Annotated in this window: 57 protein-coding genes and 3 tRNA genes (2 of these 60 cut by a window edge); 34 read left to right on the top strand and 26 right to left on the bottom strand. The window is 69.1% G+C overall.

Annotated features, from left to right (window positions below):
* Positions 1–1,215 carry the 5' portion of an aspartate--tRNA(Asn) ligase gene (aspS, locus tag ACZ5KW_RS10420; protein ID WP_343777840.1) on the bottom strand. It extends 90 nt beyond the left edge of the window, so 1,215 of the gene's 1,305 nt are visible here — the first part of the coding sequence; its start codon is at positions 1,213–1,215; its stop codon lies off the left edge, out of view.
* Positions 1,216–1,772: 557 nt separating this feature from the next.
* On the opposite strand from aspS, the gene ACZ5KW_RS10415 reads away from it, so the two are divergent.
* Positions 1,773–2,105 (top strand): hypothetical protein, encoded by a 333-nt coding sequence (locus ACZ5KW_RS10415; protein WP_343777839.1) that lies wholly within the window; start codon positions 1,773–1,775, stop codon positions 2,103–2,105.
* A 42-nt stretch (positions 2,106–2,147) separates the two neighbouring features.
* Here the strand turns inward: ACZ5KW_RS10415 and larC are convergent, their stop codons facing one another.
* On the bottom strand, positions 2,148–3,578 hold the full coding sequence (larC, locus tag ACZ5KW_RS10410) for a nickel pincer cofactor biosynthesis protein LarC (RefSeq protein WP_343777837.1): 1,431 nt from the start codon (positions 3,576–3,578) through the stop codon (positions 2,148–2,150).
* Between the two features lie 250 nt (positions 3,579–3,828).
* Here larC and ACZ5KW_RS10405 point away from each other — a divergent pair, with 250 nt between their 5' ends.
* From ACZ5KW_RS10405 to ACZ5KW_RS10390, 4 genes are all read left to right on the top strand, one after another.
* Entirely contained in the window at positions 3,829–6,051 is a 2,223-nt protein-coding gene (locus ACZ5KW_RS10405; protein WP_343777835.1) for a CDC48 family AAA ATPase, read from the top strand.
* A gap of 90 nt (positions 6,052–6,141) precedes the next feature.
* The gene (locus ACZ5KW_RS10400; protein WP_343777834.1) at positions 6,142–6,447 is read left to right on the top strand and encodes a hypothetical protein; all 306 of its coding nucleotides are present in this window, start codon (positions 6,142–6,144) and stop codon (positions 6,445–6,447) included.
* Positions 6,448–6,507: 60 nt separating this feature from the next.
* Positions 6,508–7,041: a DUF5815 family protein gene (locus ACZ5KW_RS10395; RefSeq protein ID WP_343777832.1), complete on the top strand. Its 534-nt coding sequence runs from the start codon at positions 6,508–6,510 to the stop codon at positions 7,039–7,041.
* A 140-nt stretch (positions 7,042–7,181) separates the two neighbouring features.
* Positions 7,182–7,406: a hypothetical protein gene (locus ACZ5KW_RS10390; protein WP_343777831.1), complete on the top strand. Its 225-nt coding sequence runs from the start codon at positions 7,182–7,184 to the stop codon at positions 7,404–7,406.
* 104 nt (positions 7,407–7,510) lie between these two features.
* Here ACZ5KW_RS10390 and ACZ5KW_RS10385 read toward each other — a convergent pair whose 3' ends face one another.
* A complete protein-coding gene (locus ACZ5KW_RS10385; protein ID WP_343777829.1) occupies positions 7,511–8,530 on the bottom strand; it encodes a hypothetical protein in 1,020 nt (339 codons plus the stop codon).
* A gap of 195 nt (positions 8,531–8,725) precedes the next feature.
* On the opposite strand from ACZ5KW_RS10385, the gene carB reads away from it, so the two are divergent.
* On the top strand, positions 8,726–11,950 hold the full coding sequence (gene carB / locus ACZ5KW_RS10380; RefSeq protein WP_343777827.1) for a carbamoyl-phosphate synthase large subunit: 3,225 nt from the start codon (positions 8,726–8,728) through the stop codon (positions 11,948–11,950).
* A gap of 76 nt (positions 11,951–12,026) precedes the next feature.
* Positions 12,027–12,701 carry a DJ-1/PfpI family protein gene (locus tag ACZ5KW_RS10375; RefSeq protein ID WP_343777826.1) on the top strand — a complete coding sequence of 225 codons (675 nt, stop codon included), beginning with the start codon at positions 12,027–12,029 and terminating at the stop codon, positions 12,699–12,701.
* A gap of 36 nt (positions 12,702–12,737) precedes the next feature.
* On the opposite strand, the gene ACZ5KW_RS10370 is transcribed toward ACZ5KW_RS10375, so the two are convergent.
* The 3 genes from ACZ5KW_RS10370 to ACZ5KW_RS10360 all read right to left on the bottom strand — a co-directional run bounded on the left by ACZ5KW_RS10370 (position 12,738) and on the right by ACZ5KW_RS10360 (position 15,261).
* Entirely contained in the window at positions 12,738–13,211 is a 474-nt protein-coding gene (locus tag ACZ5KW_RS10370; RefSeq protein WP_343777824.1) for a universal stress protein, read from the bottom strand.
* A gap of 95 nt (positions 13,212–13,306) precedes the next feature.
* Complete coding sequence (trmB, locus tag ACZ5KW_RS10365) at positions 13,307–14,359, bottom strand: HTH-type sugar sensing transcriptional regulator TrmB (protein WP_343777822.1); 1,053 nt, start codon at positions 14,357–14,359, stop codon at positions 13,307–13,309.
* A gap of 155 nt (positions 14,360–14,514) precedes the next feature.
* Entirely contained in the window at positions 14,515–15,261 is a 747-nt protein-coding gene (locus ACZ5KW_RS10360) for a proteasome assembly chaperone family protein (RefSeq protein WP_343777820.1), read from the bottom strand.
* A 124-nt stretch (positions 15,262–15,385) separates the two neighbouring features.
* On the opposite strand from ACZ5KW_RS10360, the gene ACZ5KW_RS10355 reads away from it, so the two are divergent.
* Both ACZ5KW_RS10355 and ACZ5KW_RS10350 read left to right on the top strand, forming a co-directional pair.
* On the top strand, positions 15,386–16,543 hold the full coding sequence (locus tag ACZ5KW_RS10355; RefSeq protein WP_343777818.1) for a mechanosensitive ion channel family protein: 1,158 nt from the start codon (positions 15,386–15,388) through the stop codon (positions 16,541–16,543).
* A 44-nt stretch (positions 16,544–16,587) separates the two neighbouring features.
* Positions 16,588–18,246 (top strand): MATE family efflux transporter, encoded by a 1,659-nt coding sequence (locus ACZ5KW_RS10350; RefSeq protein WP_343777816.1) that lies wholly within the window; start codon positions 16,588–16,590, stop codon positions 18,244–18,246.
* 15 nt (positions 18,247–18,261) lie between these two features.
* Here ACZ5KW_RS10350 and ACZ5KW_RS10345 read toward each other — a convergent pair whose 3' ends face one another.
* From ACZ5KW_RS10345 to ACZ5KW_RS10325, 5 genes are all read right to left on the bottom strand, one after another.
* A complete protein-coding gene (locus ACZ5KW_RS10345) occupies positions 18,262–18,489 on the bottom strand; it encodes a DUF7385 family protein (protein ID WP_343777814.1) in 228 nt (75 codons plus the stop codon).
* A 104-nt stretch (positions 18,490–18,593) separates the two neighbouring features.
* Entirely contained in the window at positions 18,594–19,796 is a 1,203-nt protein-coding gene (locus ACZ5KW_RS10340; protein ID WP_343777812.1) for a DUF418 domain-containing protein, read from the bottom strand.
* 54 nt (positions 19,797–19,850) lie between these two features.
* Positions 19,851–20,915: a Gfo/Idh/MocA family protein gene (locus tag ACZ5KW_RS10335; protein ID WP_343777810.1), complete on the bottom strand. Its 1,065-nt coding sequence runs from the start codon at positions 20,913–20,915 to the stop codon at positions 19,851–19,853.
* Between the two features lie 84 nt (positions 20,916–20,999).
* Positions 21,000–21,470, bottom strand: a complete 471-nt coding sequence (locus ACZ5KW_RS10330) for a hypothetical protein (RefSeq protein WP_343777808.1) — start codon at positions 21,468–21,470, stop codon at positions 21,000–21,002.
* 143 nt (positions 21,471–21,613) lie between these two features.
* Complete coding sequence (locus ACZ5KW_RS10325; protein WP_343777806.1) at positions 21,614–23,377, bottom strand: thiamine pyrophosphate-binding protein; 1,764 nt, start codon at positions 23,375–23,377, stop codon at positions 21,614–21,616.
* Between the two features lie 158 nt (positions 23,378–23,535).
* On the opposite strand from ACZ5KW_RS10325, the gene ACZ5KW_RS10320 reads away from it, so the two are divergent.
* Together ACZ5KW_RS10320 and ACZ5KW_RS10315 are read left to right on the top strand one after the other, a co-directional pair.
* The gene (locus ACZ5KW_RS10320) at positions 23,536–23,820 is read left to right on the top strand and encodes a DUF5789 family protein (protein WP_343777804.1); all 285 of its coding nucleotides are present in this window, start codon (positions 23,536–23,538) and stop codon (positions 23,818–23,820) included.
* Complete coding sequence (locus ACZ5KW_RS10315; protein WP_343777802.1) at positions 23,820–24,374, top strand: adenylate kinase; 555 nt, start codon at positions 23,820–23,822, stop codon at positions 24,372–24,374. Before ACZ5KW_RS10320 ends, ACZ5KW_RS10315 begins: the two co-directional genes overlap by 1 nt.
* Before the next feature lie 79 nt (positions 24,375–24,453).
* Here the strand turns inward: ACZ5KW_RS10315 and ACZ5KW_RS10310 are convergent, their stop codons facing one another.
* Together ACZ5KW_RS10310 and ACZ5KW_RS10305 are read right to left on the bottom strand one after the other, a co-directional pair.
* The gene (locus ACZ5KW_RS10310; protein ID WP_343777800.1) at positions 24,454–26,397 is read right to left on the bottom strand and encodes a DEAD/DEAH box helicase family protein; all 1,944 of its coding nucleotides are present in this window, start codon (positions 26,395–26,397) and stop codon (positions 24,454–24,456) included.
* Positions 26,398–26,710: 313 nt separating this feature from the next.
* A complete protein-coding gene (locus tag ACZ5KW_RS10305; RefSeq protein ID WP_343777798.1) occupies positions 26,711–27,460 on the bottom strand; it encodes a hypothetical protein in 750 nt (249 codons plus the stop codon).
* Positions 27,461–27,580: 120 nt separating this feature from the next.
* Here ACZ5KW_RS10305 and ACZ5KW_RS10300 point away from each other — a divergent pair, with 120 nt between their 5' ends.
* Entirely contained in the window at positions 27,581–28,276 is a 696-nt protein-coding gene (locus tag ACZ5KW_RS10300; protein ID WP_343777797.1) for a hypothetical protein, read from the top strand.
* Positions 28,277–28,369: 93 nt separating this feature from the next.
* On the opposite strand, the gene ACZ5KW_RS10295 is transcribed toward ACZ5KW_RS10300, so the two are convergent.
* From ACZ5KW_RS10295 to ACZ5KW_RS10285, 3 genes are all read right to left on the bottom strand, one after another.
* The gene (locus ACZ5KW_RS10295; protein ID WP_343777795.1) at positions 28,370–29,338 is read right to left on the bottom strand and encodes an aldo/keto reductase; all 969 of its coding nucleotides are present in this window, start codon (positions 29,336–29,338) and stop codon (positions 28,370–28,372) included.
* A gap of 168 nt (positions 29,339–29,506) precedes the next feature.
* Entirely contained in the window at positions 29,507–30,121 is a 615-nt protein-coding gene (locus ACZ5KW_RS10290; protein ID WP_343777793.1) for a thermonuclease family protein, read from the bottom strand.
* An 86-nt stretch (positions 30,122–30,207) separates the two neighbouring features.
* On the bottom strand, positions 30,208–30,360 hold the full coding sequence (locus ACZ5KW_RS10285; RefSeq protein WP_343777791.1) for a hypothetical protein: 153 nt from the start codon (positions 30,358–30,360) through the stop codon (positions 30,208–30,210).
* A gap of 260 nt (positions 30,361–30,620) precedes the next feature.
* On the opposite strand from ACZ5KW_RS10285, the gene ACZ5KW_RS10280 reads away from it, so the two are divergent.
* Positions 30,621–31,187, top strand: coding sequence for a MarR family transcriptional regulator (locus tag ACZ5KW_RS10280; protein WP_343777789.1), 567 nt, complete (start codon positions 30,621–30,623; stop codon positions 31,185–31,187).
* Positions 31,188–31,484: 297 nt separating this feature from the next.
* On the opposite strand, the gene ACZ5KW_RS10275 is transcribed toward ACZ5KW_RS10280, so the two are convergent.
* Positions 31,485–31,558, bottom strand: a tRNA-Tyr gene (locus ACZ5KW_RS10275).
* 164 nt (positions 31,559–31,722) lie between these two features.
* Here ACZ5KW_RS10275 and ACZ5KW_RS10270 point away from each other — a divergent pair.
* A complete protein-coding gene (locus ACZ5KW_RS10270) occupies positions 31,723–32,616 on the top strand; it encodes a hypothetical protein (protein ID WP_343777787.1) in 894 nt (297 codons plus the stop codon).
* Positions 32,617–32,717: 101 nt separating this feature from the next.
* Here ACZ5KW_RS10270 and ACZ5KW_RS10265 read toward each other — a convergent pair whose 3' ends face one another.
* A complete protein-coding gene (locus tag ACZ5KW_RS10265) occupies positions 32,718–32,933 on the bottom strand; it encodes a hypothetical protein (RefSeq protein WP_343777785.1) in 216 nt (71 codons plus the stop codon).
* A 171-nt stretch (positions 32,934–33,104) separates the two neighbouring features.
* On the opposite strand from ACZ5KW_RS10265, the gene ACZ5KW_RS10260 reads away from it, so the two are divergent.
* Positions 33,105–33,695, top strand: a complete 591-nt coding sequence (locus tag ACZ5KW_RS10260; protein WP_343777783.1) for an NAD(P)/FAD-dependent oxidoreductase — start codon at positions 33,105–33,107, stop codon at positions 33,693–33,695.
* 54 nt (positions 33,696–33,749) lie between these two features.
* Here ACZ5KW_RS10260 and ACZ5KW_RS10255 read toward each other — a convergent pair whose 3' ends face one another.
* Both ACZ5KW_RS10255 and ACZ5KW_RS10250 read right to left on the bottom strand, forming a co-directional pair.
* Positions 33,750–35,417, bottom strand: a complete 1,668-nt coding sequence (locus ACZ5KW_RS10255) for a succinic semialdehyde dehydrogenase (protein WP_343777781.1) — start codon at positions 35,415–35,417, stop codon at positions 33,750–33,752.
* A gap of 73 nt (positions 35,418–35,490) precedes the next feature.
* Positions 35,491–36,516 carry an AI-2E family transporter gene (locus ACZ5KW_RS10250; RefSeq protein ID WP_343777779.1) on the bottom strand — a complete coding sequence of 342 codons (1,026 nt, stop codon included), beginning with the start codon at positions 36,514–36,516 and terminating at the stop codon, positions 35,491–35,493.
* A 218-nt stretch (positions 36,517–36,734) separates the two neighbouring features.
* Between ACZ5KW_RS10250 and ACZ5KW_RS10245 the strand changes: the two genes are divergently transcribed.
* Both ACZ5KW_RS10245 and ACZ5KW_RS10240 read left to right on the top strand, forming a co-directional pair.
* A complete protein-coding gene (locus ACZ5KW_RS10245; RefSeq protein WP_343777778.1) occupies positions 36,735–37,886 on the top strand; it encodes an aminotransferase class I/II-fold pyridoxal phosphate-dependent enzyme in 1,152 nt (383 codons plus the stop codon).
* Positions 37,886–38,170 (top strand): hypothetical protein, encoded by a 285-nt coding sequence (locus ACZ5KW_RS10240; protein ID WP_343777776.1) that lies wholly within the window; start codon positions 37,886–37,888, stop codon positions 38,168–38,170. Before ACZ5KW_RS10245 ends, ACZ5KW_RS10240 begins: the two co-directional genes overlap by 1 nt.
* 29 nt (positions 38,171–38,199) lie before the next feature.
* Here ACZ5KW_RS10240 and ACZ5KW_RS10235 read toward each other — a convergent pair whose 3' ends face one another.
* Positions 38,200–38,901, bottom strand: coding sequence for a hypothetical protein (locus tag ACZ5KW_RS10235; protein WP_343777774.1), 702 nt, complete (start codon positions 38,899–38,901; stop codon positions 38,200–38,202).
* A 183-nt stretch (positions 38,902–39,084) separates the two neighbouring features.
* Here ACZ5KW_RS10235 and ACZ5KW_RS10230 point away from each other — a divergent pair, with 183 nt between their 5' ends.
* Together ACZ5KW_RS10230 and speB are read left to right on the top strand one after the other, a co-directional pair.
* The gene (locus tag ACZ5KW_RS10230) at positions 39,085–39,462 is read left to right on the top strand and encodes a translation initiation factor IF-5A (protein ID WP_343777772.1); all 378 of its coding nucleotides are present in this window, start codon (positions 39,085–39,087) and stop codon (positions 39,460–39,462) included.
* A gap of 6 nt (positions 39,463–39,468) precedes the next feature.
* Positions 39,469–40,308 (top strand): agmatinase, encoded by an 840-nt coding sequence (gene speB, locus ACZ5KW_RS10225; protein WP_343777771.1) that lies wholly within the window; start codon positions 39,469–39,471, stop codon positions 40,306–40,308.
* A 14-nt stretch (positions 40,309–40,322) separates the two neighbouring features.
* On the opposite strand, the gene ACZ5KW_RS10220 is transcribed toward speB, so the two are convergent.
* Positions 40,323–40,571 (bottom strand): SelT/SelW/SelH family protein, encoded by a 249-nt coding sequence (locus tag ACZ5KW_RS10220; RefSeq protein ID WP_343777769.1) that lies wholly within the window; start codon positions 40,569–40,571, stop codon positions 40,323–40,325.
* A gap of 81 nt (positions 40,572–40,652) precedes the next feature.
* Positions 40,653–42,287: an amidohydrolase gene (locus ACZ5KW_RS10215; RefSeq protein ID WP_343777767.1), complete on the bottom strand. Its 1,635-nt coding sequence runs from the start codon at positions 42,285–42,287 to the stop codon at positions 40,653–40,655.
* An 81-nt stretch (positions 42,288–42,368) separates the two neighbouring features.
* Between ACZ5KW_RS10215 and ACZ5KW_RS10210 the strand changes: the two genes are divergently transcribed.
* Positions 42,369–42,818 carry a universal stress protein gene (locus ACZ5KW_RS10210; protein ID WP_343777766.1) on the top strand — a complete coding sequence of 150 codons (450 nt, stop codon included), beginning with the start codon at positions 42,369–42,371 and terminating at the stop codon, positions 42,816–42,818.
* A 12-nt stretch (positions 42,819–42,830) separates the two neighbouring features.
* On the opposite strand, the gene ACZ5KW_RS10205 is transcribed toward ACZ5KW_RS10210, so the two are convergent.
* A complete protein-coding gene (locus ACZ5KW_RS10205; RefSeq protein ID WP_343777765.1) occupies positions 42,831–43,781 on the bottom strand; it encodes an alpha/beta hydrolase in 951 nt (316 codons plus the stop codon).
* A 49-nt stretch (positions 43,782–43,830) separates the two neighbouring features.
* Between ACZ5KW_RS10205 and ACZ5KW_RS10200 the strand changes: the two genes are divergently transcribed.
* Together ACZ5KW_RS10200 and ACZ5KW_RS10195 are read left to right on the top strand one after the other, a co-directional pair.
* Complete coding sequence (locus ACZ5KW_RS10200; RefSeq protein WP_343777763.1) at positions 43,831–45,213, top strand: DEAD/DEAH box helicase family protein; 1,383 nt, start codon at positions 43,831–43,833, stop codon at positions 45,211–45,213.
* A gap of 83 nt (positions 45,214–45,296) precedes the next feature.
* Positions 45,297–46,349: a S66 family peptidase gene (locus tag ACZ5KW_RS10195; RefSeq protein ID WP_343777761.1), complete on the top strand. Its 1,053-nt coding sequence runs from the start codon at positions 45,297–45,299 to the stop codon at positions 46,347–46,349.
* 106 nt (positions 46,350–46,455) lie between these two features.
* Here ACZ5KW_RS10195 and udk read toward each other — a convergent pair whose 3' ends face one another.
* Positions 46,456–47,154: a uridine kinase gene (udk, locus tag ACZ5KW_RS10190; protein ID WP_343777759.1), complete on the bottom strand. Its 699-nt coding sequence runs from the start codon at positions 47,152–47,154 to the stop codon at positions 46,456–46,458.
* A gap of 262 nt (positions 47,155–47,416) precedes the next feature.
* On the opposite strand from udk, the gene ACZ5KW_RS10185 reads away from it, so the two are divergent.
* The 7 genes from ACZ5KW_RS10185 to ACZ5KW_RS10155 all read left to right on the top strand — a co-directional run bounded on the left by ACZ5KW_RS10185 (position 47,417) and on the right by ACZ5KW_RS10155 (position 52,422).
* Complete coding sequence (locus tag ACZ5KW_RS10185) at positions 47,417–48,142, top strand: CBS domain-containing protein (protein WP_343777758.1); 726 nt, start codon at positions 47,417–47,419, stop codon at positions 48,140–48,142.
* Between the two features lie 87 nt (positions 48,143–48,229).
* The gene (locus tag ACZ5KW_RS10180) at positions 48,230–48,814 is read left to right on the top strand and encodes a GNAT family N-acetyltransferase (protein ID WP_343777757.1); all 585 of its coding nucleotides are present in this window, start codon (positions 48,230–48,232) and stop codon (positions 48,812–48,814) included.
* A 61-nt stretch (positions 48,815–48,875) separates the two neighbouring features.
* Positions 48,876–48,949 (top strand) — tRNA-Thr (locus ACZ5KW_RS10175).
* Positions 48,950–49,085: 136 nt separating this feature from the next.
* The gene (locus ACZ5KW_RS10170) at positions 49,086–49,223 is read left to right on the top strand and encodes a hypothetical protein (protein ID WP_343777755.1); all 138 of its coding nucleotides are present in this window, start codon (positions 49,086–49,088) and stop codon (positions 49,221–49,223) included.
* Positions 49,216–49,692 carry a hypothetical protein gene (locus ACZ5KW_RS10165; protein WP_343777753.1) on the top strand — a complete coding sequence of 159 codons (477 nt, stop codon included), beginning with the start codon at positions 49,216–49,218 and terminating at the stop codon, positions 49,690–49,692. The genes ACZ5KW_RS10170 and ACZ5KW_RS10165 overlap by 8 nt, the downstream gene beginning before the upstream one ends.
* A gap of 181 nt (positions 49,693–49,873) precedes the next feature.
* Complete coding sequence (locus tag ACZ5KW_RS10160; RefSeq protein WP_343777751.1) at positions 49,874–51,970, top strand: minichromosome maintenance protein MCM; 2,097 nt, start codon at positions 49,874–49,876, stop codon at positions 51,968–51,970.
* Complete coding sequence (locus ACZ5KW_RS10155; RefSeq protein WP_343777749.1) at positions 51,970–52,422, top strand: DUF8129 domain-containing protein; 453 nt, start codon at positions 51,970–51,972, stop codon at positions 52,420–52,422. Before ACZ5KW_RS10160 ends, ACZ5KW_RS10155 begins: the two co-directional genes overlap by 1 nt.
* 98 nt (positions 52,423–52,520) lie before the next feature.
* Here the strand turns inward: ACZ5KW_RS10155 and ACZ5KW_RS10150 are convergent, their stop codons facing one another.
* Entirely contained in the window at positions 52,521–52,673 is a 153-nt protein-coding gene (locus tag ACZ5KW_RS10150) for a hypothetical protein (protein WP_464388567.1), read from the bottom strand.
* A gap of 13 nt (positions 52,674–52,686) precedes the next feature.
* Here ACZ5KW_RS10150 and ACZ5KW_RS10145 point away from each other — a divergent pair, with 13 nt between their 5' ends.
* From ACZ5KW_RS10145 to ACZ5KW_RS10125, 5 genes are all read left to right on the top strand, one after another.
* Positions 52,687–52,944, top strand: a complete 258-nt coding sequence (locus tag ACZ5KW_RS10145; RefSeq protein WP_343777746.1) for a MarR family transcriptional regulator — start codon at positions 52,687–52,689, stop codon at positions 52,942–52,944.
* A gap of 154 nt (positions 52,945–53,098) precedes the next feature.
* Entirely contained in the window at positions 53,099–53,590 is a 492-nt protein-coding gene (locus ACZ5KW_RS10140; RefSeq protein WP_343777744.1) for a peptide ABC transporter substrate-binding protein, read from the top strand.
* Positions 53,587–53,766, top strand: coding sequence for a hypothetical protein (locus ACZ5KW_RS10135; RefSeq protein ID WP_343777743.1), 180 nt, complete (start codon positions 53,587–53,589; stop codon positions 53,764–53,766). The genes ACZ5KW_RS10140 and ACZ5KW_RS10135 overlap by 4 nt, the downstream gene beginning before the upstream one ends.
* A tRNA-Phe gene (locus ACZ5KW_RS10130) sits at positions 53,757–53,830 on the top strand. Before ACZ5KW_RS10135 ends, ACZ5KW_RS10130 begins: the two co-directional genes overlap by 10 nt.
* A gap of 411 nt (positions 53,831–54,241) precedes the next feature.
* Positions 54,242–54,356: the beginning of a hypothetical protein gene (locus ACZ5KW_RS10125; RefSeq protein WP_343777742.1), read on the top strand. It continues 197 nt past the right edge of the window; the window shows 115 of its 312 coding nt (coding positions 1–115); its start codon is at positions 54,242–54,244; its stop codon lies beyond the right edge, outside the window.

Genomic DNA, 54,356 nt, shown 5'->3' with positions numbered 1-54,356 from the left:
ACCGAGCCCGTAGCCGCCGTGCGGGGGCGTGCCGTAACTCAGCGCCTCGATGTAGAACTCGAAGTTAGCGGTCTCGACGCCCTCGGACTCCATCTCCTCGACCATGCGCTCGACGTCGTGTTCGCGCTGGCCGCCCGAGGAGAGCTCTTGGCCCTTGTAGATGAGGTCGAACTTCCGGGAGGCGATATCGTCGTCCGGCACGTCCTGCATGTAGTAGAACTTCTCGTCGGGGTAGCCGACGACGAAGAACGCGGGATGGCCCTGCTCCTCGAAGTGCTCGCCGAGCAGCTTCTCGCCTTTCGTGTCGAGGTCGGTCGGGTCGTCCGGGAAGTGACCGTACTCGGTCTCGAGGATGTCGAGGGCCTCGTCGAAGGTGATCCGCGGGAAGTCGTCCTCGGGGACTTCGAGGTCGACATCGAGCAAGTCGAGCTCGCGTTCGGCGTTCTCCGCGACCTCACGGAGCGCGTACCGCAGCGACTCCTCTTGGACGTCCATCACGTCGTCGTGGTCGTCGATGTACGCCAGCTCCACGTCGAACATCGCGATCTCGGAGACGTGTCGAGAGGTCGCGAAGTCCTCCGCGCGGAACGCCGTGCCGGTCTCGTAGACGGCCTCGTAGCCGGAGGCCATCAGCATCTGCTTGTACAGCTGCGGGCTCTGCGAGAGGAACGCGTCCTGGTTGTAGTAGAGGATGGGGAACAGTTCGGCACCGCCCTCGGCGCCGCCCTTCGAGATGAGCGGGGTCTTGATGTCGACGAACCCCTCGTCGTCGAACCACTCCTCCATCGCCGTGATGAGCTCCGACCGCAGCGTGAAGACGGCGAGCGTCTCCGGCTTCCGGAGGTCGAGCGCGCGGTTGTCGAGTCGGGTGGAGAGGTCGACCTCGATGTCCTTCGAGATCTCGAGCGGGAGCGGCGAGTCCGCCTCGTCGATGACCTCGTACTCGGTCGGCGCGATCTCGACGCCGCCGGGGGCCTGATCGCTTTCGAGCGGCTCGCCGACGACGCGGACGACGTCTTCCGCGCCGACATCTTGAACGGCCTCGAACAGCTCCGGCTCGCGCTCCTCCTTGAAAACGATCTGGATGAGGCCCTCGCGGTCGCGTACGATGAGGAAGACGAGGCCACCCAGGTCGCGGATCTCGTGGACGTGGCCGGCGATGGCGACCTCGTCCGCGTCCGGTTCGACGTCCGACGTGTGAATGCGCTCGATCATGGAGACGTGTGTTAGGACAAACTGGTCGGGCGGCCGGCATAGGCTTGTCGTCTCAGCGTCGGCGGAACCCGATGGTGTGGCCGTCTCGAACGCGTTCTCGGCCGACACCTGCTCGTTCGACTCGAGCGTGTCATGGTGTCTCGTGACGAGCATAATTTTAATACGAAATCCGCACACTGTCTCGTCAACGGCGCCCTCCGCGCCGCCGGAGACCCACGATGACCCGTTCCACCCGCTCGATGCTCGCGCGGTCCGCGAGCGTCGCGCCTCTCGGGTGGAACGGGATCGGCTACGGGACTCCGAACCCACGGTCCGTCCGCCCGACCGCGTGACGCGCGCGTCGGCTGGGGAGTTTCCCTGCGGGACGGACCAGACCCCCGTTCTCTCCAGCCGTCGCTGTCGGTCACGCGCCTCGAGCGACGACCGTGTCCCTCGCGAGCGCCGGCGGCGACCTCGTCGCCCCGCGCTCGGGGACGCGGACTCGCCGGCTCGCCGGCCGCAGCGGCCGGCCGAGCCGTGACGACGTCCGCGCCGCGTTCGATTCGCGGCGGGGGAGTATGGCAGCAGCCAACCACGTGCCGTCCGTCGAGGCGACGGTCTCCGTCCGCGTCTCGCAGGCGGCGACCGGCGACCTCGTCGCCGGCGCGAGAGCACAGATCGAGCGAATCGACGGCATCAGCGTCGAAGAACTAGAGATCGCCGGGCTCCAGCCCGGCCTCAACGACACAACGGTCGAGGCCGTCGCGACCCTCGCGGTCGACGAACAGGCCCGCGTCGCGGACGCGGCCGTCGACCCCGAGGCGGTGGCTCCGGAGCTGGTGGCCGACCGGCTCGCCGACGGTTTCGGCGTCGACCCCGAGCGCGTCGAGCGGGTCGACCCGCCCGACTGACCGGGCGACGGTGAGGGGCGAGCGAGTGCCCGTTGCGGCCAGTCACTCGTTCGTAAGCCCCTCCCACACGTCCGCTTCGGCCCGGCGGAGAACCTCGCGGATCGGGAGGCCCGTGGCCTCGGCGACGGCGGCCGCGTCGTCGTACTCCGCGCTGACGTCGTACAGGTCCCCGTCCGTCGTCGAGGCGACCTTCACGGCCACCTCGCGGTTCGCGCCGTCGATCCGGAGCGTCGCCGTCTCGAAGTCGCGCTCGGCGATCCAGCGGTGGCTCGCGCCCGACTGGCGCACGCCGAGCGTTCCGGTCTCGCGGGCGAGACGCTCGGCGACCGCCTCGGCGTCTGCCGGCTTACAGACCACCTTCACGAGGTGTCCGGGCCGGGACTTCTTCATCGTCGTCGGGACGACCGTCACGTCCCGCGCGCCGGCGCGTTTGAGGGTCTCTTGGAGCCCGCCGAGGACCTCGGGCGCGGCGTCGTCGAGGTTCGTTTCCAGCACGGCGATGTCGTCGTGGACGAGTCGGCCGTCGGCGGCGCCCGCACGGTCCCCCTCGTCTTCGGGGTCCCCCTGTCCGCCGTCGCCGACGAGCGCGCGGAGGACGTTCGGGTGACGGTCGAAGTCGGCGTCGCCAGCGCCGTAGCCCGCGGTCTCGACCGCGAGGTCCGGTACCGCGTCGACGCCGTCGGCGACCGCGCCGAGGATCGCCGCCCCGGTCGGCGTCAGGAGTTCGCGATCGATCGGGCCTCCGGCGATCCGGAATCCGCACCGGGTCGCTATCTCGGTCGTCGCCGGGGCCGGAACCGGATACGTTCCGTGGCTCATATCGACCGTTCCGCCGCCGGCGGCGACGGGCGTCGTGACCACGCGTTCGGAATCGAGGTCGGCGACCAACAGCGCCGCGCCGACCACGTCGGCGATCGCGTCGTCCGCGCCCACCTCGTGGAAGTGCGTCTCGTCGAGGTCGGTGCCGTGAACCGACGCCTCGGCGCGACCGAGCAGTTCGAAGGCGTCGAGCGCGGTCGACTCGACCGCGTCGGGGAGGCCCATCGACTCGACGAGGGCGACGACTTCGGGGTAGCTCCGGTGGACGCCGGCGCCCTCGGCCGCGACGTCTCCGTCGGCCGCGATGTCTCCGTCGGACGTGTCGTCGTGATCGCGTGCGCGAGCGTGGTCGTCCCCGTCTTCGTGCCCGTGGTCGTGACTGTGAGTGTGACCGTGACTGTGAGTGTGACCGTGCCCGGTGTCACCGCCGCCGTCGCGCTCCGACCCGGAGTCTGCCTCGTCGCCGCCGTCGACGAGGACGTCGACGGTCGTCGCGCGGATCCCGTTCTTCTCGGTCTCGCCGATCTCGTACCGGACGGGGAGGGCTTCGCGCACGGGGTCGAGGACCGCGGGGTCGGCACCGGCCGCGATCAGCGCGGCGCAGATCATGTCGCCGGCGGCCCCGGTCCGACCGTCGAAGACGAGCGTTCGCATGGCTCCCCCGAGGCGACTGCCGGACAAATACCTCCGGATCGGTGGCCAGGGTCGATACGAACGGGCCCCCCCGATCGACGGCGAATACGCACACTTACGACGGGGTTTTAAGACCAGACTCCGTACCGTGCTATATGATGGCACAGTCTTTCGCGGTCGCCGATCGCCCGGCGCGAACCGGCCGTCCCGATGCGGGCAACAGGCTTATTCCCGGACCGGATCCAGATACGACCATCCCCCGCGAGGAATCATGAACGAAGTTCAACTCGAAGTGGCGAAGGCGTACCCCAACGACTCGGGGCGCGGTATCGCCCGGCTCGACCCCGACACGCTCCTACACTTGAAGCTCTCGCCCGGCGACATCATCGAGATCGAGGGCGCGGAGACCACCGCCGCGAAGGTCTGGCGCGCCGACCGCCAGGACTGGAACACCGACACCGTCCGCGTCGACGGATTCACCCGACAGAACGCCGACGTCGGCATCGGCGAGCGGGTCACCATCCGGAAGGCGGAGGCCGAGAAGGCCGACAAGCTCGTCTTGGCCCCGCCCGAGGAGGCGTCGGTGCAGTTCGGTTCCGACGCCGCGGGCATGGTGAAACGCCAGATCCTCAAGCGGCCGGTCGTCGAGCGCGACATCGTGCCCGTGATGTCGTCGACGAACCACCCGTTCATGCGGTCGCCCGGACAGGCGATCCCGCTGATCGCGGTCGAGACGGAGCCCGACGGCGTCTGTCTCATCACCGAGGACACGGAGGTCGAACTGCGCGAGGAGCCGATCTCCGGCTTCGAGAAGACGGGCGGCGGAATCACGTACGAGGACATCGGCGGGCTCCAGTCGGAGATCCAGCGCGTCCGCGAGATGGTCGAGCTGCCGATGAAACACCCGCAGATCTTCTCGAAGCTCGGGATCGAGCCGCCGCAGGGCGTCCTGCTCCACGGGCCGCCGGGCACCGGGAAGACGCTGCTCGCGAAGGCCGTCGCCAACGAGACCTCGGCGTCGTTCTTCTCGATCGCCGGGCCGGAGATCATCTCGAAGTACTACGGCGAGTCCGAACAGCAGCTCCGCGAGATATTCGAGGACGCGAAAGAGGAGTCGCCCTCGATCATCTTCATCGACGAGTTGGACTCGATCGCGCCCAAGCGCGAAGACGTCACCGGCGAGGTCGAGCGACGCGTCGTCGCGCAGCTGCTGACGATGATGGACGGGCTGGAGACGCGCGGACAGGTGATCGTCATCGGGGCGACGAACCGCGTCGACAGCGTCGACCCCGCGCTCCGCCGTCCCGGTCGGTTCGACCGCGAGATCGAGATCGGCGTCCCCGACGAGGTGGGCCGCAAGGAGATACTCCAGATTCACACCCGCGGGATGCCGCTGTCGGACGACGTGAGCTTAGACCACCTCGCCGACGAGACGCACGGGTTCGTCGGCGCCGACATCGAGAGCCTCACGAAAGAGGCCGCGATGAAGGCGCTGCGCCGCTACCTCCCCGAGATCGATCTCGACGAGGAGGAGGTGCCACCGAGCCTGATCGACCGGATGATCGTCAAGCGCGACGACTTCTCGGGCGCGTTAAACGAGGTGGAGCCCTCGGCGATGCGGGAGGTGCTGGTCGAGCTGCCGAAGATATCGTGGGACAACGTCGGCGGGCTCGAAGAGGCCAAACAGCAGGTCCAAGAGTCCGTGGAGTGGCCGCTCACCTCCCCGGAGAAGTTCGACCGGATGGGGGTGGACGCGCCCAAGGGGGTGCTGCTGTACGGCCCGCCCGGCACCGGGAAGACCCTGATGGCGAAAGCCGTCGCCAACGAGACGAACGCGAACTTCATCTCGGTCCGCGGCCCGCAGCTGCTCTCGAAGTGGGTCGGCGAGTCCGAGAAAGCGATCCGGCAGACCTTCCGGAAGGCCCGCCAGGTCAGCCCGACGATCATCTTCTTCGACGAGCTCGACAGCCTCGCGCCGTCTCGGGGGCAGGAGATGGGGAACAACGTCTCCGAGCGCGTCGTCAACCAGCTGTTGACCGAGCTCGACGGGCTCGAGGACATGGGCGACGTGATGGTGATCGGCGCGACCAACCGGCCGGACATGATCGACCCCGCCCTGTTGCGCTCGGGCCGGTTCGACCGCCTGGTGATGATCGGCCAGCCCGACCAGGAGGGCCGCGAGCAGATCCTCGACATCCACACCGAGAACACGCCGCTCGCGCCCGACGTGAGCCTCCGCGAGATCGCCGAGATCACCGACGGCTACGTCGGCTCCGACCTCGAGGGGATCGCCCGCGAGGCCGCCATCGAGGCGCTCCGTGACGACGACGACGCCGAAGAGGTGGAGATGAAGCACTTCCGGCGCGCCATGGAGTCGGTGCGGCCGACGATAAACGACGACATCCTCGCGTACTACGAGGACGTCAGAGAGCAGTTCAAGGGCGGCGGCGGCGAGTCGCTTCGCGACACCGGCGGCCGGATCGGGTTCCAGTAGGCGCGGTCCCGCTCGGGGACAGCGGTCACCACGCACCCGGCTCGCGCTACCGACCGCTTTTGAGGGCGCGACCCGTACCGAGAATCGAGTATGCCAGACGATGTCACCGTCGACGTGGAGGTCGAGGTCGAGGTCGACCGGGACGAGCTAGAGATCGAACGCGAGGACGCCGAGGCGATCGAGGCGACCTACGAGGCGAACGGGATCGAGATCGAGGTGGAAGCGGAGGTCGAGGCCCACGGCGGCGACGAGGAAGCGGGCGCCGAGGCCGACGAGGAAGCGGGCGCCGAGGCCGACGAGGAAGCGGGCGCCGAGACAGACGAGGATGCTGACGCCGACGGCGCGAGCGGCGAGGCAGACACAGGAGACGACCCGAGCGCCGAGAACCCCGAGTGAGCGGGGTGACGCAGCGAGCAGTTCCGCGTCTTTTAACCACGCGAACGGCGTAAGGCGGGTATGTCTCAACCCCGCGTCCCCGGCGGCGACGAGAACGCGCTGGAGCTGCCCTGCGGGGAGACGGTCGGCGTCGGCGATCTGGACCTCGGGATGCGCGAGTACGACTGCGCCTGCGGCGAGACGCACGCGGTCGTGATGGACGTCCACCCGCCCGAGCGGTTCCTGCCGGACTTCCTGGTCGACGTGCTCAGGGAGGCGATCGACACGACCAGCGAGGAGATGCCCGAGTTCGACACGCCGCACCTGTTGGGCGTCGTGTTAGAGGAGTTCCCTGAGGCCGTCGTCGCGCACGACGCCAGCGAGAACGCCGACGTCGGGTACGCGATGGCGTGGGTGACCGACTTCGACTCTCGCCGCCTCCACGAGATCGTCGTCGAACTCGTCGTCGAACTGATGGAACACGCCGTGAGCCACGCCGACGACGACGAGGCGCTCTCGGCGTTCGAGCGGGAGATGGTCGAGTTCGACGTGACCGAGTTCGTCGAGCAGTACCGCGCCGAGCGCGACCTCGAAGCCGAGGACCCGTACGCGTAGGCGCGGTCGCGACCCGACTCGCGACTGCCGCCGATAGCCGGCCTGGCCCCCCGAACTCGGTCCGTGTCACTCCCTGTCAGACAGTCGTCCGACTCCTGTCTCACTGAACCCTATATATTCGGGGTGCGTACGTAAGACGTATGAGCGCCGGCGAATACGACCGGTACGACCGGCTCCGCGGCGTGCTCGCCGAGGCCGACGAGCCGTTGACGGCGCGAGAGATCCTCGGGCTCGTCGAGGAGTGCGAGGAGTGCGAAGCGATCGACAGCCCGCACCGGGTCGCGACGGTGTTAGGGCGCTGGGCCGAGCGCGGCGAGGTCGAGGTCATCGCGGACCAGCCGTACCGGTACCGACTCCGGACCTGACGGTCGGCTCGACGCACCGCCGAACTCCGAACTCTGTACGCGGTCAGCGGCGGGTGTGCGGTCGACCGATCCGGCGACGACGCGGCTTACTCTCGAGGGCGACGTTACGGCGTGACGATCAGGTCGAACCGGTAGGTCCCGTCCTCGTACTCGGCGACGACGTTCCGGAAGTCGACGCGATCGTCGTAGCTGTCTATCGGTTCGAGGTCGTCGGCGATGCCGAGCGCGTCGAGCACGGCGAGGAGCCCGTCCGAGGGCGGGGCGCCCTCCTCGTAGCGGCGCGGGTCCTCGGCGAGCGCGTCGTCCACGACGCCGCGGGCGGCGTCCGTGAGTCCGGACGCGTTCAGGTCGCGTTCGACGATCACGTCCCTCGTGTACTCGGTGAGCTCGCTGCGCGTGTCCGCGACTTTCTCGACGGAGTACGTCCACTCGGGGACGCGCACGGTCCGTCGTTCCGTGAACGGCCGGAAGTGCTCGTCGCTGTACTCGACGAACTCGAAGGGGGGCGCCGGAACGAGTTCGCTGGCCTCGACGTCTATCTCGTGGTGGAACTCGACGGTCTGTAGCTCGTCGAACTCGGGCGTGCCGAGGAAGCCGTCGCTGTCCGCGTACACCGCGTCGAGCGCCGCGTTCAGTACCCGCTCGTCCTGCGCAGAGAGATCGAACGGGGATCGTGCGACCCTCGCGTCGTCGGGCGGGCTCTCGTCGACCCGTTCGACGGCGAAGTGCCACCGCTCCCGTTCGAGGACCCGCTCGTCGGCGATACTGACCTCGTAGTAACTGCCGTCCCGGCTGAGGAACGTCGGTCGCGGTCGCGTCTCCTTTCCCCACCGGTCTCGGCCGACGAGCGGCCACTGTTTCACGGTCGTGCTGCCGGTCTCGAACAGCTCCGAGACGTGCGCCTCCTTGGTCTCGGTCGCGAAGTCGATCCGGGTCACGGCGCTGATCTCGCTCGGGTCGGGCCGTACGTACGGCCGCCCGACGGGCGAGAGGTCCGCCTCGTCGGCGATGAGCGCGTACGCCTCGAGGTTTCCGGAACTGAAGCACCCGGCGGTGGCGGCGGTGGCGGCGGTCGCGGCGGCGGCGCCGAGCAGATGGAGGGCGCGGCGGCGGGAACAGGGCATAGTCGCGTCGAAATGCCTCCGTTCTCGGTAAATTCCTTGTGGTGAACGCCTCGGACCGTCGGTTCGGTTCATCCGCGACAGTGACACGGATCACCGCCCACCGTGGTACGCTGTAGCTTGCGAAAATCGAAAAACTGCTGCGAGATTCGTACTCTACCGCCGACCTTATTACGATGAGCGTATTCCGTCCGCGTAATGAGCGAGGACCGGACGATTCTACTTATCGGGAGCGGACCGATTCAGATCGGACAGGCGGCCGAGTTCGACTACTCAGGCGCACAGGCGTGTCGGGCCCTTCAGGAGGAGGGCGCCCGCGTCGTCTTAGTGAATTCGAACCCCGCGACGATCATGACCGATCCCGAGACGGCCGACCGGGTGTACATCGAGCCGATCACCCCCGAGGCAATCGCGGAGGTTATCCGGATCGAAGAGCCCGACGGCGTCATCGCCGGACTCGGCGGACAGACAGGACTCAACGTCACCGCCGAACTCGCCGAGGAGGGAATCTTAGAGGAGCACGACGTCGAAGTGATGGGGACGCCGCTCGACACCATCTACGCGACGGAAGACCGCGACCTGTTCCGCCAGCGGATGGAGGGACTCGGCCAGCCCGTCCCGAAGTCGACCACCATCTCCTTAGACGAGGACGAGTCGGTCACCGACTTCGACGAGGAGGCCTTCCGCGGCCGCGTCCAGGAGGCGGTCGACTCGGTCGGCGGTCTCCCTGTCATCGCGCGGACGACGTACACCCTCGGCGGCTCCGGCTCGGGCGTCGTCGACGAGTTCGAGGAGCTCGTCGAGCGCGTCCGCAAGGGACTCCGGCTCTCGCGCAACAGCGAGGTGCTGATCACCGAGTCCATCGCGGGCTGGGTCGAGCTGGAGTACGAGGTGATGCGGGACGCCGACGACTCCTGTATCATCATCTGTAACATGGAGAACATCGACCCGATGGGGATCCACACCGGCGAGTCGACGGTCGTCACCCCGTCGCAGGTGATCCCCGACGACGGGCACCAGGAGATGCGCGACGCGGCGCTCGAAGTGATCCGCGACCTGGGCATTCAGGGCGGCTGTAACATCCAGTTCGCGTGGCACGACGACGGCACGCCGGGCGGCGAGTACCGCGTCGTCGAGGTGAACCCCCGCGTCTCCCGCTCCTCCGCGCTCGCCTCCAAGGCGACCGGCTACCCGATCGCCCGCGTCACCGCGAAGGTCGCGCTGGGCAAGCGCCTCCACGAGATAGACAACGAGATCACCGGCGAGACGACCGCCGCCTTCGAGCCCGCCATCGACTACGTGGTGACGAAGGTGCCGCGGTGGCCGATCGACAAGTTCGACGACGTCGACTTCGAGCTCGGGACGGCGATGAAGTCCACCGGCGAGGCGATGTCGATCGGTCGGAACTTCGAGGAGAGCCTGCTGAAGTCGCTCCGTTCCTCCGAGTACGACCCGGCCGTCGACTGGGAGGCGGTCGACGACGACACCCTCGAGACCGAGTACCTCGAGCGCCCCTCCCCCGACCGCCCGTACGCGACCTTCGAGGCGTTCGACCGCGGCTACACCGTCGAGGACATCGAGGAACTGACGGGGATCAAGCCGTGGTACCTCGAACGGTTCAAGCGGGTCAGCGACTCCGCGCAGGCCGCGCAGGACGGCGAGTTCACGCAGGCGGCCACCGCGGGTCACACGAACGCGGAGATAGCCGCGCTCGCCGGCGGCGAGGTCGACGTCGGCGCGGTCGAGCAGGACGTTCCCGGCCGCTCGTACAAGCAGGTCGACACCTGCGCCGGCGAGTTCGCCGCCGAGACGCCCTACTACTACTCGGCCCGCCAGTCGGAGTTCGAGCGCGGGCCGCTCAAGGGCGACGCCGCGGCCGGCGAACTGGTCGTCGACAAGAGCGTCGACAGCGTGGTCGTCGTCGGGGGCGGTCCGATCCGGATCGGGCAGGGCGTCGAGTTCGACTACTGCTCGGTCCACGCGATCCAAGCGCTCCGCGAGCTCGGCATCGAGGCCCACGTCGTCAACAACAACCCCGAGACCGTCTCGACGGACTACGACACCTCCGACGGGCTGTTCTTCGACCCGATCACCGCCGAGGAGGTCGCCGACGTGGCCGAGGCGACCGGCGCCGACGGCGTGATGGTCCAGTTCGGCGGGCAGACCTCGGTGAACATCGGCGAACCGCTCGAGGCGGAGCTCGAACGCCGCGGGCTCGACTGCGAAATCATGGGGACGAGCGTCGAGGCGATGGACCTCGCGGAGGACCGCGACCGGTTCAACGTCCTGATGGACGAGATGGGGATCGCCCAGCCCGAGGGCGGCACCGCGACGAGCGAGGCCGAGGCGCTCGAACTCGCTCACGGGATCGGCTACCCGGTCCTCGTGCGGCCTTCGTACGTCCTCGGCGGGCGCGCGATGCGGGTCGTCGAGGACGACGCCGAGCTCGAAGAGTACATCGAGGAGGCGGTCCGCGTCTCGCCCGACAAGCCGATCTTAGTCGACCAGTTCCTCGACGACGCGGTCGAACTGGACGTCGACGCGGTCGCCGACGGCGAGGACGTACTGTTGGGCGGCGTGATGGAACACGTCGAGAGCGCCGGCGTCCACTCCGGCGACTCGGCGTGTATGATCCCGCCGCGCTCGCTCGACGACGAGACGCTGGGCCGGGTGCGGGAGGTCACGGAGGACATCGCCCGCGCGCTCGACACGGTCGGCCTGCTCAACGTCCAACTCGCGGTGACCGGGGTCGACGACCCCGAGGCGGAAAGCGAGGTGTTCGTGTTAGAGGCGAATCCGCGCTCCTCGCGGACGGTCCCGTTCGTCTCGAAGGCGACGGGCGTCCCGATCGCGAAGCTCGCCGCGAAGGTGATGACCGACGACCTCACGCTCGCCGACCTCGACGTCGACGAGCAGATTCCCGAACACCGCAGCGTGAAGGAGGTCGTCCTCCCGTTCGACCGCCTCCCGGGCTCGGACCCGCGGCTCGGCCCGGAGATGAAGTCGACCGGCGAAGTGATGGGCACGGCCACCTCCTTCGGCAAGGCGTACGACAAGGCGCAGGACTCGACGGGCAAGCCGATCCCGGAGTCCGGCACCGCCGTCGTCGACCTCTCCGCCGAGGAGTTCCCGGACCCGGACACCGAGGCGGGCGAGGCGCTCGTCGCGGGGTACGCCGAGCACTTCGAACTGAGCGAGGCGACGGACCTCATCGAGGCTGCCAAGCGCGGTGAACTCGATCTCATCGTCTCGCGCCAGCGCGACCTCCTCGAAGTCGCGGTCGAAGAGGAGATCACCTACTTCTCGACGCACGCGTCGGCCAAGGCGGCGCTGGAGGCGCTCGACCACGCGGGCGACGACCTCGACGTGATGGCGGTCTCCGACCGCCCGAAGCGCGTCGAGGACTGGGGCGCGAGCGAGTGAGCGTCGGGCGGAGGCGACACCTCCGCCGTCGTTTCCGAGGGGAACGCACAAGCCGCCCGCCCGCCTCCGAGTCGGTATGAACGTCGACGTGCTGGTGTACGACGGGTTCGACGAACTGGACGGGATCGGCCCCTACGAGGTGTTCGACTACGCGCTCGAGTACGCCGCCGACGGTGAGGACCGCGCCGGGCGCGTCCGGTACGTCACGCTCGACGACCGGGACGCGGTGACCGCGAGTCACGGGACCCGGATCGGCGTCGACGGGACGCTTTCGGACCCCGAGGCCGACGACGCACCGGACCTGCTGGTCGTCCCCGGCGGCGGCTGGAGCGCGCGTGACGAGGAGGCGAGCGCGTGGGCGGAAGCGCAGAAGGGCGACGTGCCCCGCGCGCTCGCCGCGCACCACGCGTCGGGCACCCGGATCGCCTCGGTGTGTACCGGCTCGATGCTGCTCGCCGAGGCGGGCGTCACCGACGGCCGCCGCGCCGTCACACACGCGTCCGCGGTCGAGGAGCTACGGGAGTCCGGCGCGCGAGTCGTCGACGCGCGCGTCGTCGACGACGGCGACTTGCTTACCGCCGGCGGCGTCACTTCCGGCATCGATCTGGCGCTGTACGCGGTCGAGCGCGAGTTCGGCGCAGCGGTCGCCGACCGCGTCGCGACCGTCATCGAGTACGAGCGACGGTACGAGGTCGCGGCGGCGGAGGACGCGGAAGCGATCGACACGGCAGCGACCGATCCGACCGAGTGAAACGGTCGGAGAGACGCCGCCGGTCCGCGAAAGCGCTCAGTCGTCGTCGCCGTCGTCCGGGAGCGGCGCGGCGTCGTCGCCGCCCGCCTCGCTGCGCGTGGTCTCGCCGTCGGCGTCGACGGTGATCACGGTACAGTCGAGCTCTCCGCGGAGGAACGAGTCGATGTCGGGGTCGGAGAGGAGCTTCTGGACCATCCGCCGCCAGCGGCCGGCCTGTTTCGAGCCGATGACGACGACGTCGGCCCCCTCGGCGACGACTTCCTCCAGTATCGTTTCCTCGACGAGGAAGCCGCGGCGGACGACGTAGCGCGCGCGGTCGAGTCGGCCGATGCGCTCCTCGACCGCGCGCTTGAGGTCGCTGCGCGAGACGCCCCCCGAGCGCTGGTACAGATCGACGTGGAGGATCGTGAGGTCGGCGTCGCGCTCCTCGGCGACGCGAGCCGCCTCTCGGAGCGTCGCCGCCGAGTGCGACGAGGGGGGAAACCGGACCGGCACCACGACGAGGGTCATGTCGAACCGATGAGAGCCGGGGCGTAAATACGCTGTCGGTGCGGGCGTCGCGGGTGCCGACTCCCGACCCGGTCGACGGCGCGTCTCACCCCGCTTTACAGCGCCGGCGGTTCCCCGCGGCCGATCACGATCTTCTGTCCCTCGACGTCCTCCAGGGCGGCGACGCGGCCACCGATCTCGACGCGACCGTCCTCCGTCTCGACGACCAGCGACGCCACCTCCTCGGTGTCGACGAACGCGACGTCGACGACCTTCCCGCGGACGGTCACGTCGGCGCCCGTCTCGATGTCGCGCCCCTCGACGGTCGCGTAGAACTCCTCGGCGTCGAACTCGCGGATGTCCTTCACGGCGCGCCGGATCGAGGCGTAGCGTCGGGGGAACGGTCGTTCCGCGCCGTCGGTGGCGAGCGTCTCGGCGGTCGTCCACAGCACCGTCCCGAAGAAGCCGGAGACGAGGAAGCCGAGCGCGGAGCGGTTGAAGATGACGCCGTAGCGCTCGCGGTCGTCGCGCAGGGCGTCCTGCGTGGCGTACACCGAGTACTCGCCGTCGCCGACCGCGAGGACCGGCGTAGTGATCCCGCGGCGGGCCCGCGCGATAGTCGAGACTTCGAGGTAGTCGAACTCCGCGGGGTTCGGCGCGTTCGACGCGGGCGTGACGAGCAGTTCGACGCTGACGCCCTCGGCGACCTTCGCGGCGAGTTCGTCGCGGAACCGGCGGAGGAGCCCCGGCGTGAGCGAGACCGCGAGCTCGTACTCGGCGTTGGCGATAACCTCTTCGAGGTAGCGGAGGATCGTCGAGCGCGACTTCACGAGCGACACCGCCTCGGTCTCTCGGGTCGGGGCCGTGTAGCGCGCCTCCAGTTCGTCGACCATCTCGGTGAACGAGGAGCGCAGGTCGCCGAAGGCGTCCTCGGGGTCGACGGCGACGATCTTCATCGGCCGCGACTCGCGCAGTTCGACGAGACCGCGGTCGGAGAGGCTCCGGACGGTGTCGTACACCCGCGGCTGTGGAATGTCGGTCCGATCGGCGATGTCGCTCGCGGTCAGTTCACCGTGTTCCAGCACGGCGAGGTACGCGTCGATCTCGTACTCGCCGAGGTTGAACCGGTCCCCGACGCGATCGAGCGTGTCGCGGAGATCGTCAGTCATGTCACGACGAATGAGGGGTGGGGATTTAGCTTTTTACTATGAGCCGAGTTGTACGCGTTTTCATATCCGGCTCCTGCGAGTCCGGTGGGCCGCGGAGTGCGACGGCAAACGTCGACGCCGGGCGTGACGGCAAACGTCGACGCCGACCGGCCGGGCTACATGTACATGCGGTCGTAGCCGCCTTCGGGCTCCCGTTCTTCCATCCGCTCGGCCAAGTCCTCGTAGCGGCGCTGGATCTCGGCGGCGAACTCCTTGAGTGGGGCCGCGTCGACGCCGAGGTCGTAGACCGCGTTCACGGTGTCGACGAGTCGCACCGCGGCGTCGACGTCGGGCGCCTGCGCGTGAACCGGGGTGACGAACACCCCGACGCCGAGCGGCGAGTCCAGTCCGCGTTCGAGCAGAGCGGCGTTCGCCCCGTCGAGGAAACCGGACTCCATCGCGGGCACGTCGCGGTCGTCGAGGCGGGCTTCGCGGTAGTCCTCGGTGGCGACGTGGAACGTCCGGTGGGCGTCGGGGCCGTGGGCGATCGGGACCCCGGCCAGCACGGCGATCTCGGAGACGCCGTCGGCCTCGGTCCAGTCGAGGAGGGAGTCCGCGAGCAGTGCGCCCAAGAACGGCGGGACGAACTGCTCTGCGATCAGGACGGTGACGTCGAGGTCCGGTGCGGAGTACAGGCGGATCGGGTGCCGGGGGACGCCCTTCGTGAACGGCGTGATAGACGGGATCCCGTCGACCGCGACGTGGCCGGTCGGTTCGAGGTCGAGGTCGTCGACCAGGTAGTCGACCGCGGTCAGGCCGGCGAGTCCGAACGACGAGAAGCCGGCTATCAGTACGTCTCCGGGCTGTGAATCGTGTTCGACGCTGAACCGCGGCGTCGTCGAGTCCGCTGGCGGTCGTGACATACCGTCCCTTCGCTCAGCGGCCTGTTAGTGGTTCCCCCGCTTCTCGCCCCGCCGGCCGCTGCCTCCGCACCCGTGAACGCCGACAGGCAGAAACGCTTTTTCGGATGGCCGACGGCGAATTCCTATGACCGTTCCGGAGGGTGCGGCGACCGCGGGGGTTCTCTCGCGACTCGGCGGGTTGGTTTCTCGGTTCGCGGACCTTCCGGGGGCGGAGGTTCTGACGGTCGCTTTGGCGGTGGCCACCGGAGTCGTCGTCGCGAACTTCCTCGTCAGGCTGATCGGCCGACCGGTGGCTCGCCGCGTGTCGCGACAGAGCGTCGCGCAGACGATCGTGCGCAGCGTGCGAGCGGGGACGATCGGCATTGCGCTGTTCGTGGGCCTCGACGCCGTCGGGTTCCAGTTCGCGGACCTCCTCTTGGGGACCGCGGTGTTCTCGGCCGTCATCGGTATCATTCTCGCGCCGATCGTCGGGAACTTCATCAACGGCGTGTTCGTCCTCGCCGACCAGCCGTTCGAGATCGGCGACATGATCGAGTTGGAAGACGGGACGGCGGGATTCGTCGAGGACATCACGATCCGGTACACGAAGATATTCACGCTGGACAACACCTTCCTCGTCGTGCCGAACGGGACGATGCGCGAACGCGACGTGACGAACCTCTCGGCGGAGGACGAGCGGACCCGCCGGTCGATCGACGTGCTCGTCACCTACGAGAGCGACATCCCGGAGGCGCGGCGGCTCATCGAGCGCGCGGCGCGCGACTGCGACGCCGTCATCGACGGCGGGCCCGACATCCGCATCGGCGTGGCGCGGTACATGGCGGGCCCGGACTGTCGCCTCCACGAGTTCGGCGACGACGGGGTCCTGTTACGGCTCCGATACTGGGTCGAGAAACCCTACAAGCTGGCGAAGGTCCAGTCCGACGTGAACACGCTGATCCGCGAGCGACTCGCGGACGCGGACGTCGAGATGGCGTACCCGCACCGGCACCTGGTCTTCGACGACACCTCCGGCGTCGCGCGCGTCGACGCCGATCCGAACCCCGACCCCGTCCCGGCCGCCGGCTTCGATGAGTCGACCGGACGCCCCGAGCCCGACGAACCGACGGGAGTCCCCGCCGGCGACGAGACTCCCGCGCCCTCGGAGGGCGGCAACACGCCCGGAACGGGGACCGTCCCCGAGAACGGCGGAACCGATCGCGACCAGTCAGGATCTGACTCCACAGCCGGTCAGCGGAGCGATCTCTCCCCGGATCGCGAAAGCGACAGGTCGGAGCGGTGACGGGATCGGAAGTCTGATAGCGCCCGCGAAGCGTTGCTACAGCAGTGAGCGACGAGCCCGCTGAAGACCCGACAGACCCCTCTGACGACGGTCCGGACGACGGACCCGACGGCGAGCCGAGCGACGGACCCGACGGCGAACCGAGCGACGGACGCGACGACGAGCCGAGCGACGCGTCTCCCGACCACGTCGACGAGGAGTCGATCACCGAGGGAAGCCTCCTCCGCCCGCTGTTCCGCCTCGCGTGGCCGATCGTCGTCATTCAGCTGTTACAGGTGACGTACAACATCGTCGACACCCTCTACCTCGGTCGGCTGTCGGCCGAGGCCGTCGGCGCGATCAGCCTCGCGTTCCCGCTCATATTCCTGCTGATCGCGGTCGCCGGCGGCTTCACGACCGCGGGGGCGATCCTCGTCGCGCAGTACACCGGCGCCGACGGCGACGGCTCGGCAGGGCTCGTGGCCGGGCAGACGATCTTCACCGTCTCGGTGCTGTCCGTGCTCATCGGGATCGGCGGCTACTTCTACACCCGGCCGGCCCTCGAACTCCTGCCCAGCGACGCGGAGACCGCGGCGACGGTGATCCCGCTCGCGGCCGACTACATGGAAGTGATCTTCCTCGGGATCCCCCTGATGTTCGGCTTCTTCGTCTTCTCGGCGCTGATGCGCGGCTACGGCGACACGCGGACGCCGATGGCGGTCATGTTCGTCTCCGTCCTTCTGAACGTCCTCCTCGACCCGTTCTTCATCTTCGGCTTCGAGGGGAACCCGCTGTTCGAGTGGCTCGCGGCGGTTCCGGGGCTCGCCGCGCTCGACCCGGTCGCACTGGAGGCGACCCTGCTCTCGGCGACGGGGATCACCGGGATCGGCATCCAGGGCGCCGCGCTCGCGACGATCCTCTCGCGGGGCGTCGCGACCGCCATCGGGCTCTGGGTCCTGTTCGGAACCGGGTACGGCCCCGACGTGAACTTCGGTCACCTGATTCCGGACCCGGATTTCATCCGCGACATCTTCCGGCTCGGGCTCCCGTCCAGCGTCGAGCAGACGACGAGCGCGCTCGCGATGATCACGCTCACCGCGATGATCGTCACGTTCTCGCCGCCCGTCGTCGCCGCCTACGGGCTCGGGAACCGCCTCATCTCGCTCGTCTTCCTCCCCGCGATGGGACTCGGCCGCGCCATCGACACGATGGTCGGCCAGAACCTCGGCGCGAACCGGGCCGACCGCGCCGCCAAGGCCGTGAAGTTCGCCGCCACGACCGGCGCGGGCGTGATGTTCCTCGTCGCGGTCGTCGCCGTGGCGTTCACCGAACCGATCGTGGGTGTCTTCCTCGGCGACGTGCCGGACGCCCCGGCGACGATCGGCTACGCGGTCGAGTACGTCCGCATCCGGTCGGTCGAGTTCGCCTTCATCGGCGTCTCGCAGGTTATCCTCGGCGCCTTCCGCGGCGCCGGCAACACCAAGACCGCGATGGTCATCTCGATTCTCACTCTCTGGGTGGGGCGGGTCGCGAGCGTGGCGTATCTCGTCTTCGTGGCCGACTGGGGCGAGACCGGGGTGTGGGTCGGGATGGCGCTCGGAAACGTCCTCGGGGCCATCGTCGGCGTCATCTGGTTCTCCCGTGGCACGTGGACCGAGCGGTACATCGACGAGCCCGACATCGACGTCGACCCCGTGAGCGACGACCCCGTCGGCGACGACTGAGTCGCTCGGTCGAACTCAGTGCCTGAACAGGTACACCGCGTCGTCGTCGCGAAGGAGACAGAAGCGCGCGCCGTCGTTCTCGGGGAACGTCGTCCCCCGCTGTCGGCTGACGAACAACCGCGAGAAAACGCCGTCACACACCGGGCAGGGCACGTCCTCGCGGTTCTCCCAGAGGCTCGTCGCACCCGCGTCGCGGAGCTGTTTCAGTTCGTGGCGGTGGTCGTGAACGTCGAAGTCAGTCATGGGCGAGCGTTCGGCGGAAGGGTGTTGAACGTGTCCTCGCGAGTCTCAGTTCGGAGAACGTGAGCGGACGAGCGACCGCTTCGGGCGGGCCGTCCGAGCGGGGGCTATCCGTCGATCCGCATCGGCTGCGCCTCGCCGTAGGTGAGCGTCCGCCACGCCCACTCGACGGGCCCGAACCGGAAGTACCGCAGCCAGACCACCGACAGGGGAATCTGGACTGCCCAGACCGCGACGACGATCCCGATCGCCTCGACGCGGCTGACGTATCCGAACAGGCGGAGGCCGTGCCCGTAGAATATCGTGGTCGCGATGACGGTCTGGAGCAAGTAGTTCGTGAACGCGGTCCGACCGACCGCGGTGAGCGCCGTAGTCACGAACCCCTCGCCGCGCCAGCGGACGAACAGGGTGACCCCCCCGACGTACCCGCCGGCGACGAGCAGGCTCCCGACGTAGTTGAACTGCCGCCAGAACAGCGCGGCGCCGGCGCTCCAGTCGTTCGCTTCGATGTACGCGACCCCGGCCACGACGACCGCGACGCCGACGACGCCGCCCGCGACGAGTCGCCGGTAGAACCGCGTCGAGCGCTCGCCGGTCAACACGCCCCACCGGTACAGCGCCATGCCGAGCAGCATGACGCCGCCGACCCGCCAGAAGCTGGCCCCGATGAAGCCGCTCGTCTGTCGCTGGAGCGACGAGTCGACGCGGTGGCTCATCTGCTCGAGCCACCCGCCGCGGTAGGCGGCCACCTCCTGGCGGATCGCCGTCTCCGCGGGCATCCACTGACCGGCGATCGCCTCGCCGCCGATAGACACCGCGGCGAACAGCTCGATCGCGGGCACGAACAGCAGAAAGATCCCGGCGAGCCCGGCGAGCCGGCGCGCGTCGAGATCGCGGACGAACAGCAGGAACAGCCCGCAGAGCCCGTATGTCACGAGGATGTCGCCGTACCACAGGAGGTACGCGTGGAGGAGCCCGATCGCGATCAGCACCGCGGTCCGGCGGAGGTGAAGCCGCGCGGCGTCTTGGCCCTTGTCCTCTTTGCTCTCGATGAAAAGCAGGACGCCGGCGCCGAACAACGCCGAGAAGACGGTGATGAACTTCGACTGCGCGAAGACGTGTCCGACGAACCACGTCCAGTAGTTCGCGCCGGTGAAATCGCCGTACACGTTGGGGTTCAACAGCGTCGCCTCCGGCATCGAGAAGACGCGAATGTTGATGACGAGGATACCGAGCAGCGCGAACCCCCGGAGCGCGTCGAGGCTGGTGATCCGTTCGGAGGGCGGCGTCGGGCCGGGATCGCTGGTCACGAGTTGTGCGGCGAAACGACCCCCAGCACCGAATAGGTTCCCATCGCGGTCGACTCAGTCCAGCCGGACCGCCGCCCCGGTCTCGGAGGACCGGTAGATGGCGTCGATGACGCGCTGGACGCGCAGCCCCTCCTCGACGGTGTTGATCGCGGGCTGCTCCCCCTCGGCGACCGCTTCGAGGAACGTCGCCTGCTCGGCGGCGTGGCCGTTGCCCTCGCGCGTCTCGACGCTCGCGTCGGTGAGGTGGTGGCCGCCGCCGACGCCCGCCTCGTGGATCGTGAGGTCGTCGCTGCCGCGGTCGAACGTCGCCCCCGCCTCGGTGCCGCGGACCACGAACTCGTCGGTCGCGGGCCGGTTCGTGGCCCAAGCGACCTCCAGCGAGACCGTGGAGCCGTCTTCGGCCCGGATGAATGCCGACGCGGAGTCGTCCACGTCGAACCCCTCGGGGCCGGCGTCGTCGCCCCACATGTGGACGTACGCGTAGTCGTCGCGGCCGCCGAACTCCGAGCGCGTCTCGCCGGAGACCTCCACGACCTCGGGGTGATCGAGGAAGTAGAGGGCCAGATCGATCGCGTGGACACCGATGTCGATGAGCGCGCCGCCGCCGGCGACGTCCGCGGACGTGAACCACGACCCGCGGCCGGGCACGCCGCGCCGGCGCACGTAGTTCGCCTCGACGTGGGTCGTCTCGCCGAACCGGTCCTCGTCCTGGTAGTGTTTGACCACCTGGACCGGCTCCGCGAACCGGTTGTTGAACCCGACCATACAGAACCCCTCGGCGGCGCGGGCGGCCTCCGCGATGCGCTCGGCGCTCTCGAGCGTGTGCGCCAGCGGCTTCTCCAAGAGTACGTCGAGGCCGGCCGAAAGCGCCGAGGTCGCGTACTCCTCGTGGAAGCGGTTCGGCGTGGTGATCAACACGGCGTCGCAGTCGTCGTAGAGGTCGTCCTCGTCCTCGTATGCGTGGAGGCCGAACTCCTCGTGGAACCGCGCCCGGGCGTCTGCGTCGATGTCCATTCCGCCGACGAGGTTCGCGCCTCGCTCGGTGAGCTTCGTCGCGTGGTGGGACCCGATCCCGCCGAGACCGACGATCCCGACGGCGACGTCGTTCGGATGCGTCATGGGCGGCGTTCACGACGGTCGGTGTTAAGGCTCACGTCATCCGAACGCGGACGGAGATAGAGTTTCAGCGCCGCTTCCGCAGGTTCACGCGATCGGCGTCGCGAGGACGGCCGCGAGCGCGGCGTCGACCGCCGCCGGCGCCATCGAGTCGACGAAGTCGAAGAGGCCACCGAGCGCGCCGGCGTTCTCGGCGAGTCCGTTGCCCGCGTCGACGAGGGCCCGGAACTGCTCCGGTTCGCGGGCGACCACGAACCGCCCGACCGAGGCCGCGGTGACGAAGAACGCCAGCGCGGCGAGGGCCCGCGAGATCGCGAGCAGCTTCAACAGGATCGGGAGGGCCAACGCGAGCGCGAGCGCGGCGACGACCCCCGTCACCACCGAGCCGATCGACTCGGCGAGCGAGAGGTCGACGACGCCGGCCCCCGAGAGGAGGACGAACCCGCCGACGAACAGGACCAACGCCCCCCACATGGTCGCCGCCAGCAGGCCGACGCCGCCGTCGTACCCTTTCCCGGCGTCGTCCGGAACGTCGTCGTGAACCCACGGGTTGCGCATACTCGCACTCGGCGGTCGGCGTTGATATAGATCGCTTCAGATCTCGGAAACGCTCGGCGTGAAACGGAGTGGCGGAGCGATTCCGGGAGAGTCGGCGGCCGGATCGGCCCCGAAGGAGTCGACGGATAGATCGGCCCCGAGAGTCACTCGTCGGGTAGCCGTCCGGTCATCCACTCGCTCGCCTGCGGCTCTGTCGGATCGGTGACGACCTCGACGAGCGCCGGGCCGTCTCGGTCCCGGGCCCGTTCGACCGCCTCGGCGACGGCGTCGCGGTCGCGGACGCGCTCCGCGGGCACGCCCATCCCCGACGCGACCGCGACGAGGTCGAGCCCGGTCTCCTGCCAGCCGTAGCTCGCGTCGGGGAACCCGTACGAGCGCGACGCCTCCTCGCTGATGATCGCGTAGTCGTCGTTGTTGAGCGCGACGACCGTGACATCTATGCCCTCGCTCGCCAGCGTGTGGAGCTCGTGGACGCACATCATGAGCCCGCCGTCGCCGGTGAGCGCGACGACGTCGCGGTCGGGGTTCGCCAGCTTCGCCCCGATCGCCGAGGGGAGCCCGGTTCCCATCGTGGCCCACGAGCCGGGGTTGACGTACGAGCGAGGCCCCGACGCGGGGAAGGAGACCAGCGTCCAGAGCCTGAACCCCCCCGCGTCGGCGGTGACGACCGCTTCCTCGGGAACCGCGTCGCGCACCGCCGAGAGGACCTCGACGGAGCGGAGCCGACGGGGGTCGGCGGTCTCCCCGCCGTCGTCGCGATCGTCGGCCGCCTCCGTGAGCGCCGCGAAGCGTTCTCGATCGGCCGCGCGAACTGACTCCGCGCGCTCCGCGCCGGAGCGGACCCCGGACTCGGTCCCTCCGCCGATCGCGCCTTCGGTCAGTCGCTCGTCGAGCGCCCGGAGGAAGCGGTCGGCGTCGGCGACGACTCCGAGGTCGGCCTCGTAGCCGAACCCGATGTCGTCGCCGTCGAGCGTGACGTGGGCCAGCGTCTCGGGCATCGAGACGGACCACGAGGCGGTCGCGACCGCGTCGAGGTCGGAGCCGACGACGAGCCCCACGTCCGCCCCCGCGAGGAGGTCGCGGAGTTCGGTGCTCGCGCCCCCGCAGAGGACGCCGGCCGAGAGCGGGTGGCTCTCCGGGAGCGTCCCCTTCCCCTTGTACGTCGTCACGACCGGCGCGTCCAGCCCCTCCGCGACCGACCGCAGGGCGTCGCTCGCGCCCGACCGCCGGACGCCGCCGCCGGCGAGGACGACGGGGGTCGCCGCGTCGTCGAGCAACGCAGCTGCCTCGCTCACCGCCTCCGCGGGCGGTGCGGGGGACGGGGTCGGGTCGCGGTCGCCGACGGCCGGCTGGCGGGTCCGGCTCGCGAGCACGTCCTTCGGAATCCCGACTCGGACCGGTCCCTGCGGGTGTTCGCGGGCGGTCCGGATCGCCTCGGCGACCGCCGGGACCGCGCCCGCGGGCGAGTCGACGAGGACGTTCTCCTTGACGACGGTGTCGTAGGTCTCCGGCGGCGTCTCGTGAATCCCGTCGCCGCCGCGGACCGACCGCTCCGTCTCGACGGCGAGGTGGAGGAGGGGGACGCAGTCGTTGGCGGCGTTTTTCAGCCCGTTCATCGCGTTCGTGTCACCGGGGCCGGGAACGACGCAGGTGGCCGCCATGCCGTCCGCGTCGCTCGTTTCGGCGTATCCCCACGCCTGGTGGGTGACCGCGGTCTCGTGGCGGGCGACGACGAAGCGCGCGTCGCGGTCGGCGAGCGCCCGATTCAGCGGGAGGGTCTGTTTTCCCGGGATGCCGAAGACGGTGTCGACGCCGCGGTCGAGCATGGCGTCGACGACCGCCTCTGCGACGGTCGGGGTCGGGCCGTCTTCGCTGTCGGCGTCGGGCGAGGGCTCGTGGGCGTCCATGTCGCGAAGTCACCGGAATGCGTGTTGAAAGCTTCGCCCTCCGGCGAGTCGCGGCCGGACCAGCGGGCCCGACGCGGTCGAGGGCAGACCGACGAGAGAGCCGGCCTTACCGCGTGTACATGTACACTTATGTTCGCGTGAGCTGTCAAATGGTATGTATGCGCTTACCAGAGACCCGTGACCTGTTCGCGAGGAAACTACAGTTTCCGGCGCCCAGAAGCGCGGTGTTGGAGACGGTCGGTGAGACTGAGCTCTCACCGCCGGACGGAGAGTCAACGACGATTCGAGCGGTCATCGAGCGGTCCGACGTCGAGACGTTCGACTCGGCCGACGACCTCTATGACACCCTGATGATGCTCGTCGGCGCCCAGTTCATCGGCCGCCGCTACTACGACGACCGCGGCGGAATGCCGGGAGACGAGGAGAACGAGGTGAGTTTCTGATGTCCGTCACGCTCGTGTCGGGGGTCAACGGCGTCGGTCTCTCCAGCGTCTGTCAGGCGGTCAGGCGCGGGCTCGGAGACGGGTACAAGCTGATCAACTTCGGCGACGTGATGCTCGAACAGGCGGCGACGATGGGGATCACGACCGAACGGGCGCAACTCGGCCGGATCTCGCAGACCGAGACGCGCCGGCTCCAGCGTCGCGCGGGCGAGTTCGTCGCCGAGGAGGCGGAGCAGACGAACGTGCTCCTCTCGACGCACCTCGCGGTCGAAACCCTGACCGGGTACGTCCAAGGGCTCCCCGCGGAAGTGCTCCACGACGTCTCGCCGGACGCGTTCGTCCTCGTGGAAGCCGACCCGGAGACGATCCTCGAACGCCGTCGAGAGAGCGACCGCGACCTCGACGGGGTCACAGAGCGACAGATCGACTTCGAACAGGACCTCAACCGATCCGCGGCGCTCCAGTACGCGAGAGACCAGAACGCGCCCGTCCGGTTCATCGAGAACGAGGGCGAACTCGAGGACGCGGCCGAGCGCTTGGCTGACGCGCTCTGAACTGCCGATCGCGATGGGCCGGCCTTGACGAGCGAAACCGCCGGCCGGGCGAGCGGGACGAGCAGCACCGCCCCGCGGACTACTCAGCGACGTTGGTCTCGCGGACGCGGACGCCCTTCCGACCGAGGTGGCGCATCTGTCGCTGGGCGAACTCCTCCTCGCTGGAGCCGCGGGTCGCGAGGACGTACACGAGCGCGGAGCCGGTCGGTCGCATCGTTCGGCCCGCCCGCTGTGACCCCTGACGCCGGGAGCCGCCGAGCCCGCTCGCGACGACCGCGAGTTCGGCGTTCGGGAGGTCGATCCCCTCGTCGCCGACGCGGGAGACGACGAGGACGTCGAGCGACTCGTCGTCGTGGGCGGTTTCGCCGCCGCGATCGCTGCCCGCCTCGCCGTCCGCACGGAATCGCCGGAACAGTTCGGCGCGTTCGTGGTGGGGGGTCTCGCCGCTGATGAAGGGGGCTCCGAGCGCGTCCGCGATGGCCTCGCCGTGGTCGAGGTACTCGACGAACACGAGCGCCTTCTTGTCGCGGTGAGCCGCCAGCAGGTAACGGATCTCCTCGACTTTCGCGGGGTTCTCCGACGCGACGCGTCTGCGCTCCCGACCGTCCGCGGCGGCGTACTCGCTTTGCGCCATCTCGTCGCGCCACGGGACGTACCGGATCTCCACCTCGGGCTCCTGGACGAAGCCGGCCTCGAAGAGCGCGTCCCAGTCGGCGCCGATCGGTCCCCCGATCAGGGTGTAGATCTCCTCTTCGCTGTCGGTCTCGCTGACCGGGGTCGCCGAGAGCCCGAGCCGATGTTTGGCCTGTAGCTCCGCGGAGCGGGAGAACACGGGGGCGGTGATGTGATGTGCCTCGTCGAAGCAGATCAGGCCCCACTTCCGGGAGTCGAACAGCGAGCGGTGGCGGTCCATCCCGGCGATCTGGTAGGTCGCGATCGTGACCGGTCTGATCTCCTTGGTCCCGCCGTGGTACAGCCCGATGTCCCCGGGGTCGATCGTCGAGTGTTCGAGCAGCTCGTCGCGCCACTGGTCGGCCAGTTCGCGGGAGGGGACCAACACGAGGGTCTCGCCCCCGACCGCGGCGATCGTCGCGATGGCGGCGACCGTCTTGCCGGAGCCCGGCGGCCCGACGTACACGCCCGACTTGCGGTCAAGGAACGTCTCCACCCACGTCTCCTGGTAGTCGCGCAGGTCGGTCGTGAGTTCGATCTCGACGGGGTCGCCGGTCTCTAGGTCGCGGTCGTCCTCGACGGGGTAGCCGGCGTCGTAGAGCGCGCGTTTGATCGCGGCGACCGCGCCCTCGTTGACCCACGCCTCGGTGTCGGATATCGGAGCGCGGAGGTGCTCGTCGTCGAGGTGTTGGTCGGCGACGTTCCCCATCAGGTTCTCCGAGGCGGCTTCGAGGACGACGTAGCCGTCCGCGTGCGTGTACAGCCTGAAGCGGTGCGCCCGACGCCACTGGTCGCGGACCCACTCTTCGAGGTGTTCGAACCGCCGCGGCAGCACCGAGCGGAGCGCCCCGACGAGCGCGTCGGCGTCGTCGTACGGCGCGGCCCACACGTCCTCCTGTCTGACCCGGTAGAGATACCCGCGCGTACCCGGCTCGGTCCCGGAGGTGTCCACGAGGTGCGCGAACTGCGACAGTCGCGCGCGAGTGTACTGCGTCGGTCGGTCGACGACGATCTCTCGGCGCTCGGGGAAGACCACGACGCGCTCCCGGGTCGCCAGCGCGCCCCAGTCGCGCGGGTAGAAGACGACGGGGTCGGCCTCGACGTCGAGGCGGTCAACGTCGCCGCGGTCGGCGAGCGCGCCGAGCGCGTCGCGGGCCGCCGCCTGCGTGGTTCCGAGCCGTCGGGCGACCTCGCTCGCGGTCGCGACCGGTCGCTCCTCGGCTTCGAGCGCCTCGTGGAAGCGCTCCAAGGAGAGTTCGGCGTCAGAGCTGTCTGGGTCGGTAGCCGCGTCGTCGGTAGCCGCGTCCTCTGTGGGAGCGTCGCCGGCGTCGTCGCCGGTGTCGTCGGTCATCACCATCGCTTCGGCCGCGACGCGGAAATGGATAGCGTCACCGGACGAGAGGAGTCGGAGACGGTCGCTAGATCGCGACGGGTGGCTACCGGGGTGAACACCGCCGAAGCCCCAGCCGCTCGGGTATAAATTGTTGACTGCGGATCGGTGCCGAACGCCTCCAAAGCCTCGTCGCTGGCGCCGCCGGCGCCAGCGACTCCCTCGCGCGTGCGCCTCGCATCCTTCGGACGCTCGGGGGCACGCGCCGCCGCATCGTGTCGCCACTCATAAATCGCGTGAAAAGTCGGATTTCGTTTATAAATAGCGTCGCGAACTACCGCCCCGGCGACTGCTTTCGACAGCGGCGCGAGGTGATCCCCTCCTTCGAGCGGAACCGACAGCCGCAGTCGGTACAGCGCACGAACGGGTCGCCGGGAGCCGTTTCGAGGCGGTGTTCGCCGACCTCGAACGGTCGGGTCACGGTCCGAGGGCGGATCCGGTCCGGGATCGGCGTCGACGCCGACTCCGAGAGCGCCGCCCGCACGGCGATGGTGTCGACGTCGACGCCGTCCCAGCGCGTCGCCTCCAGCGCGGCCTCTCGGTCGGCGACCTCGGTCCAGCCCGTGACGACGACGGGGGAGTTCGTCTCCGTGTCGCTCACGACGACGACGAAGCGCACGCCGCCCTCGACCAGGGCGAACCGCCACCCGTCGGTGCTGTTCCAGCGGAGCTGTCCCTCGCGGATCGCGTCGCTCACGGTGCGCGTCGAGACGTACCGACCCGGCTGTTCGAGACGCTCGCGGAAGTGATCCGTCAGCGCGTACAGCCCGGGGTCGCGGACCGGCGGGTCCTCCGGGGTTCGCGTGGCGGCGTCTCCGCCGTGTGTCGGATCGACCGATCGATACTCCGCGTTTTGATCGGTTCGGCCGGCCCGAGCGCGGCGACGCGCTGGCGACTCCGGCGGCGACCGGGGCCGCGCGTCGGCCTGCCGGCTCGCGGCGGCGGTCGTGGAAGCGGTCCGACGCTCCGTCGATCCGGGCCCGAGGGGCTCCGCGTCCCCCGACCCGCCCTGTCGGGATGCCACTACGACACCGTACCGAGCGCGCTCTTAAGTGTGTTACGGCGACACAGGGTGTGAGACCGGCCGGCCGGGGGCAGTCGCGGGCCGCGGAAGCCACTTTGCCGGTCGCTCCGTATTCAACCTATGACGCGTGCCGCCGCGAGATCTGGCTTCGACGCCTTCCTCACCGACGCCGTGGACGCGACCAGAGCCGAGTTCAGCGTCGAGCGGGCGCTCCGCGGGACCGGGCTCGGCCCGGGCGGCGCGGTCGTCGACCGGCTCCGAAGCCGCGCCGACGCCTTGGAGCGCCGCGTCGTCGAACCGGAGCTCGCGGCCTACCGCGACGACGCGCTCGCGCAGTTCGACGTGATCCTCCGGTACGCGAGCGGCGACGACCCCGTCGACGCGTACGCCGACGAACTGGTGGCGAAAGACGGGTTCCACGACGCGCTCGCGGACGACGTGTCGGCGGAAACCGCGACGGCCGTCGAGGCGGCCGTCGTCGAGCGCTGCCGACGGCTCGGCGACGCGCTCCGACCGATCGTCGCCCGGCCGGAAGACGCGTTCTGGCCGGCGGCGCTCGGGGCCTTCGACCGCGACGAGGCGACGGAGCTGGTCGAGGACGCCTTCCCCTTCACCGGCGTGTTGCGGGAGTTCCCATCCGCGTTCGCCTTCGAGGTCCGAATCGACCCCGAAGAGGTACTGGGCGGGCCGTTCGCGGGCGCGCTTCCGAGCGTCTCGGTGGCGTACACCGACGAGGCGACGCGGGCGATGCGGCGGGCCGAGCGACGCGTGATCGAGGAGACGAAACGCGAGGTCGCGGCCCGCTTCGACGAGTGACCTGACGCGAGGGCCCGTGCGTGACGACCGCGTGGCGATCGCCGCGATGCGTAGTCGCGCCGCTATCGGCGTTCGAAACGGGGGCGCGCCGCGCTACTCGTGTCCGGAGACGCGGACCGGCTCGTACGGCTCTTCGAGCCACTCGACGTCCGAGTCGGTGAGGTCGACGTCGAGCGCCTCGACCGCGTCCTCGAGGTGCTCGACGCTCGAGGTGCCGACGATGGGCGCGTCCACGACCTCCTTGCCCGCGACCCATCGGAGCGCGATCTGCGCCATCTTCACCCCCTTCTCGTCGGCGAGCTCCTCGACGCGGCGGTTGATCTCCTCGCCGCCGCCCTCGCGGTACGGACGGCCGAGCTCCGTCTCGTGTTCGCCGCGGGTCGTCGCGTCGTCATCTTCGTAGGGGCGCGCGAGGTACCCCGCGCCGACCGGGCTCCACGGGATCATCCCAACGTCCTTCTTTCGGCAGAGGGGGGCCATCTCGCGCTCCTCCTCGCGGTACGCGAGGTTGTAGAGGTTCTGCATGGTGACGAACCGCTCGTACCCCTCGCGCTCGCTGACGTGAAGCGACTCCGCGAACTGGTGGGCCCACATCGAGGAGGCGCCGAGGTACCGCACGTCACCGCGACGCACGGCGTCGTCGAGCGCCGCGAGCGTCTCCTCGATCGGCGTGTCGTCGTCCCACCGGTGGATCTGGTAGAGGTCGACCGTGTCCATCCCCAGCCGGTCGAGGGAGTTCGACAGCTCCTGTTCGATCGCCTTCCGGGAGAGGCCCCCGGAGTTCGGGTTCGACTCGTCCATCTCGCCGTACACCTTCGTGGCGACGACGAACTCGTCGCGGTCGTACTCGGCGAGGACGTCGCCGAGGATCTCCTCGCTCTCGCCGTTCGAGTAGACGTTCGCCGTGTCGAAGAAGGTGATTCCGAGTTCGATCGCGCGCTCGACCAGCTCGCGACCCTCCTCGGCGTCGAGCATCCAGTCGTGACCGCTACCGAAGCTCATACAGCCGAGCGCGAGCCGGCTTACCGTCGCCCCCGTCCCGCCGAGCGTCGTGTACTCCATGTGAGCCCTGTCGGTCACGGGTGGAATAAAACGTCCCGACCCGGCAGACGCGGGGGGAATCGGTTCCCCTCCGAAGGGTTGACGCCCGACTCGCGGACGACCGCTAATCGGCCCGCAACGCGTGTCTGCGGATCGAATCGGTCGGTCCCGTTCGCGCCGCGCAGTCGCTCACCCCGACTCCTCGAAGCCCCAGAGCCCGACCTTGCGCTCCCGCGCCTCGGACTCCGCCGCGGCGTACGCGTCCCGCTTCGCGAATTCCGTGTCGTACAGCCGAGCGTACCCCTCCGTGAGCAGACGCTCGTTGAAGTCCTCGCCGTCGACGTACAGCACCGCGAGCAGGCGCCCGTAGCCCCCTCGGCGGTCGCCGCCGGTGACGACCGTGACCTCCTCGCCGGCGAGCTCCGACTCCGCGAACGCCGACGCCTCGCCGCCCCACGTCCGGAGGTGTGCCCGGCCGGCGTCGGTGTCGGGAATCCGCTCGAACTCGCCGGGCGACGTCGACTCGGCGCTCGTCTCGGGCGTGTCGACGCCGAGGAGCCTCACGGTGTCGACCTCGCCGTTCGGGAACTCGACCTCCATCGTGTCGCCGTCGACGACACGCACGACGGTGCCCGTCCAGGCGGTGTCGTCCGGATCGTCTGGGTCGACGCCGTCGGGGTTGTCGGGTGGTGATTCGAGATCGGCGGGCGGCGAGTCGGAGCCGACATCCGGGACCGACGCGCCGGCACAGCCGGCCAGCACGACGAGGAGGACGACGGCGATCGGCCGCCAGCGAACGCTCATACGTACTCGTCGCCGGGAGCTGTGAAAAGTCGGGTGATGGCGGCGTCAGTCTCGCGGTCGGCGGCAATCAAGCGATTTCGGCGAGTTTAGTCTAAACCGAGTGCTGCTGCGGCTATCGCTGTTACTAACAGTATCGCAATTATCGCAGCAGACACGCCTGTGAATGCCGGAGTTGAGGCTAGTGCTGATTGGATGTCGACAGCCACCACTAGCAGTGGCCCCGCGAGGATCAGGAGCACACCACCTCCCAAGACCAATCGTGGATCAATCTGCGCTCGATTGTTGTGTCTATACTTTCGCTTATCGACCTCTGACTCCGACCGTGGAGTCGGACTTTCTTCTTTTTCTGACATTGCGAATAGTAAGAGAGGAGCCATATGTAAAAACCGGAAACATCTTTCACAGGCCTTCTAAACCCGTTTATCGACATAAACAGGGGTATTAATACTCGTAAACACCGACTCAATGATTTTTATTCCCTGTTATCTTATACGAATTCATGAGAACACTTCCAAAAGAATTCCATGAAGAATTCGAGCAAAAGGGGGATACTTTTTTTGAGATAGCAGAGCTTCTTTATTATAATCCGAATCGGCGATTTACGCAGGAAGAGCTTGCCGAGAAAATGGATTGTTCGACCACGGTGGTCAGTAACCATGTTACCGATATGGAAGATTCGGAGTGGCTCTACCGTCGCAAAGGTCAGACAGTATTTGCTTGGGATACAGACGAACACAATCCCGCTAGTACGGAGGGAACAACTGCGCTAAGAATCTTCTACGCAGATGTGTGGAGCATTATAAAAAAGCACTCTGAGACAGTGCCAGGTACCTTTGCGTTACTCGGAGCTACGTTGATTCTTGGTGCGTTGGTTGTTTTTGCCTTCTATGTTGGATTCTCACTAAGTATCACACAGGAGTCTGAGATTCCAGCGCTGATCTATGCTACAATCGCATTGGGATCATTTTTGACGGGGCTTATTGTCTCGTTCTTGTCTCCTATTCAGGCCAAAATTAACAGTCTCGTGTGGAAGTACTTCCCAGTCAAGAGATTTCGGGAGGATTAGCGCCTGCCTTTCACCCCGATGGGAATGACGATTGGGTGGACCAATCGCCTCCACACCTGATCAAGCGGCGTCGGATACGACCTCATATGTTCGATCGCGTCGTCGAACGTGGCGAGCAAGCGGATAAACGCGAAACCGCGCCCGTAGCCGGGTAGTACGGCCAGATCAACACGAAGCCGGACAGCGACAGCGCTACCCCCACGTAGAAGCGGTTCGGGACCGACGAACCCGAGTTAATCCCTCGGCGAAAGTAAAGCTGCCAACCGCTCGCGGTCGCTCACGGTTGCTGAGGTTCAGTCCGCCCTCCCCGAATTGAACGGGGGACAAGTCGATCTACAGTCGACTGCTCTACCAGGCTGAGCTAAGGGCGGTTACCGAAACATAGCCGCCGGATTCGACTTAAGGGTTCCCTTTCAAATCCGGTGTGATCCGCCGTACCGCGGCCCCGATCGCCGGACTCGAAGCCCACGCTCGCGTCGCGACCGGACCGCCCTCGCCGCGCGGCAGTTAAGTCGTTCCCGCCGGGAGCGAGACCATGGCCGACGGCGACGACAGACAGGCGACGTTCGGGTCGGACGGGAGCCTCGAAACCGAGACGACGCCGGACGCGACGGGCGAGAACGACTTCGGCGAGCAGAAGGAGGCGAACGAGACCGACGGCGGCTACAGCCGCTACGTCGTCTCCAGCCTCCTCCAGAAGGCGGTCCGCCGCTCGGACGAGGAGGTCGCCGCGTGGGCCGCGTGGGAGCTGGCCCGCTCCGGCTACGCCTGGAACCTCTGGGACCGCCTCAACCTCTACGTCGTCGAGGACCTCCGCGCGGGCGACGAGGTCGCGCTCACCATCGAGCGCTACGAGGAACTCGCCACCGAGCGCTGGGAGCCGGACGCGTGGAAAGGCCGACTCTGCGGGATCCACGCCGCCCTCGCGGCCGCCCGCGCCCGCTCGACCCGCGAGGCGTCGAACGCGGACGCCTACTTCGGCGCGGTCGCCGAGATCAGGGCCGAGGCCCGCGAGCGCGGCGAGGAGCCCGCCCACGACTTCCCGGTCGGCGACCTCGAACCGGAGGGCGCGTTCGACGCCGTCTTCGACGGCCACACCGGCGAGGGGTCCAAGCGCGGCCGCGGCACCCGATTCTTCAAGACTCACGGCGCGCGGGTCGGCCCGGAGGGCGAAGACGAGCAGAGCGCCCGCTGGCAGCGGCTCGCGATGCTGCTCGACGGGGACGCCGAGTACGACGAGTCCGAACTCGACCGCGCCGTCGAACCGGTTGACCCCGACGACCCGTGGGGGGATTCGGACGCGGACGAGTCGGAAACCGATGATTCGGGAGACGATGAACCTGGAGACGACGAATCGGGAGACGACGAATCGGAAGACGACGAGTCAGGAGACAGCGGTTCCGGATCGCTCACCGACTTCGCGGAGTGACGATCGGTCGGTGAAAAACCGGCTCTGAAGGGGTACCGCTCGACGGAGTGAGACGAGAATCGGGGCCGCGAGACGGGAGCAGCGAGCGGACGACCGGCCCGCTACCGGTCTCTGAACTCGACCGTGTAGCCGTTGTTACGGAGCGCTTCGACGAGGTCGTCTCCGGGTTCGATCGTGAACTCGTGGAACGAGTTGGTGGGGCTGTCCGCCGAATACAGCTCCGAGTCGATGTTGTCCGGAATCTCGTTTTGATGGGAGTCTTCCTGAACGACGACCGGCTGACTGGGAACCCGGCCGGAACCGTTACTCTCTGTCATTTGGATATATACTCTTAGCCCCGTTCGGGTATTTGCATTCCGATTCGACTCCGGCCCGCCGACCGGAGCGCGCCCGGCGGACCGTCGCCGCCCGCGAACCCCCGCTCTCGACCGGTCTCGTCGATCCCCGCTTCCGCCAACGCTTATCCGATCAGCCGCGTTATCGGGGCCATGACGAACGTCGCAATTGTCGGCGGTGGACCGGCGGGCCTGAGCGCGGGGCTGTTCGCGAGCAAGAACGGACTCGACACCGTCCTCTTCGACACGGACGGGACGTGGATGCACAAGGCGCACCTGTTCAACTACCTCGGCGTGGGATCGGTCGGCGGCAGCGAGTTCATGGCCACCGCCCGCCAGCAGGTCGACGACTTCGGCGTCGACCGGCACCAGGGCGAGAAGGTCACGGGCGTCGAAGCGGTCGGCGACGGTTTCACCGTGACGACCGAGGACGAGGAGTACGAGGCCGACTACGTCGTCCTCGCGACGGGCGCGAACCGCGACCTCGCCGAGTCGCTCGGCTGCGAGTTCGACGACGACGACACCGTGAGCGTCGACCTCTCGACGGAGACCAGCGTCGACGGCGTCTACGCCACCGGCGCGATGGCCCGCGCCGAGGAGTGGCAGGCGGCCATCTCCGCCGGCGACGGCGCCGCGGCCGCGCTCAACATCCTCTCGAACGAGAAGGGCGAGCACTACCACGACTTCGACGTGCCCGACACCGCGGCGTCGGTGTTCGGCGACCTGATCGACGACGACGCGTAACGCCGGCCGCAGCGGTCGCAGCGTTTCCTTCGTATTTCGACCGGCCAGCGTCGCTCAGCGGCGTGACAGTCGCCGCCGGACCGCGTCGACGCCGCGGCGCACCCGGCCGGCGACCCGCAGCGCGGCGAACGCGCCGCCGACGAACCAGTCGGTCGGGATCCGGTCCGGGAAGGTCAGTGGTCCGATCCGCGAGACGCCGACCGTCCGGGTCTCGGTGTACTTGCGAATTCCCTCCGGCCCGTGCCGGCGGCCGATCCCGGAGTCGCCGAACCCGCCCATCGGCGCGTCGACGGCGCCCCACGTGGCGAGGAACGCGTCGTTGACGTTCACCGTCCCGCAGTCGATCTCGCGGGCGAGTTCGGCGCCGCGCTCGCGGTCGGCGGTCCAGACGCTCGCGTTGAGGCCGTACGGCGAGTCGTTGGCGGCCGCGACCGCCGCGGCCTCGTCGGGCACCGGCGTCACCGCGACGACGGGGCCGAACGTCTCCTCGCAGGCGACCGTCGCGTCCGGGTCGACGCCGGTCAGGATCGTCGGCTCGTAGCAGTACGGGGCGACGTCCGGGCGCGCGCGTCCGCCAGTCTCGACGGTCGCGCCGCGCTCGCGGGCGTCCGCGACGTGCGACTCGACCCGCGCCAGCTGGTCCGCGTCGACGAGCGACCCGAGGTCGGCGTCGTAGTCGTAGCCGGTCCCGAGCGTCAGCGCCTCGGTCTCCCGGACGAAGGCGTCGAGGAACTCCTCGTACGCGGACTCGACGACGTAGAGCCGCTCCGCCGACAGGCAGAGCTGCCCCGCGTTCGAGAAGCACGCTTGGACCGCGCCCCGCGCGGCCTCGTCCACGTCCGCGTCGCCGCAGACGACGAGCGGGTTGTTGCCGCCGAGTTCCAGCGAGCACTCGATCAGGTTCCGGCCCGCGCGCTCGGCGATGACCCGGCCGGTCGCCGTGCTGCCGGTGAACGCGACGTGGTCGACCGCGTCGATCAGCGGCGGGCCGACGGTCGGCCCCTCGCCGGTGACGACCTGAAAGAGGCCGTCCGGGAGCCCCGCGACCTCCAGCAGTTCGTCGAGCAGCAGCGCGCCGTACGGCGTCTTCTCGTCCGGTTTGAGGACGACGGCGTTGCCGGCGGCCAGCGCGGGGATCGCGTCCGCCATCGACAGCGTCAGGGGGTAGTTCCACGGCGAGATGACCCCGACGACCCCGGTCGGTTCGCGGGTCACCGTCGCGGTCGAGAGTCCGGGCGCCACGCCGCGGCGCCGCTCCTCGGCGAGCACGTCGGGCGCCTCGCCGGCGACGTACGAACAGCCCGTGGGCACGTCGAACAGTTCCTCGACCGCGGTGCGCCGCGACTTCCCGGTCTCCAACTGGAGGAGGTCGAGCAGCTCCCCGCGGCGGTCCGCGACGAGGTCGCCGAACCGGTCGACGATCCGCGCGCGCTCCGTCGCGGGCGTGTCGGCCCACTCGGCCTGCGCCTCGCGGGCGCGCTCGACCGCGGCCTCGACGTCGGCGGCGTCAGAGGCCGGAACGGCACCGATCCGCTCGCCCGTCGCGGGCGCGGCGACCTCGATGACGGCGGCCGACGAGTCGGCGTCGGCCCCGGATCCCTGTGCGACTCGGTCGGCGAGCGTCGACAGCCGGCGCGGGGCGAGCGAGGCCGCGCCCGTGAACGCGTCGGGGGTCTCAGGTGCGTCGGGGGCGCCTGCCTCGGAAGAGTCCGTGAAAGCCATCCGTTACTCAGATCAGGAGCGGAGCGGGGAAAGTCGTGCCGGTGGGTAACCGGTCGCAGCGGGTGAACGCGGGTCAGTCCGTCGCGTCGGTCGTCTCCACCGCCGGTTCGGCGGCCGGCGGCTCCTCTCCCTCGGAGAGCATGTCGATCACTTCGACGAGCAGCGACACGACGAGGGGGCCGACGATGAGCCCGACCGCGCCGAGCGAGAGTATCCCGCCGACGAACCCGACGAAGTACAGTCCCGGCGATATCTTGCCGGCCCAGCCCGCGAGTTGCGTCCGGATCACCGCGTCGGGGACGAAGGAGACGATGACGAGGCCCAACACCAGCACGGCGACGGCACGCCCGGGCTCGCCGACCAGGAAGTCGCCGGTGGCCAGGCCGACGACGAGGATGCTGGGGCCGACCACGGGGATGAACTGGAAGACGCCGGCGATGACGGCCAACAGGATCGGCGAGGAGTACCCGAGCACCCGGAACACCGAGAGCGCGAGGACGAACGTCGCCGCCGCCGTCGCGGCCTGGAGGACGTAGATCGAGTACAGCGTCTCCCGCGTGCGCTCGTGGAGCCGCATCGGAATGTCCTGATACTCCGGGGGAACGATGCTGAAGACGGCCGTCTCGACCGCCACCGGCCGGTACAGGATCCCGTAGACGAGGAACGTGAACACGACCAGCTCCAAGACGAGGACGGGCGCCGCGCTCGCGACGGCGATCGCGACCTGTCGGACCCACGCCTCGGCGGCCGCCGCGTACGGCGCGATCTCGATGACCGTCTCGAAGTCGCCGACGCTGATCGGGACGACGTCGGGAATCCGTTCGAGGATGACGATCAGCTCCGACCGGCGCTGATACAGCACGTACAGGAGCGGGGCCACGAGGAGCGCGGCGGCGAGGAAGGCGATGACCGTGGTCGCGGCACACGCGATCCGACGGGAGAGGCCGTGGCGGACGAGCCGTTGGCGGACGGGGTAGAGGACGTACGCGAGGGTGACGGCGAAGACGACGGTTCGCAGCACCTCCGCCAATACGACGGCTGCGAGCGCGGCCATCGCGAAGAGTAACGCGCTCAACAGTCGCCGTCGGTTCAGTACCATGGTACCGGGTCGCAATCGGTGGCAAAAGTCGTTGCGGTGGCGTCGTCGCGAGGGATCGCGGCCCCGCGGTCCCGCGGTCGTCGATTCTCGGAGCCGGCCGCGGTCGACGGCGCGAGACGACCGGGACCCGAACCGCCGCGTGCCGGGTCGTGCCGCTCGGACTCGCCGCCGCCGTTAGGGACCGTAGCACCTAACCTCGCGCCGGTCCGATGAGGGGTATGCGCATCGACCCGTTCGGCCTCGAACGCTGGTTCGCGGAGTACGAGCACGAGGCCGACATCATGCTGGCCGAGAGCGGCATCCGGTCGCTCGACGCGAGTCGGTTCGACCTCGACCCGGGGAAACTCGGCTACGTGATCCCGACGAACGGCGACCCCGAGTTCCGGGCGTCCGTCGGCGACCGCTACGACCGGTCCGCCGACGAGGTCCTGTTCACCTGCGGCACCCAGGAGGCGAACTTCCTGACCTTCCTCTCGCTGCTCGGCGACGAGCACGCCGTCGACGGCGACGGCGGCGAGGCGGGCGTCGGCTCCGGCGCGCACGCGGTCGTCGTCACGCCGACGTATCAGGCGCTCCACGCCGTCCCGGACGCGTTCGGCGACGTGACGCGCGTCGAGCTCGAGCCGCCGGAGTGGGAACTCGACCCCGAGGCGGTCGCCGAAGCGGCCCGCGACGACACCGCGGTGATCGTCGTCAACAACCCGAACAATCCCACCGGACGGTACCACGACGAGGACGCGATGCGGGCGGTGTACGACGTCGCCGTCGACCGCGACGCGTACCTCCTCTGTGACGAGGTGTACCGCCTGCTCGCCGAGGACCCGCAGTCGCCGGTCGCGAGCTACGGGGCACACGGCATCTCGACGACGAGCCTCACGAAGGCGTACGGGCTCGCCGGTCTCCGGTTCGGCTGGATCGCCGGCCCCGAGCCCGTGGTCGAGCGCGCGTGGCGCTGGAAGGACTACACGACCATCTCGCCGAGCCTGTTCGGCCAACACGTCGCGAAGCAGGCGCTCGGCCGGCGCGAGGACGGCATCCTCCGGGAGAACCGAGAGTTGGCCGCCGCGCACCGCGAGACCGTCGCGGCGTGGGTCGACGGTCACGACCTCGACTGGCTCGACCCGGTCGGCGTCAACGCGTTCGTGACGGTCCCCGACGGCTTCGACGGCGCCGAGTCGTTCTGCCGGACGGTCGTCGAGGAGGCGAGCGTCGTCCTCGCGCCCGGCCACCTGTTCGGCTTCCCGAACCGCTTCCGGATCGGGTTCGGACTCCCGACCGACGAGCTCGAAGAGGGGCTCGACCGCGTGAGCGACGTGATCGAGGCGGCAGCCGAGTCCGACGCGACGGCGACGACGGGAGGTGACGACTGATGGGGCTGTTCGGCGACCTCAAAGACGACGTGGTCGAGTTCGTCCGCAACCCGACCGACGAACAGAAGATACTGCTGGTCACGGTCGTCGCCATCGCGATCGCGGACCGCGCGCTCTACTTCGTCGACTTCCCGTTCGTCGTCCGGACGACGGCCGCGGTCGGCGTCGGGTTCGTCGTCATGTTCCTCGTCAGCTACCTCTACACGGGGAGCTTCGTCCCGCCGGACGGCAACGTCGACGACGAGGACGAGCCCGAGGAGTACGTCGACGAACTCGACCCGTAAGCCGCTTTTCGAAAGCAGTCCGATCCGTGCTACGTCGTCGCGGCCGTCGCCGCCGCTGCCGACCCGCCCCCGCCGGCGTAGCTCAGCGGCTCGCCCCAGTCGACGGGCGGGACGCCGGGGTCGCCGTCGTCGCGCTCGGCGACGTCTCCCCGCAGGTCTCGATGGTCGTAGTCTGGGTCGCGGAGCCGTTCGGCGAGCGCCGGCGGGACCGCGACTCGTTTCACCGTCCGCCCGATCCCGCCCAGCGACCCGTCGTCGAGTCCGAAATCGACGTCGTAGCCGCGGACGTGGGCGTCGTCAAACTCGTCGTGGAGCGCCGCGACCGCGGCGGCGGCGTGGCGGTACACCCCGTCCATGCCGGGGTCGGTCGTCGCCAGCGGGATCCGCACGACGGGGACGTACACGGGGGCGCCGTCGTCGTGGGTGGCGACCTCGTGAAGTCCGGCGTCCGCCGGGACGTCGGCGCCCTCGCGGACCGGCGCGTCGGTCGGTGCGGGGAGGTCGCCGTCGAGCGCGTCGGCGACGCGGTCGACCCGCTCGTCACTCGATCTGAACGCGTACACGGCGATCCCTCCGAGTAACATGAGGCCGCCGGTCGCGACCGCTGCGGCGAACGCGAGTCCGCCGGCCGTCAGCGGGAGCGCGACCGGACCGAGAGACGCGGGACTGCCGGCCGAAACGGCGGTCGAAACCGATGCGTCGAGCGTGAGGGAAGGTAGAGTCGGGGACACGTCGGGCGATCCAAACGGATTCGACTTACGTGTTTCCACCGAGCACGGTCGCGGCGTCGTTCACGATCCGTTCGTCGAGGCGGACGCCGCTCTCCGAGTGCCAAGCGCGGCCCGAGCGCGTCTCGACACGCGGAGCGGCGGCGTTCCAAACCGTTTATACCCGCGCCTCCGGAAATACCGCTTATGCCGCGAGAGCAGAAGCAGGTTCGCGAACTCCAGGAGGGCAGCTACGTGATGATGGACGACGTGCCCTGTAAGATCAACCATTACAGCACCGCCAAACCCGGAAAACACGGCAGCGCGAAGGCCCGCGTCGAGGGCAAGGGCGTCTTCGACGACAGGAAGCGCTCGCTCTCGCAGCCGGTCGACGCGAAGGTGTGGGTCCCCATCGTCGAACGGAAGCAGGGCCAGGTCGTCAACGTCAGCGGTGACGAGGTTCAGGTGATGGATCTCGACACCTACGACACCTTCACGATGCGGATCCCCGAGGGCGAGGACTTCACCTCGGACGAGAACATCGAGTACCTCGATTACGAGGGCCAGCGAAAGATCCTCGGGTAGTCGGGAATGTTCCCCGGAGCGACGACGGACCGCGAAGCTGCTTCGTACGTGGTCGTCGGCGCTCCGCTCGACGCCACGACCACTTTTCAGCCGGGCACCCGGTTCGGACCGGACCGGGTCCGGCGCTTCTCGGAGAGCTACGACGACTACGACCGACGCACCGACAGTCGCTTCTCCGCGCTCGGCGTCCACGACGCGGGCGACGTGCGCCCGTGGGACGACGTGCCGGCGTACCTCGATCACCTCGCCGCCGAACTGCGGAGCGTCGCCTACGACGGCGCCGTCCCCCTGCTCGTCGGCGGCGAGCACACCGTCACCTACGCCGGCGTCGACGCCGTCGACCCAGACGCCCTCGTCGTCTGTGACGCGCACCTCGACCTCCGTGCGGAGTACGACGGGAACCCCATGAACCACGCCTGCGTCACGCGCCGCTGTCTCGACGACCTCGGGGTCGACCGCGCCGTGATCGTCGGCGCTCGGACGGGCTCCGAGGCGGAGTGGGAGCGCGCGGCCGACGCCGACGTCGAGGTCGTCCGACCCGAGGACGCGAGGGCGTGGATCGACGCGCTCGACGGCGACTCATTCGCCGACGAGTCGGTGTACTGCTCCGTCGACATCGACGCCCTCGATCCGGCCTACGCCCCCGGAACCGGAACGATGGAGCCGTTCGGACTGGAACCCCGCGAGGTTCGCGACCTCGTTCGGGCGGCCGCCCCCCACGCGGATGGGTTCGACGTCGTCGAGGTGAACGACCGCGACGACGGGCAGTCGGCGGCGCTGGCCGGGAAGCTACTGCGGGAGTTCGTTCACGCCCGCGCGTCGGCCGCCGACGGGCGGGTCAACTGACGGGCGACGGGCGCTCAAAGCTCGGAGAGCCGTCGCCGTGCGGCGGTTACCGCTTCCATCGCGTCGATCCACTCGCGAGGGTCGGTACACCAGATGCGGTCTCCTTCGACGCTCACGCAGAACACCGATTCGCTGGAGGGCGAGAGCGTGACTCGGTCGACCTCGGACCGGTCGCCGAGATACGCGTCGATGAGTCGACGGGCGGTCTCCGCTTCCGAGCGAAGCCGGTCGCCCGCGGCGTACTCGATGGCAATCTCCGTCATACCCTCGCGTTGGAACTACATGATTAATAACTACTGTTTTCTGGCAGCGATTGCGGGTTCCGCGGTCGCTCCCGCCGAACGTCACCTGTCGTCGAACACGACCTCGCCGTCGACGACGGTCGCGGCGACGTCGATCTCGTCGATCTCGTCGGCGTTCTCCCACGGCGACGCGTCGAGCGCGACGAAGTCCGCGCGCTTGCCCGGTTCGATCGTCCCGAGTCGGTCCTCGTCGAAGCCGGCGTAGGCGGCGCCGGTTGGGTACGCTCGCAGCGCCTCGGTGACGGTGAGCCGCTGGGCGTCGGCCGGGGCGTTGACCGCGTGGTGGACGCCGAACAGCGGGTCCATCGGCATCCCGTCGGAGCCGAACGCGAGCCGGACCCCGGCGTCGAGCATGTCGCGGTAGCGGTTCGTCTCGGCGGTGCGATCGGGGCCGAGCCGCGACTCGTAGAGCCCGTCCTCGCCGGCCCACTTGAGGAAGTTCGGTTGGACGCTGGCGACGACGCCGCTCTCGGCGAGCCGCTCGATCGCCGCGTCGTCGGCCAGCTCGACGTGTTCGATCCGGTGGCGCGCGTCTCCCGGATCGGTCTCAGAGGCGTCCTCGTAGGCGTCTAACACGGCCGCGACCGCCTCGTCGCCGATCGCGTGGGCGGTGAATTGGAAGCCCGCCTCGGTCGCTTTCGCGACGGCCTCACGCAGTTCCGCGGGGTCGACGACCCACTGTCCGGTCGCCTCGTCGTCGTCCGCGTACGGCTCCGAGAGGCGGGCGGTCCGTCCGCCGAAACTCCCGTCCGTGTACGACTTGATCGCGCCGGTCTCGACGCGGTCGCTCCCGGCGTTCGTGGCGAGGCCGACCTCGCGGGCCGCGTCGAGGTGGTCGGTCCAGTAGTTGATCCGGACGCGGGCGGTCAGCTCCCCGGCCGCGTCGAGGTCGCGGTAGACGCGCGGGGCTTGCGAGTCGCGAACCATGTCGTGGAACCCCGTGATCCCGCGGGCCGCGCAGTGGTCGAGGGCCGCCTCGACGACCGCGCGCGTCTCGTCGGGGCCCGGCTCGACCGCCCGGTAGATCGGGTCGATGGCGGCTTCGAGGAGGACGCCGGTCGGTTCGCCGTCGGCGTCGGTCGGCACCGTCTCCGCCGGCGCGTCGGCGAGTTCGTCCGCGAACCGATCGAGCGCGACGCCGTTGACCGCGGCGACGTGCATGTCCTCGCGGAACGCCGCGACCGGACGCTCGGTCGAGACGCGGTCGAGGTCCTCGCGGGTGAGGTACCGCGACTCCGTCCACGTCGACTCGTCGTAGCCGTAGCCGAGAATCCATCCGTCGCCGGCCGCGTTCCCGTCACCGCCCGACGAGTTTCCGTCGGGGTCCGCCCGCTCCGCTTCTTCGGCCTCTTCGACCTCGACGGCCCGGTCGGCCAGCAGGTCGACGGCCCCTCTCGGCGAGTCGGCGGCCGAGAGGTCGGCGTGGACGAGGTACCGTCCCACGGTCGTCAGGTGCGTGTGCGCGTCGACGAACCCGGGGAGGAGGACGCGCCCGTCGAGGTCAACCACGTCGGTGGCGACGCCAGCGAGCCGCTTCACGTCGCGGGTCCGCCCGGTCCGAACGATCTCGCCGTCGCGCACGGCGACGGCCTCGTGGACCGTGTCGCCGCCGTCGTCGGGGTCCGCGAGCGTGTGTACCTCCCCGTCGACGAAGATCCGATCCGCGGCCTCTGTCATGGCAATTCGGCGGAGACACAGCCTGTTAACCGTTCGGGAAACGGCGATCGTTTTATTCGCTCGCCCGGAGAACCGCCGCGTATGTACGACCACGTGCTCCTCCCCACAGACGGAAGCCCCGGCGTCGACCGCGCGATCGACCACGCGATCGACGCCGCCGACCGCTACGGCGCGACGCTCCACGTCCTCTACGTCGTCGACAGCGACGTGGTGAACGCCTACTCCGGCGACGAGTTCGTCGACGGCGCCGAGGGCGCGGGAGAGACGCTCGAAGAGACGGGTCGCGAGGCCCTCGACGCGGTTGCCGACCGGGCTCGCGAGGCCGGCGTGGAGACGGTGACCGCGCTGCGGTACGGCGTCCCGCACGAGGAGATCCTTCGGTACGCAGACGAGGAGACCGTCGACCTCACCGTGATGGGATCGAAGACGCGGTCCGGCGACTACCGGCGGATGCTCGGCTCCGTCACCGAGCGCGTCTCCCGGCAGTCGACCGCGCCGGTGAGCATCGTGAAGACGACCGTCGAGGGCTGAGCCGCGACCGCCCTACAGCCGCTCACGCACGTCGTCCGCGACCGCGGCGAGCGCCGTTTCCGCCGTCGGCACCCGGTCGGCGAGACTACAGAAGCCGTGCGCCATCGCCGGGTAGTGCCGGTTCCGGACGGGAGTCCCCTCGCGCTCGAACCGGTCCGCGAGCGCGACGCCGTCGTCTCTGAGCGGGTCGAACCCCGCCGTGACGACCGTCGCGGGCGGCAGGTCACCGAGGTCCGACGCCCGGAGCGGGACGGCGTAGGGGTTCGCGGCGTCGACCGGGCTCCGCAGGTACCGCTCGTAGAACCACCGCATGTCAGCCCGGGTGAGCAGCGGACCGTCCGCGTTCTCCCGGTAGGAGTCCGTCTCGAAGTCGCGGCCCGCGATCGGATACAGGAGGAACTGACCGGCCGGGGTCGGCGAGTCGTCGAGCTCGCGAGCCCGGAGCGACGCCGCGACCGCGAGCGCCCCGCCCGCGCTGGTTCCGGAAACACCGACACGGTCCGGGTCGACGCCGAGCGCGTCCGCCGTCTCGACGACCCATTCGACCGCCGCGGTCGCCTCGTCGACGGGGACCGGGAACGGGTGTTCGGGCGCGAGGCGATAGTCAACCGAGACCACGACCGCACCCGAACGGACCGCGAGTTCGCGACAGATGCCGTCGACCGAGTCGAGCGTGCCCAGCGTCCACCCGCCGCCGTGGAGGTGGACGAGCGCTCGGCTCCTCGCGGTCGGGTCGCCGAGCGTTTCCTCGGGGCGGTACACCCGGACGGGCACCTCGCCGTGAGGCCCGTCGAACGCGAAGTCGCGGACATCGGCCACGGGCGGTTCGGGCGGCCCGGAGAACAGGTCGTCTTCGAGGCGGCGGGCGGCGTCGACCGAGAGGTCGCTCCAGCCCGGCAGCCCCAGCGACTCGATCTCGTCGACGGCCGCCGCGAGGTCCGGGTCGAGTGCGTCCGCGCGCATGGCGGACCGAGGCGGTGGGCCTTTGTAAGTCGGTCGGCAACGTCGGGCGATGGACGTCCGGTTGACCTACGAGAACGGCACGGTCCGGGTCGACGCGGACGCCGACCTCGACCCCGACGCGCTGCCGCCGCTGCCCGGCGTCGAGACCGACCCGCGCTCGGGGACCGGCCGCGCGCCGGCGTACCGGTACGCGGAGCTCCGGCGGGCGCTCCGGGTGGCCGGCGTCTCCGTCGACGACCGCGTCCTCGACGCGAGCGACCGCGCCGCGACCGAGGCCGGGCTGCCGGACGCGCTCGCCACCGACTACGAGCTCCGGGAGTACCAGCGCGAGGCGCTCGACGCGTGGCGCGACGCCGGCGACCGCGGCGTGATCGAACTGCCGACCGGCGCGGGCAAGACCGTGATCGCGATCCGCGCGATGGTCGAACTCGGCGTGCCGACGCTCGTCGTCGTCCCCACGGTCGACCTCTTAGACCAGTGGCAACGCGAGTTGGAACGCGAGTTCGACGTGCCGATCGGCCGGTTCGGCGGCGGCGAACAGCGCCGCGAGGCGATCACGGTATCGACGTACGACTCGGCGTACCTCAAGGCCGACGGCGTCGGCGACGCCTTCGAGTTCGTCGTCTTCGACGAGGCCCACCACCTCGGCGGCGAGGGGTACCGCGACGCGGCGCGACTGCTCGCCGCGCCCGCCCGACTCGGGCTCACCGCCACCTTCGAGCGCCCCGACGGCGCTCACGAGGCGGTCGCGGAGCTGATCGGCGACCGCGTCTACGCGCTCGACGTCGACGACCTGGCCGGCGACCACCTCGCCGCCTACGATATCCGGCGGATCGAGGTGGAACTGACCGACGCTGAACGCGAGCGCTACGACGAGAAGCAGGGCACGTTCGTCGAGTACGTCCGCGACGCCGGGATCACGTTCACGAGCGGGAGCGACTATCAGGAACTGGTCAAACGCTCCGGCAACGACCCGGCCGCGCGGGAGGCGCTCTTGGCGAAACAGGACGCCCGCGAGATCATGATGAACGCGAGCCGCAAGGTCGACCGGCTCGCGGCGATCCTCGACCGTCACCGCGACGACCGCGTGATCGTGTTCACGGCCCACACCGACCTCGTATACCGCCTCTCCGAGCGGTTCCTGCTGCCCGCGATAACCGCCGAAACGGGCGCGAAAGAGCGGCGCGAGATCCTCTCCCGCTTCCGCGACGGCACCTACGGGCGAGTCGTCGCCGCGAACGTCTTAGACGAGGGCGTCGACGTGCCCGACGCGAACGTCGCGGTCGTGCTGTCTGGATCGGGCAGCGAACGGGAGTTCACCCAGCGGCTCGGCCGCGTCCTCCGGCCGAAAGACGACGGCGGGCGGGCGACCCTCTACGAACTCGTCAGCGCCGAGACCGCCGAGGAGAGAGTGGCCGGCCGGCGACGCTGACATCCCGGCGGCCGCCCGACGCGTCCGAGACGGTCTCACACGGCCGAGGAAGAATTATCCGGCGCCGCGGTGGGGAGTCCGTCATGGCCGATTTCGTCACCCCACCGCCCGTCGACCCCGGCGACCGGGTCGCGGTCGTCGCCCCGGCGTCGAACGCCCCCGAGTCCGCTCGGTTCGTCTACGAACTCGGTCTCGAACGAATGCGCGAGGGCTTCGACCTCGACCCGGTCGAGTACCCCACCGCGACCGCCGACCCGGAGTGGCTCGCGGACAGTCCGGAGGCGCGCGCTCGAGACGTCATGGACGCCTTCCGCGATCCGGACGTCTCGGCCGTGATCGCCAACATTGGAGGGCACGATCAGATCTCCGTCCTCCCGCATCTCGACGGCGACGTCCTCCGCGATCATCCGACGCGGTTCTACGGCTACTCGGACAACACCAACCTGGCCCTGTTCCTCTGGAATCAGGGGATCGTCTCGTACTACGGCGGGTCGACGCTGCTCGAGTACGCGATGGACGGCGAGATGTTCGACTACACCGAGGAGTACCTGCGGCGCGCGCTCTTCGAGGACTCGATCGGCGAGTGGACCGAGGCGGCGGTCTTCACGGACGAGGCCGGCGACTGGGAGGACTCGGAGTCGGTCGAGACCACGCGCGATATCGAACGGTCCGACGGCCGGACCTGGCGAGGTGGGGAGGCGACCGTCTCGGGTCGGATCTGGGGCGGCTGCCACGCGGTCCTCGTCGAGCAGTTCCTCGCCGGCCGGTACCTGCCCGACCCCGAGGCGCTGGAGGGGGCCGTTCTCGCCGTAGAGACGAGCGAGCTGGTCCCCGACCCCGCCGTCGTCGGCGCGAACCTCCGGGCGCTCGGCGAGCGCGGGCTCCTCGAACGGTTCGACGGCGTGCTCGTCGGGCGCGCCGCCGCGCGCTCACACGCCGAGGCCCACCCGCCGAAGTGGCGGGAGGACTATCGAGAGCGCCAGCGCGACGCGATCGCCGATGTCCTCGAGAGGTACGTTCCGAACGCTCCCGTCGTCTTCGACTGCGAGTTCGGCCACACGTACCCGACCTGTCCGATCCCGATCGGCGGTGAAGTCGAGATCGACCCCGCGAGCGAGTCGCTCCGTCTCCACTGACCTCACTGCGGGGCGAAGCCCTCGCCGACGGCGGTGTCGACGGGAGCGGAGCGAGTTCGTCGGCGGAGCGCCGTCGACGCCGCGGAACGCACTCGGACAGCTCGATTCAGTCGTCGCCGTCGAGGTCGAGCGAGCGCTTCTCGCCGAGCTCCTGTTCGAGGCTCCCGCGCTCCCAGCTCCTGACCGCGTCGCCCTCGACCTCGGCGCGGAGCTTCTCTTCGAGGAGGTTCACCGCCACGCTGTTGGCGCCCTCCGGGATGATCACGTCGGCGTGTTTCTTCGACGGCTCGATGAACTGCTCGTGCATCGGCTTCACGGTCGAGAGGTACTGGTCGATGACGCCCTCCAGGTCGCGGCCGCGTTCGATGACGTCGCGGCGGATCCGCCGCAGGATGCGGACGTCGGCGTCCGTCTCGACGAACAGCCGGAGGTCCATCATGTCGTTTATCTCCTCGTCGTACAGCGACAGAATTCCCTCCAACACGATCACGTCGGTCGGTTCGACCGTGACGCGCTCCTCCTTGCGGTTGTGTATCTCGAAGTCGTACTGCGGCATATCGACGGACTGCCCCTGTAACAGGGCCTCGAGGTGGTCTCGCAGCAGTTCCCACTCGAACGCCGAGGGGTGGTCGTAGTTGACCTCCTGCCGCTCCTCGAAGTCGAGGTGCGAGAGGTCCTGGTAGTAGTTGTCGAGCGGGATACGGGTGACGCTGTCGCCGAGGTCGCGAGTGACGAGGCGGGAGACCGTCGTCTTCCCGGCGCCCGTCCCCCCCGCGATCCCGATCACGAACGAGGGAATGGTCATACCGCAGTTCGAACGGCCGAGGGTTTGAACGCTCCCTTTCGTCCCCGCTGGCGATCCACAGCGTGGCTGCGGACCGTGGGGGGCGCCGCCGCCGACGCTCGTCGCCGTCACCGCGCGCGATCGCGGCCTCGGCGCGGACGGATGAGGCACGCACCTGTCCGTGGTCGCCGGCGCGTATGCGAACCGATCGCAACCGTACGACCGGTGCCGACATAACGGTATCGGGGGCACCTTTTAGCCGCTCGGAGCAAATTCGTGGCGTATGCGAACAGACACCACGGTCCGTGACGTGATGCACCGCGAGTTCCTCGGCGTCAGCGAGTCGGACTCGCTCTCGGAGGCGGCGGCGTTGCTGGTCGAAGAGGAGACGAACTGCGTGGTCGTCGTCCGCGGCGGCCAGCCGATCGGCCGGCTGGAGTCGCGCGACGCGCTCGACGCGCTGTTGGACGCCGACGGGTCGGTCGCGGAGGCGGACGCCCCCGAGTTGGCCGTCGCCGACGCGATGGGACCGCCGCTCCCGGCGGTGTCGCCGAACGACTCGCTGACGGCGGTCGAGGAGCGCCTCGTCGCGGATGGGGCGGACCGGGTCGTCGCCGTCGACGACGGCGAGGCGGTCGGTGTCGTCACGGACGGCGACGTGCTCGCCGCGGGCGCGCCGCGAGCGGGGACCGGAGCGGGCGGATTCGGCGACGAGACCGGGACGGGTGAGTCCCGACCGAAAGAGGCCGTGCTGTCGGCCGCGGCCGCCGCCGACTCCGACGCGGAGCGGACCGCCGCGGCGACGATGAACCCGGACGCGTCTCCGGACCGCGAAACGGCCGGCTCGCGGGACGGGCCCGTCGAGGGCGACGGCGGCGTCGCCGGCCCCGCCGCGGGAGCGCCGAGCGGGTCGTCGACGCAGGGCGTCTGCGAGAACTGCGGCGCGCTCGTCCCCGACCTCGTCACCGCCAACGGGCAGGCCGTCTGCCCGAACTGCCGCGAGATCTGAGCGAACCGCCGCGAAATCCGCTTCGGCCTCGAAGCGAACAATTCCCCGGCCGGCAGCCTCAACAGGCCCCGAGCCGAAGGCCTCCGCATGGCCGAGACGGGCGCGCGGATCGAGCCGGCGACCGCCGACGACGTCGACGCAGTCACCGACATGTGGGTCGCGCTCGCCGCGGGACAGCGCGAGTACGGCGCCACGCTTCGCGCCGAGGCGAACCGCGCGGCGGTCCGGGAGTGGGCGGCGCAGTCGGCCGTCACCGGCGAACTGCTCGTCGCCCGCGCTCCGAACGGGGAAAGCGAGAGAGAACCCGGTCTGATCGGGTTCGTGGGATTTTCGGTCGAACGCGGCGGCTACGAGCGCGACGGCGTTCGCGGCACCGTGAGCAATCTCTACGTGAGCCCTGAGTGGCGCGGCGAGGGAATCGGCGCGGCGCTGCTCGACGCCGCCGAACGCGCGCTCGCCGGGGAGGGTGCCGACCGCGTGGCGCTGGAGGCGCTGGCGGCCAACGACCGCGCCCGAGAGTTCTACGCGGACCGCGGCTACGACCGCCACCGCGTCGAGTTGACGAAGCCGCTTCGCGACGGCGACGACGATGACGGCGGCGGCGATGACGGCGATAGGGGCGACGAGGGCGACGGCGGCGAGGGCGACGGCGCGACCGGCGAAAGCGGCTGACCCCGGCCGGGTTCGCGGAAAGCGACACGCACTCATAGGAGGACCGAGTACGGCCGCACGCGCCAGGGGAGCATGGGTGGTTCATGCACTCGACTTGTAATCGAGACTTCCGGGGTTCAAATCCCTGCCCTGGCTCTATCAAGTTTCTGAACAATCCCACGCGGATCCGCACCCCGGTGGGGTTGTGTGTCCTGTCGAGAGTCAGGTAGTTACACCACATGCCGCAATAGCGAGTCGCTCGTCAGCGGCTGGAACGGAGGTGACCGCGTAGATGGCGGTCTCGTCTGGACCGTTCTGCGGAGCGCTCGGCTGTCGCGAAGACGCCGAGGTCGTCATCGAGAACCGCTACGGGAAGCGGTACGCGTGCGACGAGCACGCCGACGACGGCGAGGTGGTCGGCGATGCCTGAGGACGATGACGTCTCCGCCCGTGACGCCCTCGCCATCGCGCAGCGAGCGCTCGCGAAGGCGAATGGCCTCGAGGCCGACCTCGACGAGGCGACCGCCGAGATCGAGCAGCTCCACGAGGACGTCACCTCACTCGAGCTGCGGCTCTCCGAACACGACGACGATCGCGACTACGCCCAGCTCACCCGTGACGACAAGGTCGGGATGGTCCGCGAGCACGCCTTCCAGAAGGCGACTCGTGGCTCCGGTGTCGCCGCGCTTGACTACGACGACATCCGGTGGGAGGTATTCGACGGCGAGCCGTCGGCCGACCACTGCTACACGCTGATGGAGCTCGCCGCGGACGTCCGCGGCTTCGAGGTGAAGACGCCGGCCAGCGGCAACCGCAGTCTCACCGTCGACGCCAGCGAGGCGAAACGCGGCGCCGTGTTTTCGTCCGCGAATAAAACCGAGACGGAGGAGGTGCGGTAGCGATGGCGGTCTTCACTCGTGGGATTCCGCCTCCGCTTGTACTCCCTGTAGATCACCACAAGCAGCGCTGTGTAAGCAACTGTCCGTTAGCCACTGGGCCGTCGTTCTGGCCGACGTCTGGCCGACGTCGTCCGGCGGTCCGAGTGGTTCGACGGACTTTATTCGCGGACGAAAACCCACGATGTCCACCACCCACGACCGACGAAAGGAGAACGAGACGCTAACCGAGACGCTGACCCGCTTCCTCCGGGAGCGGTACCGAGATGAGGTCGGCACCCTCGCCCAGCGCTACCCGAACGAACAGCGGTCGCTCGTCATCGACTACGACGAGCTCTTCGAGTTCGACCACGACATCGCCGAGGACTGCCTCAACAAGCCGGGGCAGATGCGGGAGATCTTCGAGGAGGGGCTCCGTGCGTTCGACCTCCCGGCCGACGTCGACCTCGCGAACGCGCACGTCCGCGTGTCGAACCTCCCGTCCGAACACACCTACTACCCGGGCGGGTTCTCCCCGACCGACCAGGCGAGCAACTACCGGGCGATAACGGGCGAGGTGTCGAAGGTCACCGACCAGTACTCGAAGATCGTCGAGGCGGCGTTCGAGTGCCGCCGCTGCGGGACGTTCTCCTACATCCCCCAGACCGACTCGGGCTTCCAGGAACCGCACGAGTGTCAGGGGTGTGAGCGACAGGGCCCGTTCGACGTCAACTTCGACCAGTCGGCGTTCGTCGACGCCCAGCAGCTCCGCCTCGCGACGCCGCCCGAGATCGCCGAGGGAAGCGGCACCGAGATCGACGTGTTCGTCGAGGACGACCTCGCCGACGTCGTCACCGCCGGTGACCGCGTCACCGTCGCCGGGACGATCCACCTCGAGCAGAAGACGCAGGGCAACGAGAAGACAGGGAAGTTCGAGCCGTACGTCGACGCCGGCGCGCTCGCCGTCGACGAGACCGACCACACCGACGTCGACGTCACGCCCGATGAGCGCGAGGAGATCCACGAGCTCGTGAACGGCGCCGAGGGCGACCCGCTCGACGTGGCGGCATCCTCGCTCGCCCCGAAGATCTACGGCAACGACAAGATCAAGCGAGTGCTCATCCTCGCGCAGGTGGGTGGGTCGAAGACGGTCTACCCTGACGGCACCCACGACCGCGGCGAGTTCCACGTCCTCCTCCTCGGTGATCCGGGGACGGCGAAGTCGAAGCTCATCGACCGAGTTGAGGACCTCGGCTGGCGCACCGTCGGCGTGAGCGGGAAGGGCGCGACCGTCGCCGGCGTCACGGCGAGCGCCGTCCAGGACGACTTCGGCGACGGCGGCTCCGCCCTCGAGGCCGGCGCGTTCGTGAAGGCGCACAAGGGCGCCGTCTGTATCGACGAGCTCGACGACATGCCGGCCGAGGTCCGGGCGGCGATGCTCGACCCGATGAGCAAGCAGCGGATCTCCGTCAACAAGTGGGGGATCAACGCGACCCTCCGGACCGAGACCGCGGTCGTCGCTGCGGGCAACCCGAAGTACGGCCGGTTCGATCCCTACGAGAACGTCCAGGACCAGTTCGACCTGGAGTCGAACCTCCTGAGCCGGTTCGACCTCGTGTTCACGCTCACGGACCAGCCCGATCCGGACCGGGACAGCACGATCACCCAGCACATTCTCGACGCTCGCGACGCCGCGAAGCGCGAGATGGCTGGGATGGACGTCGACGAGGAGGCTGCCGACACCATCGCGACGCCCGTGGACCGCGATCTCCTGCGGAAGTGGATCGCCCTCGCGAAGCAGCAGCCCGAGCCGGTGTTCGCGAACGACGACGTCAAAGAGTGGCTCGACGAGAGCTTCACCGATCTCCGGTCGCTCAACGGCTACGACGAGGAGTCGCCCGTCCCGGTGACGTTCCGGAAGCTGGAGGGGATCGTCCGCATCGCCGAGGCGGCAGCGAAGTTCGAGTTCTCCGAGACGATCGAGATGCGGCACGTCCAGTTCGCGACGAACGTCGTCGGCGAGTCGATGCGCGACTACGGCACCGACCAGGAAGGCGTCTACGACGCTGACGTCCAGGAGACGGGCCGCTCGATGAGTCAGAAGCAGAAGATCAAGCTGCTCGAGGACACAGTCACCGAGCTCCAGCCGGCGACCTCGGGCGGGGCCGACCTCGAGGAGGTCGTCGCCGAGCTCGAAGACGAGGGAATCCAGTCGCCGTGGGACCTCATCGAGGCCGCCAAGGAAGACGGTCGCGCCTACGAACCGGGTGGTGGCGGCATCCGCTGGGTGGGTGATGCCTGATGCCGGCGACCGCCCAGCACAACGAGCAGGCGACCACGGTCCCGAACCTCAACGCCGAGGAGTCCGGCCGGCTCGGGGAGAACCCGGCGCGGTTCCTTGTCGAGGAGATCGACATCGACACCGGCGCCGGCACGAGCGGCGAGCTCATCTTCGCCCGCATCCGCGGCATCGCGACGCGCGGTCTCGTCGACTACTGGGAGGGCGTCGAGCGCTGGCTGGCCCGTCGTGAGGGTCGCGCCCCTCGCGAGGACGTCCTCGACGCACTCCAGGAGCGTCGCGAGGAACTCGAAGAGCGCGGCAACGGGCTCGATCAGGCCGGGATGACGCCGGCGGAGCGCCGGGAAGCGGCCGCCGAACGCAACGCCGAGTCGGTGGCGGTGCTCGTCGACGAGGGCGGTGAGGAGGTCCCGTGGAGCAGACAGTCCGGCGCCGTCGTGGGGGCGAGTCGATGAGCTCGAAGTTTCCGTCGGAGGAGCTGAAAGGGCAGGTTGGAGACGTCCCGATTAGTACGCACACGAGGGTTCTGGGTGTGGACATCGTTGTCCCGCAGTTACACCACCGCTGTGAGATGAATGATGTCGAGTATCCGCTCGGCGGTCGCGGAGAAGTAGAGATCTCCGCTGTCGGGAGCGACCGTCGTCTCCGTGCGGCCGACCGTCGCTACATCGCCAAGTGGGCGAGACGGAACCTCTTCGAAGGCCACGGAGGTCGGACCGATGAGTGACGCCACCCTAAGCGACCTCGACACCCGAAAACGAGAGCGCCTCGCCGACCTCCCGCCGACGGCGTCGCTCGTCTACCTCGAACTCCACAACGCGAGCGGGCCCCGGACCCTCCGCCAACTCACCTACCAGATGGCGCGCCCCGAACGGTCAATCCTCCGGGCGCTCCGCCAGCTCCACGACGAGGACCTCGTCTCCTGCTCGCCGCGGTCTACCGATCCGCCGTCGTCTGAATGGAGGGTCGACGGGTGACCGACAGAATGGCGGTCGATGGACCACTTAAGGCTGTGGCCAAGCAACACACGGGTGACGACAGCCCGGCGACGGGCGACCCCACGCCTCGCACGCGGGGGTCGGAACGACAGGGCCGGAGAGACGGTCGCCCTGGACCCTTCTGCGCGAATCCATGACTGAAGCACCAGCCTACCACGAGCACCTGCTCGACGCATCGGACGTGTGTAACTCCTGTCACAGAGTCATCCGCGTCGAGCGGCAGGACCCGACGCGTGGCGGGCTCACCCGGGAGTTCGAGTCGCACTACGAGCGCCATCGCGACCACACCGAGATCGGCTACGGGCCGGCCCGGTCAGTCAGCGAAGAGAAGGGCGTGTTCTGCGAGCGCTGCGGCACTGAGTCGCCGTACGACCGCATCTGGAACGACGCCGAAGACGAGGTCGATGACGAGCGCTTCCGCGAGCTCATCCGGGCAACCATCCGGACGCTCGAGCACAAGGGCGTCACCCTCGACCGGCGGACGCTCGCCGAGCGGGCCCTCGAACGGCGCCGGAATGGAGAGCACGTCGACGACTGCCTCGGCGAGGCGACCAAGGCCGCGATCGTCGCATCGATCAACCAGAGCGACGCCGGGCAGGACGCCCGGCGGGAGGCCCCCGCATGAGCGCCACCGGATACGGTCGCGTGGCGTTCGACTTCGCCGGCCGCGAACTCGAGGGCACAGCGACCGACTTCGAGCCCGCGGGCGACGTCTCCGGCCCCGACGGGTTCCTGACGGTCGACGTCGACGGTCTCGAGTACCGAGTGGCGGAGTCCGACGCCGAGCGGTTGGATCGATAGCTCAGTCTGGGAGAGCACCGGCCTGAAGCGCTGGCATGCCTCGGTTCGAATCCGAGTCGATCCATCTCCCGAGGGCGTGGCATCGTAGCTTTTCACTGCGAGGCCAGGTCACGCGCCCGAGGGAGTGTTGAGTCCCACGAGCGGTCGGCAGTACCGTCGTCCCGACGACGATCGTGTGAGCTGCGGCGGACGTGCTGTCACGAGCAAACCCACAAGTCCGACCGCCTTGCGACGCCACTGGCGTGGTCACGGACGGCCCTATGGGCTCAGGCGAGACCCAAGCCTGAGACGGGCCTACCCCGTGCCGGGTTCGATCCCCGGCGTCGCCCTTCGAGACGTATTGACACACCCCTCCGTTTCCACTCCAGATGCCCGACCAGAGACCTCATCGTTCGACGACCGACCAGTGCCCGGAGTGTGGTGCGAGCTTCGCTTCGGCGAGACCCTGCGACTGCGTTCCTCTGATGGATGTCTCATGAAGACACACGCACCTGCTCGGCCCTGGTACTGCCGGGACGATGTCGTCGACGAGTACAAGACCACGCTCCAAGAGGACGATGAGAAGCTACCGATGCTGAAGGCCCTCAAAA

The sequence above is a fragment of the Halorubrum ejinorense genome (genome assembly GCF_055389685.1).
This window is presented reverse-complemented; position numbering and strand designations above follow the sequence as displayed.

Coding starts and splice junctions, on each gene's coding strand:
- ACZ5KW_RS10310 (WP_343777800.1), bottom strand. CDS start 26,397: ATGACCGACGACACCGGCGACGACGCCGGCGACGCTCCCACAGAGGAC.
- trmB (WP_343777822.1), bottom strand. CDS start 14,359: ATGACTGACGATCTCCGCGACACGCTCGATCGCGTCGGGGACCGGTTC.
- speB (WP_343777771.1), top strand. CDS start 39,469: ATGTTCCCCGGAGCGACGACGGACCGCGAAGCTGCTTCGTACGTGGTC.
- ACZ5KW_RS10160 (WP_343777751.1), top strand. CDS start 49,874: ATGTCCACCACCCACGACCGACGAAAGGAGAACGAGACGCTAACCGAG.
- ACZ5KW_RS10135 (WP_343777743.1), top strand. CDS start 53,587: ATGAGCGCCACCGGATACGGTCGCGTGGCGTTCGACTTCGCCGGCCGC.
- ACZ5KW_RS10165 (WP_343777753.1), top strand. CDS start 49,216: ATGCCTGAGGACGATGACGTCTCCGCCCGTGACGCCCTCGCCATCGCG.
- ACZ5KW_RS10325 (WP_343777806.1), bottom strand. CDS start 23,377: ATGGACGCCCACGAGCCCTCGCCCGACGCCGACAGCGAAGACGGCCCG.
- ACZ5KW_RS10300 (WP_343777797.1), top strand. CDS start 27,581: ATGACGCGTGCCGCCGCGAGATCTGGCTTCGACGCCTTCCTCACCGAC.
- ACZ5KW_RS10145 (WP_343777746.1), top strand. CDS start 52,687: ATGAGTGACGCCACCCTAAGCGACCTCGACACCCGAAAACGAGAGCGC.
- ACZ5KW_RS10265 (WP_343777785.1), bottom strand. CDS start 32,933: ATGACAGAGAGTAACGGTTCCGGCCGGGTTCCCAGTCAGCCGGTCGTC.
- ACZ5KW_RS10200 (WP_343777763.1), top strand. CDS start 43,831: ATGGACGTCCGGTTGACCTACGAGAACGGCACGGTCCGGGTCGACGCG.
- ACZ5KW_RS10195 (WP_343777761.1), top strand. CDS start 45,297: ATGGCCGATTTCGTCACCCCACCGCCCGTCGACCCCGGCGACCGGGTC.
- ACZ5KW_RS10185 (WP_343777758.1), top strand. CDS start 47,417: ATGCGAACAGACACCACGGTCCGTGACGTGATGCACCGCGAGTTCCTC.
- ACZ5KW_RS10390 (WP_343777831.1), top strand. CDS start 7,182: ATGAGCGCCGGCGAATACGACCGGTACGACCGGCTCCGCGGCGTGCTC.
- ACZ5KW_RS10245 (WP_343777778.1), top strand. CDS start 36,735: ATGCGCATCGACCCGTTCGGCCTCGAACGCTGGTTCGCGGAGTACGAG.
- ACZ5KW_RS10290 (WP_343777793.1), bottom strand. CDS start 30,121: ATGAGCGTTCGCTGGCGGCCGATCGCCGTCGTCCTCCTCGTCGTGCTG.
- ACZ5KW_RS10415 (WP_343777839.1), top strand. CDS start 1,773: ATGGCAGCAGCCAACCACGTGCCGTCCGTCGAGGCGACGGTCTCCGTC.
- ACZ5KW_RS10210 (WP_343777766.1), top strand. CDS start 42,369: ATGTACGACCACGTGCTCCTCCCCACAGACGGAAGCCCCGGCGTCGAC.
- ACZ5KW_RS10295 (WP_343777795.1), bottom strand. CDS start 29,338: ATGGAGTACACGACGCTCGGCGGGACGGGGGCGACGGTAAGCCGGCTC.
- ACZ5KW_RS10220 (WP_343777769.1), bottom strand. CDS start 40,571: ATGACGGAGATTGCCATCGAGTACGCCGCGGGCGACCGGCTTCGCTCG.
- carB (WP_343777827.1), top strand. CDS start 8,726: ATGAGCGAGGACCGGACGATTCTACTTATCGGGAGCGGACCGATTCAG.
- ACZ5KW_RS10240 (WP_343777776.1), top strand. CDS start 37,886: ATGGGGCTGTTCGGCGACCTCAAAGACGACGTGGTCGAGTTCGTCCGC.
- ACZ5KW_RS10330 (WP_343777808.1), bottom strand. CDS start 21,470: ATGCGCAACCCGTGGGTTCACGACGACGTTCCGGACGACGCCGGGAAA.
- ACZ5KW_RS10280 (WP_343777789.1), top strand. CDS start 30,621: ATGAGAACACTTCCAAAAGAATTCCATGAAGAATTCGAGCAAAAGGGG.
- ACZ5KW_RS10155 (WP_343777749.1), top strand. CDS start 51,970: ATGCCGGCGACCGCCCAGCACAACGAGCAGGCGACCACGGTCCCGAAC.
- ACZ5KW_RS10180 (WP_343777757.1), top strand. CDS start 48,230: ATGGCCGAGACGGGCGCGCGGATCGAGCCGGCGACCGCCGACGACGTC.
- ACZ5KW_RS10405 (WP_343777835.1), top strand. CDS start 3,829: ATGAACGAAGTTCAACTCGAAGTGGCGAAGGCGTACCCCAACGACTCG.
- ACZ5KW_RS10370 (WP_343777824.1), bottom strand. CDS start 13,211: ATGACCCTCGTCGTGGTGCCGGTCCGGTTTCCCCCCTCGTCGCACTCG.
- ACZ5KW_RS10170 (WP_343777755.1), top strand. CDS start 49,086: ATGGCGGTCTCGTCTGGACCGTTCTGCGGAGCGCTCGGCTGTCGCGAA.
- ACZ5KW_RS10255 (WP_343777781.1), bottom strand. CDS start 35,417: ATGGCTTTCACGGACTCTTCCGAGGCAGGCGCCCCCGACGCACCTGAG.
- ACZ5KW_RS10345 (WP_343777814.1), bottom strand. CDS start 18,489: ATGACTGACTTCGACGTTCACGACCACCGCCACGAACTGAAACAGCTC.
- ACZ5KW_RS10395 (WP_343777832.1), top strand. CDS start 6,508: ATGTCTCAACCCCGCGTCCCCGGCGGCGACGAGAACGCGCTGGAGCTG.
- ACZ5KW_RS10320 (WP_343777804.1), top strand. CDS start 23,536: ATGCGCTTACCAGAGACCCGTGACCTGTTCGCGAGGAAACTACAGTTT.
- larC (WP_343777837.1), bottom strand. CDS start 3,578: ATGCGAACGCTCGTCTTCGACGGTCGGACCGGGGCCGCCGGCGACATG.
- ACZ5KW_RS10215 (WP_343777767.1), bottom strand. CDS start 42,287: ATGACAGAGGCCGCGGATCGGATCTTCGTCGACGGGGAGGTACACACG.
- ACZ5KW_RS10205 (WP_343777765.1), bottom strand. CDS start 43,781: ATGCGCGCGGACGCACTCGACCCGGACCTCGCGGCGGCCGTCGACGAG.
- ACZ5KW_RS10315 (WP_343777802.1), top strand. CDS start 23,820: ATGTCCGTCACGCTCGTGTCGGGGGTCAACGGCGTCGGTCTCTCCAGC.
- ACZ5KW_RS10335 (WP_343777810.1), bottom strand. CDS start 20,915: ATGACGCATCCGAACGACGTCGCCGTCGGGATCGTCGGTCTCGGCGGG.
- udk (WP_343777759.1), bottom strand. CDS start 47,154: ATGACCATTCCCTCGTTCGTGATCGGGATCGCGGGGGGGACGGGCGCC.
- ACZ5KW_RS10230 (WP_343777772.1), top strand. CDS start 39,085: ATGCCGCGAGAGCAGAAGCAGGTTCGCGAACTCCAGGAGGGCAGCTAC.
- ACZ5KW_RS10400 (WP_343777834.1), top strand. CDS start 6,142: ATGCCAGACGATGTCACCGTCGACGTGGAGGTCGAGGTCGAGGTCGAC.
- ACZ5KW_RS10360 (WP_343777820.1), bottom strand. CDS start 15,261: ATGTCACGACCGCCAGCGGACTCGACGACGCCGCGGTTCAGCGTCGAA.
- ACZ5KW_RS10140 (WP_343777744.1), top strand. CDS start 53,099: ATGACTGAAGCACCAGCCTACCACGAGCACCTGCTCGACGCATCGGAC.
- ACZ5KW_RS10355 (WP_343777818.1), top strand. CDS start 15,386: ATGACCGTTCCGGAGGGTGCGGCGACCGCGGGGGTTCTCTCGCGACTC.
- ACZ5KW_RS10260 (WP_343777783.1), top strand. CDS start 33,105: ATGACGAACGTCGCAATTGTCGGCGGTGGACCGGCGGGCCTGAGCGCG.
- ACZ5KW_RS10385 (WP_343777829.1), bottom strand. CDS start 8,530: ATGCCCTGTTCCCGCCGCCGCGCCCTCCATCTGCTCGGCGCCGCCGCC.
- ACZ5KW_RS10250 (WP_343777779.1), bottom strand. CDS start 36,516: ATGGTACTGAACCGACGGCGACTGTTGAGCGCGTTACTCTTCGCGATG.
- ACZ5KW_RS10375 (WP_343777826.1), top strand. CDS start 12,027: ATGAACGTCGACGTGCTGGTGTACGACGGGTTCGACGAACTGGACGGG.
- ACZ5KW_RS10270 (WP_343777787.1), top strand. CDS start 31,723: ATGGCCGACGGCGACGACAGACAGGCGACGTTCGGGTCGGACGGGAGC.